This is a genomic window from Phocaeicola sp. RTP21359st1_B8_RTP21360_211022 (assembly GCF_040911965.1).
GTDB lineage: Bacteria > Bacteroidota > Bacteroidia > Bacteroidales > Bacteroidaceae > Phocaeicola > Phocaeicola vulgatus.
Window position 1 is genome coordinate 31,746 of record NZ_JBDFXP010000025.1, and the last position, 40,383, is coordinate 72,128.

33 protein-coding genes and 5 pseudogenes are annotated in these 40,383 nt (G+C 40.3%); 26 read left to right on the forward strand and 12 right to left on the reverse strand.

The window, feature by feature from the left end; translation table 11 throughout:
- The 5 genes and pseudogenes from AB5062_RS13630 to AB5062_RS13650 form a co-directional block, all read left to right on the forward strand.
- A pseudogene (locus tag AB5062_RS13630) lies at positions 1-298 on the forward strand (type IV secretory system conjugative DNA transfer family protein); the annotation flags it as partial.
- 144 nt (positions 299-442) lie between these two features.
- Positions 443-718, forward strand: coding sequence for a hypothetical protein (locus tag AB5062_RS13635; RefSeq protein WP_227238909.1), 276 nt, complete (start codon positions 443-445; stop codon positions 716-718).
- A 20-nt stretch (positions 719-738) separates the two neighbouring features.
- The gene (locus AB5062_RS13640; RefSeq protein WP_227195565.1) at positions 739-2,376 is read left to right on the forward strand and encodes a LuxR family transcriptional regulator; all 1,638 of its coding nucleotides are present in this window, start codon (positions 739-741) and stop codon (positions 2,374-2,376) included.
- Between the two features lie 146 nt (positions 2,377-2,522).
- Complete coding sequence (locus AB5062_RS13645) at positions 2,523-3,095, forward strand: hypothetical protein (protein WP_032953351.1); 573 nt, start codon at positions 2,523-2,525, stop codon at positions 3,093-3,095.
- A gap of 545 nt (positions 3,096-3,640) precedes the next feature.
- The gene (locus AB5062_RS13650) at positions 3,641-4,294 is read left to right on the forward strand and encodes a hypothetical protein (RefSeq protein ID WP_227195568.1); all 654 of its coding nucleotides are present in this window, start codon (positions 3,641-3,643) and stop codon (positions 4,292-4,294) included.
- Positions 4,295-4,388: 94 nt separating this feature from the next.
- Here the strand turns inward: AB5062_RS13650 and AB5062_RS13655 are convergent, their stop codons facing one another.
- Positions 4,389-5,603, reverse strand: coding sequence for an IS256 family transposase (locus tag AB5062_RS13655; RefSeq protein ID WP_007752779.1), 1,215 nt, complete (start codon positions 5,601-5,603; stop codon positions 4,389-4,391).
- A 41-nt stretch (positions 5,604-5,644) separates the two neighbouring features.
- On the opposite strand from AB5062_RS13655, the gene AB5062_RS13660 reads away from it, so the two are divergent.
- The 5 genes and pseudogenes from AB5062_RS13660 to AB5062_RS13680 all read left to right on the forward strand — a co-directional run.
- Complete coding sequence (locus AB5062_RS13660; protein ID WP_050505474.1) at positions 5,645-6,058, forward strand: hypothetical protein; 414 nt, start codon at positions 5,645-5,647, stop codon at positions 6,056-6,058.
- 377 nt (positions 6,059-6,435) lie between these two features.
- On the forward strand, positions 6,436-6,786 hold the full coding sequence (locus AB5062_RS13665; RefSeq protein WP_005645980.1) for a transposase family protein: 351 nt from the start codon (positions 6,436-6,438) through the stop codon (positions 6,784-6,786).
- A 22-nt stretch (positions 6,787-6,808) separates the two neighbouring features.
- Positions 6,809-7,640: pseudogene (locus AB5062_RS13670) on the forward strand (transposase).
- Positions 7,641-7,675: 35 nt separating this feature from the next.
- Positions 7,676-8,209, forward strand: a pseudogene (locus tag AB5062_RS13675) (helix-turn-helix domain-containing protein); the annotation flags it as partial.
- A pseudogene (locus tag AB5062_RS13680) lies at positions 8,206-9,300 on the forward strand (site-specific integrase); the annotation flags it as partial. The pseudogenes AB5062_RS13675 and AB5062_RS13680, both read left to right, overlap by 4 nt.
- 276 nt (positions 9,301-9,576) lie before the next feature.
- On the opposite strand, the gene AB5062_RS13685 reads toward AB5062_RS13680, so the two are convergent.
- The 3 genes and pseudogenes from AB5062_RS13685 to AB5062_RS13695 form a co-directional block, all read right to left on the reverse strand.
- Positions 9,577-10,779 (reverse strand): DEAD/DEAH box helicase family protein, encoded by a 1,203-nt coding sequence (locus tag AB5062_RS13685; protein ID WP_050505472.1) that lies wholly within the window; start codon positions 10,777-10,779, stop codon positions 9,577-9,579.
- A gap of 128 nt (positions 10,780-10,907) precedes the next feature.
- Positions 10,908-11,552 (reverse strand): annotated as a pseudogene (locus AB5062_RS13690) (type I restriction endonuclease); the annotation flags it as partial.
- 15 nt (positions 11,553-11,567) lie between these two features.
- Complete coding sequence (locus AB5062_RS13695) at positions 11,568-11,843, reverse strand: hypothetical protein (protein WP_147339103.1); 276 nt, start codon at positions 11,841-11,843, stop codon at positions 11,568-11,570.
- A gap of 267 nt (positions 11,844-12,110) precedes the next feature.
- Here AB5062_RS13695 and AB5062_RS13700 point away from each other — a divergent pair, with 267 nt between their 5' ends.
- Positions 12,111-12,953, forward strand: coding sequence for a DDE-type integrase/transposase/recombinase (locus AB5062_RS13700; protein WP_057280653.1), 843 nt, complete (start codon positions 12,111-12,113; stop codon positions 12,951-12,953).
- Positions 12,929-13,339: a transposase gene (locus AB5062_RS13705; protein WP_227195311.1), complete on the forward strand. Its 411-nt coding sequence runs from the start codon at positions 12,929-12,931 to the stop codon at positions 13,337-13,339. The genes AB5062_RS13700 and AB5062_RS13705 overlap by 25 nt, the downstream gene beginning before the upstream one ends.
- A 6-nt stretch (positions 13,340-13,345) precedes the next feature.
- Here AB5062_RS13705 and AB5062_RS13710 read toward each other — a convergent pair whose 3' ends face one another.
- Both AB5062_RS13710 and AB5062_RS13715 read right to left on the reverse strand, forming a co-directional pair.
- Complete coding sequence (locus AB5062_RS13710) at positions 13,346-14,152, reverse strand: RNA methyltransferase (RefSeq protein WP_005852031.1); 807 nt, start codon at positions 14,150-14,152, stop codon at positions 13,346-13,348.
- A gap of 35 nt (positions 14,153-14,187) precedes the next feature.
- Positions 14,188-15,234 carry a Zn-dependent alcohol dehydrogenase gene (locus AB5062_RS13715; protein ID WP_032952615.1) on the reverse strand — a complete coding sequence of 349 codons (1,047 nt, stop codon included), beginning with the start codon at positions 15,232-15,234 and terminating at the stop codon, positions 14,188-14,190.
- A 328-nt stretch (positions 15,235-15,562) separates the two neighbouring features.
- Here AB5062_RS13715 and AB5062_RS13720 point away from each other — a divergent pair, with 328 nt between their 5' ends.
- From AB5062_RS13720 to AB5062_RS13735, 4 genes are all read left to right on the forward strand, one after another.
- Positions 15,563-16,000, forward strand: a complete 438-nt coding sequence (locus tag AB5062_RS13720; RefSeq protein ID WP_032947554.1) for an Hsp20/alpha crystallin family protein — start codon at positions 15,563-15,565, stop codon at positions 15,998-16,000.
- Between the two features lie 393 nt (positions 16,001-16,393).
- Positions 16,394-16,783, forward strand: coding sequence for a GtrA family protein (locus AB5062_RS13725; protein ID WP_005852036.1), 390 nt, complete (start codon positions 16,394-16,396; stop codon positions 16,781-16,783).
- Between the two features lie 16 nt (positions 16,784-16,799).
- On the forward strand, positions 16,800-17,675 hold the full coding sequence (locus AB5062_RS13730) for an SDR family NAD(P)-dependent oxidoreductase (protein WP_005842126.1): 876 nt from the start codon (positions 16,800-16,802) through the stop codon (positions 17,673-17,675).
- A 42-nt stretch (positions 17,676-17,717) separates the two neighbouring features.
- Positions 17,718-18,659: a GNAT family N-acetyltransferase gene (locus AB5062_RS13735; protein ID WP_005852038.1), complete on the forward strand. Its 942-nt coding sequence runs from the start codon at positions 17,718-17,720 to the stop codon at positions 18,657-18,659.
- A 190-nt stretch (positions 18,660-18,849) separates the two neighbouring features.
- Here the strand turns inward: AB5062_RS13735 and AB5062_RS13740 are convergent, their stop codons facing one another.
- Positions 18,850-19,314 (reverse strand): MaoC family dehydratase, encoded by a 465-nt coding sequence (locus AB5062_RS13740; RefSeq protein ID WP_005842132.1) that lies wholly within the window; start codon positions 19,312-19,314, stop codon positions 18,850-18,852.
- Between the two features lie 97 nt (positions 19,315-19,411).
- On the opposite strand from AB5062_RS13740, the gene AB5062_RS13745 reads away from it, so the two are divergent.
- Entirely contained in the window at positions 19,412-19,705 is a 294-nt protein-coding gene (locus AB5062_RS13745; RefSeq protein ID WP_005852040.1) for a nitrous oxide-stimulated promoter family protein, read from the forward strand.
- Between the two features lie 5 nt (positions 19,706-19,710).
- Positions 19,711-20,064: an MGMT family protein gene (locus tag AB5062_RS13750; protein WP_005852042.1), complete on the forward strand. Its 354-nt coding sequence runs from the start codon at positions 19,711-19,713 to the stop codon at positions 20,062-20,064.
- On the opposite strand, the gene AB5062_RS13755 is transcribed toward AB5062_RS13750, so the two are convergent.
- A complete protein-coding gene (locus tag AB5062_RS13755) occupies positions 20,014-20,487 on the reverse strand; it encodes a low molecular weight phosphatase family protein (RefSeq protein ID WP_032952616.1) in 474 nt (157 codons plus the stop codon). The two genes, AB5062_RS13750 and AB5062_RS13755, sit on opposite strands and share 51 nt — an antisense overlap.
- A gap of 207 nt (positions 20,488-20,694) precedes the next feature.
- Positions 20,695-20,901 (reverse strand): hypothetical protein, encoded by a 207-nt coding sequence (locus AB5062_RS13760; RefSeq protein WP_005852046.1) that lies wholly within the window; start codon positions 20,899-20,901, stop codon positions 20,695-20,697.
- A 187-nt stretch (positions 20,902-21,088) separates the two neighbouring features.
- Here AB5062_RS13760 and AB5062_RS13765 point away from each other — a divergent pair, with 187 nt between their 5' ends.
- Positions 21,089-21,403 carry a hypothetical protein gene (locus tag AB5062_RS13765; protein WP_032952617.1) on the forward strand — a complete coding sequence of 105 codons (315 nt, stop codon included), beginning with the start codon at positions 21,089-21,091 and terminating at the stop codon, positions 21,401-21,403.
- 47 nt (positions 21,404-21,450) lie between these two features.
- On the forward strand, positions 21,451-23,073 hold the full coding sequence (locus tag AB5062_RS13770; protein ID WP_005852050.1) for an RluA family pseudouridine synthase: 1,623 nt from the start codon (positions 21,451-21,453) through the stop codon (positions 23,071-23,073).
- A gap of 66 nt (positions 23,074-23,139) precedes the next feature.
- On the opposite strand, the gene AB5062_RS13775 is transcribed toward AB5062_RS13770, so the two are convergent.
- Positions 23,140-24,501, reverse strand: a complete 1,362-nt coding sequence (locus tag AB5062_RS13775) for an MATE family efflux transporter (RefSeq protein ID WP_012055898.1) — start codon at positions 24,499-24,501, stop codon at positions 23,140-23,142.
- Between the two features lie 125 nt (positions 24,502-24,626).
- A complete protein-coding gene (locus AB5062_RS13780) occupies positions 24,627-26,135 on the reverse strand; it encodes a TrkH family potassium uptake protein (RefSeq protein ID WP_032952619.1) in 1,509 nt (502 codons plus the stop codon).
- A gap of 483 nt (positions 26,136-26,618) precedes the next feature.
- Between AB5062_RS13780 and AB5062_RS13785 the strand changes: the two genes are divergently transcribed.
- The 3 genes from AB5062_RS13785 to AB5062_RS13795 all read left to right on the forward strand — a co-directional run bounded on the left by AB5062_RS13785 (position 26,619) and on the right by AB5062_RS13795 (position 32,381).
- Positions 26,619-27,818: an efflux RND transporter periplasmic adaptor subunit gene (locus tag AB5062_RS13785; RefSeq protein ID WP_005842144.1), complete on the forward strand. Its 1,200-nt coding sequence runs from the start codon at positions 26,619-26,621 to the stop codon at positions 27,816-27,818.
- Between the two features lie 66 nt (positions 27,819-27,884).
- Positions 27,885-30,986, forward strand: coding sequence for an efflux RND transporter permease subunit (locus tag AB5062_RS13790; protein ID WP_005842146.1), 3,102 nt, complete (start codon positions 27,885-27,887; stop codon positions 30,984-30,986).
- A 21-nt stretch (positions 30,987-31,007) separates the two neighbouring features.
- Positions 31,008-32,381, forward strand: coding sequence for an efflux transporter outer membrane subunit (locus AB5062_RS13795; RefSeq protein WP_005852057.1), 1,374 nt, complete (start codon positions 31,008-31,010; stop codon positions 32,379-32,381).
- Positions 32,382-32,419: 38 nt separating this feature from the next.
- Here the strand turns inward: AB5062_RS13795 and AB5062_RS13800 are convergent, their stop codons facing one another.
- Positions 32,420-33,631: a hypothetical protein gene (locus AB5062_RS13800; RefSeq protein WP_032945691.1), complete on the reverse strand. Its 1,212-nt coding sequence runs from the start codon at positions 33,629-33,631 to the stop codon at positions 32,420-32,422.
- Between the two features lie 102 nt (positions 33,632-33,733).
- On the opposite strand from AB5062_RS13800, the gene AB5062_RS13805 reads away from it, so the two are divergent.
- From AB5062_RS13805 to AB5062_RS13815, 3 genes are all read left to right on the forward strand, one after another.
- Entirely contained in the window at positions 33,734-34,912 is a 1,179-nt protein-coding gene (locus AB5062_RS13805) for an ATP-binding protein (protein WP_005852061.1), read from the forward strand.
- Positions 34,913-34,954: 42 nt separating this feature from the next.
- Positions 34,955-38,500, forward strand: a complete 3,546-nt coding sequence (gene nifJ / locus AB5062_RS13810) for a pyruvate:ferredoxin (flavodoxin) oxidoreductase (RefSeq protein ID WP_032952621.1) — start codon at positions 34,955-34,957, stop codon at positions 38,498-38,500.
- Between the two features lie 215 nt (positions 38,501-38,715).
- Positions 38,716-40,233 carry an arylsulfatase gene (locus AB5062_RS13815; protein ID WP_057099281.1) on the forward strand — a complete coding sequence of 506 codons (1,518 nt, stop codon included), beginning with the start codon at positions 38,716-38,718 and terminating at the stop codon, positions 40,231-40,233.
- Positions 40,234-40,383: the final 150 nt, after the last annotated feature.

A 40,383-nucleotide genomic window follows, 5' to 3' on the forward strand; every position in this document is an offset into this window, starting at 1 on the left:
CACCAGTTCCGGCAGCAGCAGTGGCGGCCGTAATTCCAGCGTGACCATTAGCACACAGAAGGAAGGGATATATGAATCAAAGGACTTCGCCTCACTGGAACCAGGGGAATTTATCGGAATGGGAAACCGTTCCAATATCAAAGGACATTTCAGGAAGAAGTTCAGGCTGTTCGAACTGGAGGAGGAACCGCTGCTGGTAGTCGCGTTCAGGACGGAGAAGGAAATATCTGACAATTATACCAAAATACTGAAAGATATCAAGAGGATGCTTGGGATGGAAGACCAGAAGTGGATATAAATTCTTTGTTCATCGGTAAGTGAATATATATTTGGCAAATAAAAAAATACACTAAAAATAAAAGTGAGAAAATGTGTTTTGCTATATTTGCAGCATGTTTCGGAAGTATAAAGCATATTCTGTTCAGAAAATTACGATATGACAATGAAAGAAGATATTCAACCAAAGAAGAGGTCTGAAAAGATAATAATTTCAATAAGTGACGAAACCTCCGAATGGCTGGAGTTATATTGCAAAACAAACGGAATATTCCGTAAAGACTTCGTTTCACTCCCGCTGGATTATTTCGAGCGTACCGGGTTTGACCTGCAATATAGCGTTCTTGATTATTTCCCATTGGAGAAGATTATCGGAGAATTGTGCTGGGTACATAATGAACAAAAGACTTTCGGAAAAATACATGTAAAAACTGAGTTGTAATCAAATCTATTGAAAATACAATGAAAAAGCAATCTATATATTTTTTAGTAATCATCATTTTGTTAGTACAGACATCTTGCCAGCAAAATAATAATGAAGAGGACTTGTTTAACAATAAAATAACACTTTTAGAAAATAATCCTCAATTATATCTTTCTAAAGTTGATTCAATCCAAGTGACTAATCTTAATGACGAGAAAGAAGCAACTCATTTCTTATTGGTTTCATTAGCAAATCACTATATAAATAATTATTACCCACGTAAAGAGTTATTACAAAAAAGTATTCATATTTTCACAAAAAAGAAACTAATTCAACAACAACTTGAATCCCTTTTGTTTCTTGCCAAAACATACAAAAAAGAAAAAAACTTAAAAATGGAGGTGCAAGCTATAGAAAAAGCTATAGATATAGCAAGCCAAATAGAGGATAAAGAATGGCTATGTTGTTTATATGGCTATCTAGGAGATATGTATATCCGCAAATACAATATGTTAAAATTTATTAAATATCAAACATTAGCTAACCAGTGTATTGAAGATATTGCATTTAGGGATATGGATATATCAACTCAAGTACAAATGGCAAAAAGCTTTTTATATATAGGAAATCATAAAAAAGCCTATGAGTTATTGAATTTAATAGAAATTTCCATTGATAAAAACAATATTTATTATAATGAAATCAAATGCCTACAAGGTATTGCGTTATATAAAACTAAACAATGGACATTATGTATTGATAAATTACAGGAAGCTATAACATTAAAACAAACAGATGATTTTTTGTTTGTCTGCCATTCTATACTAACTTATTGCTATTACTCCATAAATGATTTAGCAAATGCTAATAAACATAGAAAATTAGCTATACAATATGACACAGACCCGGAAACTAATTTTGCTGAAATAGGATTTTATAAACTGTGTGCAGAATTTGCTAGAGAGAATAATAATACAGATAATCAAATTGATTGCCTGTATAAGGCAATAGAACGATATGAAATTCTTCTAAGAAATTTGAATGGAAGTTCTTTAGATGAAGCTATTCAAGCATATACCCACTTTTGTGATAAAAAAAATTATGAAAAGAAATTATCTACATACAAATATGCTGCTTTAAGTTCTCTTTTTATAGCAAGTATAGGGCTATTAATCTACATCAATAAAAAAAGAAAACAAGCTTACCAAATTGTGGCTCTTCACCAACAAATAGAAACATTGGAGGGATTAAATAATATAAAAGATGAAGCAAAGATGTTCATTTTACGTGATTTTGAAGTAGCCAAACAAATTGCGATGTTGAGATATACGCAAAAAGAACAAAGTGCTAAATTTATAAAAGAATTAAATAGATTCAATATTACACAAAATAATTCTTTACTAACTACGCAATGGGACAATTTTTATAAACACATTGATTTATCTTTTGATAATTTTTATACACTGCTGAAAGATAACTTTTCAGATCTAAATGAGAAAGAACTACAACTTTGCTGTATGATGGTTGCAGGGTTCAAGACAGAAGAAATTGCAGCTATATGGATGCAAAGTATTTTTTCTGTACACAAATATAAAACCAATATCCGAAAGAAACTTAAAACTCCTGAAGGTGCTAATATCATAGCTTTTTTAATGTCTGCTCCTCCATTCCAATGACAGTTTATACTTTTACAATTTTTTTTTGTGATATACCCTAAATATCAAATAGTTATATATTAAGTTTACAAGTTAACAAAAAGGCTTACAAATGGCGATTTGAAGTATTAAGTCTAACTTTGCAACGTTCAAAATCAATAAATTATATGATAAAAAAAGGTTTTTTACTTGCATCGTTTGCCATAGGTGTTTTTGCAAATATATTCGCACAGGACACCTTATCTTTCAAAAAGACAAGAGATAAAAATATCTATGTAGAGTTTTTAGGATCTTCTAACCTTATTGGAGTTTCTTTCGATTCAAGATTTACTCCTATATCTCCATGGGGATATAGGCTTGGTGTTTCTTATTTTCAAGGAGGGGATTCTTTTATTAAAGCATCTAACTCTAATAGAGGGCTATTTTTCCCTATCGAAGTCAACTTTCTCACCTCTGGAAATAAGCACAAATTAGAACTTGGATTAGGTTCTAATCTTGGAATATATAACGAACATATTTATTTTATAGAAAAATCAAAGGATCAATATGAAACAATAAATTTCACTTCCAATACAACATTTGGATATTATTTCTTTTCTAATATAGGTTACCGTTACATATCAACTAAAGGTTTTCTATTTAGAATAGGATTAAGCCCTTCTTTTAGTTTTAATGATAAACACGGTGTAACAAAAGAACCATTTATTTACCCTTATATTAGTTTTGGATATTCATTTTAATAAATTACACATATATGAAAAAAGAACAAAGTGCCAAACTTTTAAAGGAAATAGAAAAATTTAACTTCATAAAATATAATGACCTATTAACAATACAATGAAACAGTTTTTATAAACATATAGATTTATCTTTTGACAATTTTTACCCCATGTTAAAGGAAAACTATTCATGCTTAAATGAAAAAGAAATGCAGCTATGTTGTATGATGATTGCAGGTTTTAAAACAGAAGAAATAGCTGCTATTTGAATGCAAAGCATATTTTCATAGATACAAGACCAATATTCGAAAGAAAATTAAAGTACCTGTGGAGCCAATATTATTACCTTTCTTTCTCAAAAAAATGAAATAAATAAAAAAGATAAATATTACAAGTCTTTTTCTATATTCACTGCTGACAATCAATTGATTAAATCAAACCATTACAATAAAATAAATTCTATTATAAATGGATTTTACATATATATTGCATAAATTCGCACATTGTTAAAGCCATATTATGGCAATATAAATAGATAAAATGTAAATTAAAAAGCATGGCATAAAATGAAAAAAATATTTTATTTGTTATATATCATAACTACTTCTTTCTTTATGGCTTGTGAGAAAGAAGAACATTTAGTAAATAAAAACAATGAACAATTGCCACAAAACCCTAAAGATACGGTTCAAAATAAATTTATTTTTCAATGGGACACCCTTATTGATGATAGTAAAAATGATGACGAATTTTTTATTGGTAACCAATATATAGGAGTACAAAGATGGGAATGTTTAGCAACTCCACCTCACATATATGTAGGAGCAACATTTCCTAAAAGTTCTTTCGCTACAACTTTCGATAGAGAAAATATAGATAAGAAACATCCAATAGATTTAACTTTTAATTTTCCCATTCCATACATAACTTGTATGGAAGATGTTAAGGGAAGTGAATATCTACAAAAGATAAAAGAAGCTCTGAAATCCAAAGAATTCCAGAGCTATACTTCACCTCAAAGACCATATATTATAAAATTTGCAGAATTAAAATCTCTATCAAATATAGAGAACTGTTTCCCATATAATAAAGAGTTTGGCAATGCACTAAAAAAAATAGCACAACAAGAATTTAATATGAAAAACATAAAAAGCCTATGTATTAGTGAAGTTATATTCAAAGGATTCACAATCTCAATGGATGTAGGCACTATAATATAAACTGTGTCACGCATTATTTTTTCTCTAAAAAACTCGTCGGTTGGGGAACGGCCAGCGCCAAGGGGCGGGACCACCTGTCCCGACGAGCGTAAAATTACAATAATTTAAACCGTTCTCCAAATTTTATGGCCAGTTGCTGTGAGATTGTAGCCCAATTGGCCAGTGGCATAGTCCACTTCTTCCGTATATTACGGTATGCAAGATAAACCAGTTTCTCAAGGGCTGTATCTGACGGGAACACGCCCTTGTTTTTTGTTACCTTACGGATTTGGCGGTGATACCCTTCAACGGTATTTGTAGTATATATAAGCTTACGGATAGCCGGAGTGTACTGGAAGTATTCGGACAGTTTATCCCAATTGTCCTGCCATGACCTGATGACGATAGGATACTGTTCACCCCATTTCTCTTCCAACTTAAGAAGTTCATTCTCTGCAGATTCTTTATTTACAGCCTGATAGACGCATTTCAAGTCCTTCAGGAATTCCTTTTGATTTTTGGAGCCCACATACTTGATGGAGTTACGAATCTGATGTACGACACAAAGCTGTACAGCAGTATTGGGATAAACACTTTGGATTGCTTCAGGAAAACCTTTCAAACCGTCTATACAGGCTATAAGGATATCTTCAACTCCACGGTTCTGGAGGTCTGTCAGCACACTGAGCCAGAAGTTTGCCCCCTCATTCCTTGATATATACATTCCGAGCAGCTCCTTATGTCCTTCCTTGTCAATACCCAGCACATTATAGATTGCACGTGTAACTGCACAACCACGTTCATCCGTTACCTTATAATGGATGGCATCCATCCAGACTATGGGATAGACAGAATCAAGCATACGTGATTTCCATGCCTTTATTTCCGGAAGTACACGGTCTGTAATGGAACTGATTGTATCTGCCGATACACGATTTCCAAGATTCTCTTCCATCCAGTCACTAATCTCACGTGTGCTGTTACCAAGAGCATACAGGCCGATTATACGGTCTGCTACGCCTTCTGCAAGAATGGTCTCACGCTTTTTAATGAATTGTGGTTCAAAACTTGAATTACGGTCACGGGGAGTGGAAACGGTTACCTCACCCAATGGAGTCTGGACCTGCTTTTGCATTTTCCCGTTACGGCGGTTACCCATTTGACGTTCCTCTTCTGTAAGATGTGCATCCATCTCACCTTCCAGAGCTGCATTCAGGATACTTTCCAATAAAGGGGCAAAAGCACCGTCTTTACCTAACAAGGGCTTACCTGCTTTCAGCTGTTCAATTGCCTTGTTCTTGATACTTTCAAAATCAAATTCTTCTTTCATAAAAAAACTGTGTTAGCAAAGTTAATATTTTATTTTAATCTTTGCTGACACAGTTTAATTTACATCCTCAGGATGTACCCTCAGATGGGTTATTCATTGCCCCTCCCTCTTCCCTTGAAGAATTAGTTTATATACGAACACTAACATATGGTGTTACTGCTTATTTTGTAATAGCAAGTAATAATTCATACCAAAATGTTTTAGAAGCTTTTAAAAACTCATTTATGGATGAATATCATAATCCCAATGGTACATTACACGAATCCCAAATTATTTTATTAACGATATCCGGTATAAACCAAGAAGCATCTATAAAATTAACATTCAACGACTTAAATAGATTTTTAAAAAATCCATTTATAAACGGTAATACATATGGATATCCTATATATTGTGAAGCTTTTTTTGTTAAAAAAATAAAGTCTTCACAAGAGAAAACTAAAAACTATTACTAATCAACTCATTTAACTATGAACTCAAAATTATTTATTTTATTCTTAAGTTTCTGTTTGTTTTCGTCATGCTCAACGATGCTTGAGATAATAACAGGAAATTATAAATGCGCATACCCTAATTGTAATGAACGGGCGACAACAAATTCAGTATATTGCCCATACCATAAGCCCTACTATCTTAAATAGCATCATCACATACATACCTTCTCCTGTTTTCCCGCCTCTCTCTTTTTCTCCATATCCTTTTCAACCAGGGTTGTGATCACCTTGGAAGGGGAGGAATTATGGATATACATGAACAATCCCGGATTTTCGGGTCAGCGGAAATTTCTGGTTGGTAAGTTTTAAAATTCGCTATCTTTGCTTACCTTTGTTTTATGAAACCCGAACGACTCCTTCGTGCCATCCTTCCGGATGTGCTTATAGACAACTTTGATATTGTCAATTTCGACAAGAGTGCTGACCGTTTTGATATTTATCTTGATGAAAAAAAAGTTCAGCTAAAAGAAGATAAGACCAACCCGGATATCATATCCTATGGTTTTGGTGAGTACCGTACAATCCAAGACTATCCTATTCGTGGTCGCGCCACTTATCTCCATGTTCGTAAACGTAAATGGCTTGACAAGTCTTCCAATGAAATCTTCAGCTATGACTGGGATTTATCCGAATTTGACGGTACACGGCTGAATTCTGAGTTCGTTTCTTTTTTAAAAGAAGGAGATTGAATCTACTCCTGTGAGCATCTGTGTGCTTGCGGAACGTTATGGCGTAAAAGGGCAGACTCTTCGTAAACAATACAAGGAGAAAATCAGTGATTACCGGAACTGGGACCAACTCGAACATGCGCATGACTACCTCCTTTATCCTGAAAACATTGGAGAAAACCTTTCTTTGGATGAAACTTGCCTGAGCAATGGAGATGTTTATACGATTCTGACCAATAAAGCAGCTAAAGGCCGTAAGGGGGCTTTAGTTGCAATGGTTCGTGGAGTGGCCACAGATGCGGTAAGCGGAATCTTGCGCAGGCTTCCGCACCGGAAACGGCTGTCTGTCAAGACTGTCACTACAGATTTATCTTCAGCCATGATGCTGACGGTCAGAAAGGTGTTTCCTGCCGCAAAGCTGATCAATGACCGTTTTCATGTACGAGAACGGAGAAACCCTGCCACAGATAGTAAGCAGAAGCAAGCATATTATACTGAAACACTGGAGCAAATGGAATGAACAGCAAAAGACCAGGGCTGCCATTCTCTTTGATAAATTCCCCAAGCTTCTGGAAGGATACAGCCTTAGCATGAAACTGACAGACATCTTCAACAAGAAGTCAGGTCCCGATGAAGCAAGGCTAAATCTCGCAAGATGGTACAATGAAGTGGAAAAGTTTGACTATATGGAGTTCAACAAGGTACTTGATACCTTTTCAAACCATAGTACGACCATCATAAATTATTTTGAAGAACGATTGACAAATGCTTCAGCGGAGTCGTTCAATGCTAAAATCAAAGCTTTTCGAAGCCAGTTAAGAGGGGTGGCTGATCTGAAATTCTTCATGTTCAGACTGGCTATGCTATATGCTTAAAAGAAAGCTTGCCAACCGGGAAAATCCGCTGACCCCGTAAATGCAAGGTCTGCGGAGAACCGTTCAAAGCGAAGACCATTGAATCTTGGTATTGCTCTCCAAGATGTTCTAAAATTGCTTGGAAGAGAAACAAGGACGAGGAGCTAAGGATGCAGAAGTTGGATGAGGTTGTGAAGAAGATACCGAAGTCCAAAGACTATATCACCGTTCCTGAAGCCTATGCCTTGTTCGGGATTAGCAAAGAAACCCTATATCGCTTGATTCGTAAAGGTGTCATTTCAAGTGTAAACGTAGGCGAACGACAAACAAGAGTCAGCAAAGAAGAACTGCTGAAACTCTATCCGTTACGGAAGAAAGCTCTGGCAAAACCAAAACCCGTTGCCAAACTGTACAGTCTGGAGCCTAAGGACTGTTATACTATCGGCGAAATATCCAAGAAGTTCCATTTAGAGGACAGTACGGTATACCTGCATATCCGCAAATACTCTATCCCCACCCGGCAGATAGGTAACTTCGTTTATGTTCCCAAGAAAGAGATTGATAACCTATATAAAGAAATGAAGCAATGAAGAAAGCGTTGGCCAATACACGAGTCTCGGTAAAACTCCGCAAGTCGGAATACCGCGAGGAATGGTATCTATATGTGGAAGCCTATCCGGTTTTTCAAGCAGACAAGCCCACTCCTCAAAGGGTGCGTGAATATCTGAACCGTACCATCACCACTCCTATTTGGGATAAGTCACGAAACGCCCGAACCGACAAGGACGGCAAGACCACTTATAAGCCTAAACGTGATTTGAACGGTATCATCCAATGCAAATCACAGTTAGACCAAGAATCGTGCATCTATGCCGACAAGGTAAGGAGCCTGCGCCAAAAGGAATATGACAATGCCTCATTGTATTCAGAAACCGATGCAGAACAGGCGGAGCAACTGGAGCGTTCACGTTGCAACTTCATCGAATACTTCGACCACGTACAGCGGTTGCGTCACGCCCATAGCTCCGATTCCATTATCATCAACTGGAAGCGTGTGCATGAACTGTTGAAAATCTTTGCGAAAGGCGATACCATCCTTTTCTCACAGATTGATTTGAAACTGATAGAATCCTTCCGTATGTTTCTGTTGAACGCCCCACAAGGAGGTGGCAAGAAAGGTGTCATCTCGCAAAATACAGCATCCACCTATTTCTCCATATTCAAGGCCGCATTGAAGCAGGCTTTCATTGACGGCTACCTAACCGTTGATATTAGGGCAAAGGTCAAGGGAATTCAAGGTCAAGAAAGCCGCAGAGAATACTTGACCATTGAAGAACTGAACCGTTTGGCTCAAACTCCATGTGGCCCGTTATTGAAGCGTGCCGCTCTCTTTTCCGCACTGACTGGGCTTCGCCATTGCGACATTCAAAAGCTGAAGTGGTCAGAGATAGAGGTATTCAATGGTGGTTACCGCTTGAACTTTACTCAACAAAAGACCAAAGGTGTTGAATATATGCCCATATCCGAACAGGCATTTCAATTATGTGGTGAAAGGAAAGACGGTGAACAATTAGTTTTTGCCGGACTGCCTGACCCGTCATGGATTAACCGCCCGATAAAGAAATGGGTTGCGGAAGCCGGAATAACTAAGCACATCACCTACCACTGTGCAAGACATAGCGTATTCTCTTTCTCGCTAAAATTCAACAGCTTACAGAATATTTCAGCTTGATAGGTAACGATATAGAAACCAGCGAAATTCTGTATTTCAACACTTTTGCAGTAATTCAAAAGAACGCTTCTTAAACGCAAAGATAATATTTTTTTTGAAATCCACATATGTAGAAAGCTAAATCTTTCAGATTTGATACGAATATCCGATAACTGCAATAACGCGACTATATTCTATGCTACAAAATTGGGGAATGTCAGATAAAGATTCATGTCTTCTATTATATTAGCATTCGAATACTAAGAAACCTGCAAATACTCGCTTACACTTCGAACATATACAGGTTCTCTTGTAGTATTCGTCAAAGGTTTTCAGCAACACAATACCTCCGGCTTCCTTGTCGCCAAAAAGGGCGATACTTTCGTTGGTGGCTTGCTCCAAGTTGCGGAAGCACACAATGTTGCCGAATGTCTTAATGGAGTTAAGTATGCGGTTGGTGCGCGAATAGGCTTGCAACAATCCGTGCATCCGCAGGTTCTTGTCCACCCAAAGGGTGTTCAGAGTAGTGGCGTCAAATCCCGTCAGGAACATGTTTACCACAATGAGCAAATCTATCTCACGGTTCTTCATCCTTAGCGACACATCCTTGTAATAGTTTTGGAAACGGTCAGCACTTGTGTCGTAATTGGTTTTGAACATTGCGTTGTAATCTTCGATAGCCGATTCAAGGAAGTCACGAGAACTCTTATCCAGTCCGTCGGTGTTTTTTGAGTTCTCATCATCGGGCAATCCCGTGCCGTCTTCGGCTTCGTTTGCCCCATAGCTGAAGATGGTAGCCACACGCAGTTGTTTGTCGGGTGGTAGTTGCGTCATCTGCCGCTTGAACTCTATATAATAAAGTTTTGCGGTGTCAATGGACGAAACGGCGAAAATGGAATTGAATCCCGTCATTCGCGTTTTTTGCTTCTTCTCTTCCGTCGCCTCCCTATTCTTTGCCGTTGCCATTTCTGCAATGTTCACCAATTTATTGAACGTAAAGGAACGGGCATTGCGCTTAGTCTTTTGGTCGAAATGTTCCAATATGTAGTTTGTAATACGACTGACACGGGCAGGAGCTGCCAACGCACGCTCGCGGTCGATGTTACGCACTTGTTCGTCCTTGATATTCTCCTGTTCACGCATGGTGCTGACATAATCCACGCGGAACGGCAGCACGTTGCCATCGGCAATGGCATCTACGATGGTATAGATATGCAGTTGCTTGCCGAAAGCCTGTTCGGTGGTTTTCAGGTCAAATTTACCGCCGGCTCCGGCATTTACCGGGAAAATAGGTGTTCCCGTGAAGCCGAAAAGATGATAGCGTTTGAATTTCTTGATGATGGCGGTGTGCATATCTCCGAACTGGCTGCGGTGGCATTCATCGAAGATGAACACGAGGTGCTTGCCATAGACCTCATGCGTGCGGTTCTTGCTGATGAATACCGACAACTTTTGTATATTACCTTATTGTCCCTTGATGCCCAAAAACTCGTAAATTCAAAACTGTTGCTGGTCTGCTGCTTCCCTTGCTTATGGCTTCGCTTGCTTGCCTCGGCTATGTGCGAGGCACGGGTAGTGTTGCTGTAATACTTCGTCTGTGTGCCGTTGCTGACAACGAACAACTGTACGTATTCAAACAGTCCGCTGCCTGCCCAAAAACTTTCGCGGTTGTAGCGGTTGATTTGGTTGAACGCTTCCTTGATATCCACACCCCGGCGTTTCAATTCCACATGCACAAGAGGCAAGCCGTTCACCAATATCGTCACATCGTAACGGTTTTCCCTTACACTTCCCTCCGGCGTGTATTAGTTGACTACCTGCAACGAATTATTGTGGATGTTTTCCTTGTCTATCAGGTAAATGTTCTTCACCGAAGCATCATCGCGCATCAGCAACTGAATGTAGTCCTCTTGTATGATGATAGTCTTTTCCACAATGCCGTAATTGCGGTTGGCAATCTTGTCGGCAAAGAACGACTGCCATTCATTGTCGGTAAATTTATAATCGTTTAGGCACTCCAACTGGCGGCGAAGATTGCAAATGAGTTCCTTTTCCGTTTTGATTGGCAAATACTCGTAACCTTGTTTTTCAAGCTGGCTGATAAAGTCATGCTCCATCTCCGCCTCGCTTTGGTATTGTGTGGATTTACGGTAAACAGGTTCAAAGTCTGAAACCACCGTGCTTTGCGGATTCTCCGCCACCATTTTGTATTGCTCTGGCATACGGCTTATTCTCTATTATTCAGATTTAACTAAAGCGTTTATTATAGCTGCGGCTGGAGAATATGCATATCCAGTGATATGCTTTCGAGCCGTTTGCGTATTATAAGTGGTTTCTTCGGTGAAATATTCATATAATTCATTGATGTCTAATTCGACAAAATTTTCTGTACTTTCTCTCTGTACAGTCAATATATCACCTTGCAAAGAACATATTTTATAAGGAATCTTCTTTTCGCTAATACTATAAACAACATCAGGAAGATTCTCCAGTTTCATTTTAAATGTCTTCATTCTACATGCTTTGAACCCTATCTTTATCATATCAGTTTGTTTTAAGGTTATTAAATGCCGGTATTAAGGAACAAATGGACACCATTACAAATCGTTATAACAAATGGTTATACTTGTTCCTTATTTCAAGTTGCTAAGATAGCTAGAAAAACCGAAATAACAAAAAAGGGAAGGTGCGTAAAAAAAAGAAGGGGTGCATTTTGACACACCTTCGTGTTTCGTAGATTTGATTCCCGTCTTGACCGGTGGGGTAAAATCATTTCTACTATGACAACAAAGATAGCAAATATTCTCCAATGCTATGCATTGGGGATGGAGATAAAGCAAATAAGCAGGAGTTTTGAGCTATCCTGCAACACAGTGCACAAATATGTGCGTCTGTTCCAAAAGTGTGGCATTCCGATAAAGGAGTTGGCATCAATGCCTTCTTCCCGCATCCAAGAAATGTTCTCCGAAGGGATTAGCCGTAGTCAGATTCCATCACAACGCCAACTTGAGCTGGAGGCACTTCTACCCGAGTACTCCGCCCGTCTTAGCCGCCGAGGGGTAACGGTCAAATCCCTGTACAAAGAGTATCACAAAACACGCCCTAATGGATACAAACATGCCAGTTTCGGTAATTATCTCATGCGTTACCGGATGGTGACTCATGTCGTGGGGCATATTGAGCATTATGCCGATGACCAAATATACATTGACTTTGCCAGTGACAAGCTTGAGGTCATTGACAATGAAAACGGTGAATGCCGTAGCGTTGAAATGTTTGTGTCCATACTCCCCTGTAGCCACTATACCTATTGTGAGGCGGTCTGGTCCCAGTCAAAACAAGATCTGATCAAGGCATGTGAAAACGCACTTCATTTTTACGGCGGTATTCCGATGGCAATCGTACCTGACAACCTCAAAGCAGCAGTAGCCCGCAGCAACCACAACGGTCCGGTAATCAACGAGGAGTTTGCGGCATTTTCCGAGCATTATGGATGTACCGTATACCCCGCACGGGTACGCCATCCCAAGGACAAGGCGTTGGTTGAAAATGCCGTGAAACTGCTTTACCGGCAGTATATGCAGATGTCGAAGAGCTTGTGTTCAACTCTCTGGAATCTTTGAATGTGGCCATTTTCGAATCGCTCTCAGCCTTTAACGGGCGCAGGATGAACGGACGTTCCCTGTCCAGACGCGAACAGATTGAAGCCGAGTACCTCCGCCCACTTCCCGCCATACGCCACCAGATGAAGGAGCGGCGCTCTGCAACGGTAATGCGGAACTGCTATGTAACTTTCAAGCTTCACCATTACAGCATGCCGAAAGAGTATATAGGCAAACGTGTCGAAATTGTCTATGATGCTGACACGCTGAAGATATACCATGGTCTGCGCCTAGTGACCACACATCAGCGTGATGATACGCTTTATGCCTATACAACTAAGGACGCCCACAGACTGCCCGGACGCCATGGGAGCTATGAAAATAAAATAAACTTAATCATATATTAAATCTTTTCAATGGTCTGTAATCCGGAGTTGCCAAAAGGCAACAGCAGCTGCTGCAGCCACATTGAGCGAATCCACTCCATGTGCCATAGGGATACGGACTACATAATCAGCTTCAGCAATTGTCTTGTAAGGAAGCCCATCCCCTTCTGTTCCCATCACAATAGCCAACCGAGGTTCAGCCGCCAATATGGGATGATCTATAGAGATAGAATCATCAGTCAACGCCATGGCAGCAGTACGGAAACCAAACTTGTTCAAATCGCCAATCGTACCATTCAACCATGTCCATGGAACCAAGAACACCGAACCCATAGACACCCTTACCGCACGGCGATTCAACGGATCGCAAGAATTGCGTGTCAACAAAACAGCATCTATCCCAAGAGCAGCTGCCGAACGGAATATCGCCCCGATATTGGTAGTGTCCACCACACCGTCAATGACTACAATCCGCCGGGTATCCCGGCAGATCTCTTCCATAGAGGGCAACACCGGACGACGCATAGCACATAATACACCACGTGTCAGAACATAGCCAGTCAACGTAGCCAACAACTCTCTATCACCCGTATAAACGGGCACATCACCACAACGCTTGATAATGTGAGCAGCACTGCCAGAGATATGCTTACGCTCACACATAAGAGCAAGAGGTTCATATCCTGCATCCAAAGCCCTACTAATGACATTGGGGCTTTCGGCTATAAACACCCCTTTCCCAGGTTCCATACGCTGACGTAACTGAGCTTCCGTCAACATGCAGAAAACATCCACTCCGGGATGTGTCAATGATGATATTTCAATAATAGGCATACACTCTTATATTATGCTATTTCATTGCTTTTAATCTACATTCCAGTCTCCATTGTCACAGCTACTTTTATCACTCCATCTTGTCGGTTCTCAAAAATCCGGTAAGCCGTTTCTATCTGATCTAGCGGGAAACGATGTGTAATTAGTGGAGTGGTATCTATTTTTCCCATCTCTATCAAGCGAAGTATCTCAGCACAATCGCAACCATCTACGCCACCAGTTTTGAAGGTTAGATTCTTTCCATACATATCCGGCAAAGGAAGAATCTGAGGACGGTCATAAAGAGCCACCAAAATAACGACAGCATTAGGGCGCGCACATTCCCATGCCAAGCGAAATGTATCCTCCCCTCCTGCCACTTCAAAAACTACATCCGCACCACCGTGTGGACTACTTTGCAATACAAATTCCTTACATTCTTCTGGAGTGACAACTTCTACCTGCGGATAATGTTCCCTAACAAACCGAATTCTTTCAGAGGATTGTTCACAAACAACAATGCGCTGCGGCTTTCTCAGCATCACACAAAGCAAAGTACAGATTCCCGTAGGTCCCGCACCAATGACAAGCACCGTGTCTTCTTCGGTAATCTCCGAAATGCGAGCAGCCCAAAATCCTGTAGCAAGGATATCTCCTACAAACAAAGCTTGCTCATCACTCACGGAATCGGGAATGAGATTCAAGCCTTGATCAGCATAAGGTACGCGAACATACTCCGTCTGCCCCCCATCAATCCGACATCCCAAGGCCCATCCCCCATTAGGATCAGCACAATTATTCACATATCTATGCCGGCAAAAAAAACATTCTCCACAAAAGGTTTCCACATTGACGGTAACTCGATCGCCTGGTTTGACTAATTTAACATCACGTCCTGTCTGCTCCACAATACCCACCATTTCATGCCCCACTGTTATTCCGAGAACAGCACGTGGCACACCACCATGTTTAATATGCAAGTCACTGGTACAAATACTCCCGAGAGTAACGCGCACAATAGCATCACGCGAGTCTCTCAACTCAGGCTTCGGTTTCTCTATCAATTCAAATTTTCCCTGTTTAATATAAGTATATGCCAACATGATATTTCCTTTTCTTCTTTAATGGTTATCTTTATAAAACGACGCAAAGATAATATACAAACATAAATAACAGCCACCATTTGCTGACAAAATGGCTTTCTTTATCACTTTACCTTGCTTCTCAACTGCAAACAAATTTTACAAAGGTTTAAACACATCTCGATATTCATTAAAATTATCTTCACAGATTTAAATTCATTTCATTTCCGGCTGACATTTTGCCATCAGGCATATACTTTGCAAGAACATCAGTGTATTGCCAAAAACGACAAGATAAAAAAATCAAAAAGCAGTCTAGTAACAATTTAAAATATAGGAGATTATAATTATGATGCCGACTAGAAAGTATAACAATCAGAATTGGTTACCAAGTATTTTCAACGATTTCTTTGATAATGAATGGTTGACAAGAGCCAACGCTACCGCCCCTGCAATTAATGTCATTGAAAGTGACAAAGATTATAAAGTAGAGGTTGCTGCTCCGGGTATGACTAAAGAAGATTTCAATATCCACATCAGCGAAAACAACGAACTAGTGATCTCAATGGAGAAAAAGAATGAAATAAAAGAGGACGACCATCACAACAGAAGATATTTACGTCGTGAATTTTCTTACTCTAAGTTCGAACAAGCTTTGATTCTTCCTGAAGATGTGGTTAAGGAAAAAATCAGCGCCAATGCCAGCAATGGTGTTCTGACCATTGATTTGCCTAAACGCACTCCTGAAGAAAAAGCCAAAGTGAACAGAATCATCGAAATTCATTAATCACAGATTTTGAATATTTACAATCAGACAGTTTATAAGGTACATCTATAACATGCTATTATTTTGCATGATATAAAAGTGTGCCTTATATATTGTCCGATTGTCATAAAATCAACATATTTGCATCAACACTTTCTGCGGATTTCCACCATGCTTTTCAGCGTTTCTTCCCATCTTTCCCCTAAAAAAGTCCACCTCTATTACAATTGAACTTCAAATTCAGGACAAAACTGAAAAAAGCCAGTTTAAATTTTCTTTCAAAAAATGCTGAACAACATTAAAACAGAAACTAAGATGAGTAGGCTTCTTTTTTATTATACAAGCATTAAAATCACATATTTTTAGTATTTTTGTACCCAAATTCACCATATAAAACAAACCAATAAAAAGAGGATGAAAGCATCAGTACGTTTAGTTCGTTTTGCTACAATAGGAACCTTAAATTACCTTATTACCATGTTAGTGATATGGATTGTGATGAGTTACTTCTCATTCAAAGGAAAATATATAGTAGCAAATATTATGGCATATCTCATCGCTCAAACCCATAATTTTATATGGAGCAAATATTGGATTTTTCCTTCCAGCAATCCCCAAAACAGTCTTTGGCAACAAATAATGCTCTTTTGTACCGCTTTTGGTATTGCCTATGGCATACAACTTCTTTTTGTGATACTGATGATAGAAGCAATAGGAATCAAAGAATTTACAGCACAATTTATTGGAATAATAATATATGGAGCTGTTAATTTTATGGTAAACAATAGAATAACATTCCGATAAATATATTTCAAAACTTATGGCAGACAATTATATAGAAAGGCAATACGAACAATATGAAGCCCGAAAGGCTGCATGGGAAAAAAAATGTAAACAAGGAAAGAAGAAAACGATTTCCGTCAAGCTTCAACCAAAGGACCTGACAGACAATACAATCAAACTTCCTAGAAAAGCATTCATCACAGGAGGTGCCGATGGCATAGGGAGAAACATTGTGAAAGCTTTCTGCAACTCACAATACCAAGTCGCCTTTTGTGACAAAAATGAGGATTTAGGAATACAGACAGCCAAAGAGACCGGAGCAATTTTTTATCATGCCGATGTAAGTAATAAAGAATCCCTTGAGAACTGTATGCACGAGCTTTTTGAAAAGTGGGGGGATATGGACATCATTATTAACAATGCCGGAATAAGCGAATTTTCTCCCATCACGGAAACCAGCGTGGAAGATTTTGATAAAATTTTGTCCATCAATCTGCGACCTGTATTTATCACCTCACGCACATTAGCTTTACATCGCAAATCCCAAGCAGAAAATCACCCGTATGGCAGAATTATCAATATCTGTTCCACCCGTTATTTAATGAGCGAACCGGGAAGCGAAAGCTATGCGGCTTCCAAAGGAGGAATCTATTCACTGACCCATGCACTTGCTTTATCCCTTGCCGACTTTCATATCACCGTAAACTGTATTTCGCCGGGATGGATTCAGACCAATGATTACGAACGGCTACGCCCAGAAGATCATGCCCAACATCCATCAAGACGAGTAGGCAAACCAGAAGACATAGCACGTATGTGTTTATTTTTATGTCAAGAAGAGAACGACTTCATCAATGGACAAAATATCATCATCGATGGTGGAATGACCAAAAAGATGATTTATTTAGAATAAAACGAACTAAAGAAAATATCTATAATGAATAAATAATCGCTCATGAAAATACATCATATCGCCATTTGGACATTTCATCTGGAAAAGCTAAGGGAATTTTATACTCGTTACTTTAACGGAACAAGTAATGAAAAATACATTAATTCCCAAAAAGGTTTTGAATCTTACTTCATTTCATTTGAAAGTGGTGCTACATTAGAGTTGATGAGTAGGATTGACGTGCAAAATATCCCGATAGAAGAAAACAGACCGGGATTGACCCATCTAGCTTTTTCTTTTGAAAGCCAAGAAGCTGTCTTATCACTAACGGAACAGCTACGTACTAAAGGATACCATATCGTAGGTGAACCTCGCATTTCAGGAGATGGCTATTTTGAAAGTGTGATACTAGATCCAGACGGAAACCGGATAGAGTGTGTTTACAAAAAAGAGCAGGAATGCCCTCCTGAGGGAAATCATGTAATAGAAACTGAGCGACTTATTTTACGTCCTTTTACAGAGAATGATACGGAAGCTGTTTTTAACTGTTGCCAGAATCCCAACCTAGGAAATAATGCTGGTTGGAAACCTCATGACACACTGGAAGAATCTCTGAAAATTCTTCAAACAATATTTATACCACAAAAAGACACATGGGCCATCACTAGAAAGGAAGACCGGCTTCTGATAGGAGCTATAGGAATTCTACCAGACCCAAAGAGAGAGAATTCAAATGCCGGAATGATAGGTTATTGGTTAGATGAAGCCCAATGGGGAAAAGGATATATGTCTGAAGCCGTCTGTGCTGTCTTGGACTATGGCTTCAACAAACTAGGATTAACCTTGATCAGTGCAAATTGTTATCCTCAAAACAAACGTTCACAACGTGTTTTGGAGAAAATGGGGTTTACATACGAAGGCATTCTCCATCAAGCCGAAGTTAGCTATGATGACAAAATATATGATCATTTGTGTTATTACTTAGAGAAAAACAACCTAAAATAAGTTTTTCATTTTTACACAATCTCAAATGCCTATTCTATTTCATCATTAATTTTGTTAATCCCTAACTTCCCCCAAAGGATATATACGTGTCTAAAAAAATCAAAACAAAGCAATCGTTCTTGGGTAAAACATTTATCCAAGAACGATAAAAATATACCTTATTCTTCTTCGGAGATTATTTCTCATAAAATCAATTGAAATAATACAAGAAGATAGCGATGCCTTCAAGTGCCTTCTTCGGTTGGTCTTTTATCTCAATTGTAAATTTAATTTCAGCCTTGGCTACGCCACGCAAGTTCTGTAAAGAATGAAGACTTGCTACCATACGGATACTCTGACCTGCTAGGACAGCCTGTCCAAATTTCATCTTGTCCATACCATAGTTGATCATCATTTTCAGATTATTCACTTCTATAATCTGGTTCCACATATGTGGAAGCAACGAAAGGGTCAGGTAACCATGTACAATAGTACTATGATAAGGACTTTCCACTTTAGCACGTTCTGTATCTACATGAATCCACTGATGGTCCAAGGTAGCATCTGCAAAAAGATTAATTCGGTCTTGCGACACTTCCACATAGTCGGAAATTCCAATCTGCCGTCCTAGCAGCTTCTCAAAATCCTCGTACGAATTAACAACAACTTTATCCATTATCTCTTTGTTTTAAAGGTTATACACTAATTGAATACAAAAATAAGAAAAAATAGTCCTATATTTGCACTTTATTCACACAAAAACTTCATTACAGATGAGAATTATCGAAAGAGAACAGCGTACCGCAGAACAAATGATCCGAATTTATTGTCGGTACAAGGAAGGCAATAAAGAGCTTTGCCCAACCTGTCGGCAGTTATTGCAATATGCACATAACCGGTTAAAGCATTGTACATTTGGTGAACAAAAAAAGACTTGCCGCAACTGTCCCATACATTGTTATAAACCAGAAATGAAGAAACGAATACAAGAAGTAATGCGGTATGCTGGTCCACGAATGTTTTTTTTTCATCCCATAACAACTATCAAGCATTTCATTCATCAATAAACAGAATGGACAGAGCACAGTTTTATAAAGAAGTATATAGCATTACAAAAGAAATCCCCTACGGCAATGTTTTTACTTACGGAAAAATAGCACAACTTATAGGTAATCCCCAATATTCACGAATGGTAGGACAGGCTTTATCTCATGCACCAAAAGAAGAAGACCTTCCTTGCCACCGGATAGTAAACAGCCAAGGAAGACTAGTTCCCAGCTGGCAGAAACAAAAAGAATTATTGGAAAAAGAAGGAATCACCTTCAAGCGCAATGGATGCGTCAACATGTCCAAACACTTATGGGACATTACTGGTTCACTCACATCGACAATAGGTATTAGCCCCACAAGTGCAACGTGGCAATAATTGCTCACTCAGTTCGTCCCGATAAAACTCATATAATTCACGATACATCGTTTCATAAAGTTCGGAAATACGATGTTCCAATTCTGTTTCATCCTCATAAATATGCTGAAACGGGTCATCAAAAGAAAAATGCCTCCAGTTTTTCACTTCCTTATTAAAATCACCCTCCACTTCCTTTGCTTCTTCACAAAGAGTAATCACATAGTCCCATGGTTGATGGCAATATATATCCACATCACTAGCTTTCTTACGAGAGCAATCGTATCCATTCTGTTCCATCACCCCTACCACTGAAGATGGTACCACTCTTCCCGGCAGAACTCCAGAAGTAAATATCTTTGTCCCATGTCCAAAAGAAGATAATATCTTCTGTGCCATACGACTACGACATATGTCACTATTACTCACCAATAAAATATTCATCGCTATTCCTATATTTAAATTCAACAATTATTTTCATTCATCCCTACTAACATAAAACACTCTCAAAGTATAAACTAATATCCGATATCCAGCCCCATTCAAGTGCAAATCATCAATGGGCAAATTAGGGTTCAATTTATCATTCAACAACAATTTATCGAACACGTCTATCACCAATAAATGAGATTTTAAGTTTTCCTTTCATACCTACCTCTTCACCAGTTTTTTTGGAGAGCCACTCCATGAACACCCCAAACAATAAACAATAGTTAAATCAAACCCTTCCATATTCTCTTCCAAATTTCTCGGTACCACTTCCCCTTCATCCGATACATAAACTAACAACCTTTCTTTCTTCTCATTTTTAACGTATAACCCTGCAATTTTGCATTGCGGACACAACAATTTTCTCATATCTATTTTCTCTTTTTATCCAAAACAACAAATTAACATCCAATTTTTCTTATAAATTTGCGGCAAAAATACGAAAAAAAACAGTTGAATAGCATCTGTAGTGAATTTGCACAACATAAAAAGATTATTGGAAAGAAAATGCCTATCTTTGCCCAAGAATATAAAATCGCAAAATAAAAGTGTAGCTATGGAAATAAAATTAGACAGAAAAAAAAATCATATTGCGGCATCTGATTACAAAGAACAAATAACCGTCATAAAAACAACTAGCGATTTCAAAATAGGAAACAATGTAGACACGAACAAAATAGAAGTGAATTATATGGTAAAAAGAGAGAAAGAAACGCTTATAAAAATAATAGAACTTCGCAAATCTCAACGCGATATTATCCTAACTTTAAATCGTATCTCTATATTCCCCTTACAGACTGAAAAGCAGTCAACTGAAGTATTACAGGAATTAAACAAAAACTTTATCATTCATTCCGAGTTGTCCGCATAGTGACCTCACAAGAAAAACAAATCATTAGCAACTATATTAAACGAACTATGATACATTTTTTTAAGAATTCCATTGCCACTATAAAGTTACCCGATAAGTTCACTTATCCTTTTCACTATACCCCTCATCCACTTTGCATAATAGCGACTAAAGAAGTACAAGCCTATCTGACAAGTCAATCCCAATGGCAAAAAGAATTGCAACAAGGAAAAATGTTTGGTGTCCTAATTGTACAAACACCCGAGAATAAAATAGGTTATTTGGCTGCATTTTCAGGAACATTGGCTGGTAAAAACTGTCATCCTTTCTTCGTCCCGCCAATTTATGATTTGTTACAACCACAGGGATTCTTCAAAATAGAGGAAAAACGTATATCCGCCATCAATGTATGCATTAAAAAGACACAGAACGACCCTCGTTACATAGATCTACTCCGACAAATTGAAAAAGAAAAAATACAATCCCAGCAGGAATTGACTGAAGCTAAAGAGTTTTTCAAATCCGCTAAAAAAAACAGAGAAATCCGGCGCAAGACAGGAATTCCCGACGCAAAGGAGTTAGCTGCAATGATACGTGAAAGCCAGTTTCAAAAAGCTGAATTAAAACGCATGGAAAAAATATGGAAAGAAAAAATCGCTTCACTACAAGCAGAAGCCGATACTTTCATCACAAAAATAGAAACGATGAAGATAGAAAGGAAAAAACGTTCTGCCACTTTACAAAGAAAGCTGTTTGAGCAGTTTCAGATACTAAACGCCCATGGAGAAACAAAAGATTTATGTCGTATTTTTGCACAAACTATACAAAAATTTCCTCCTGCCGGAGCCGGTGAATGTGCAGCTCCCAAATTACTCCAATATGCCTATAAGCATCAATTAAAACCTATTGCTATGGCAGAATTCTGGTGGGGAGATTCTCCAAAAGCAGAAATAAGACATCATGGATACTACTATCCTGCATGTAAAGGAAAATGCGGACCTATCCTGGGACATATGTTACAGGGACTGGAAGTGGAAGAAAATCCCTTGTTAAAAAAACATTATCATGAAATGCCATTAGAGATAGTATATGAAGATAATTACCTAGTCGTAATCAACAAACCAGCAGGAATGCTCTCGGTTCCAGGAAAAGGAGAAATAGACTCTGTCTATCAACATATAAAAATACTTTATCCAGATGCCACAGGTCCTCTGATAGTCCACCGATTGGATATGGCTACTTCCGGTGTGTTATTAATAGCCAAAAACAAAGAAGTACATCAGCACCTGCAAGCACAATTCAAGAATAGAATGATAAAGAAACGATATATTGCCTTATTGGATGGCAAGATTTCTTCTAAAGAAGGAACCATAATACTCCCCCTCCGTATGGATCCTCTTGACAGACCCAGACAAGTAGTAGACCATGAACATGGAAAAACCGCTATCACACAATATCAGGTTTTAAACGAACAAGAAGGAAACACACTTATTGCCTTTTATCCATTGACAGGACGGACACACCAATTAAGAGTACATGCCGCCCATCCGGAAGGATTACATTGTCCTATACGAGGAGATGAACTCTACGGACAAAAAGCAGACAGACTTTATTTACATGCTGAAAGTCTAGAGTTTGTTCACCCTGTAACAAAAGAAATAATTTTTGTAGAAAAGAAAAGTAATTTCTAATAGTTTTTGCTCAGAAAATTTATCTGTGAGGTGCTGAAAGTTTTTTTCAGCACCTCACACACCAAATTAGTATTTTACCATTCCTGAAGTAGACATCCGTTTTATTCTTCCATACACATATATAAATGCGGGAATCAGAAAAATAACTGCAAATATCCATGCCGTAGGGTCACCAAAACAAACAGCTAAATAGCCCAATATTGGTACTGCATAAAGACTGACCATTATACGGGCAATCATTTCGGATACCCCCGACAACATAGCCAAATTGGTAAAGCCCACCCCCTGAATGGAATAACGCAAGATACAAAGTAAGCCCAAAACCGGAAAGAAAGAAACGGAAATATGCAAAAACAATTCCGTATCTTTCAATATCTCCCATTCTGCTGGGTCAACAAATAACAAGGCAAAAGTACGTGCTCCCAACATCAAGACTACAAACATAAAACCACAATAAATAACCATCATTAACACACTCGCCTTGATTCCCAGCCAGATACGCTTCGGTTTTCCCGCACCGTAATTCTGTCCACTATAAGTAGCCATAGCTATACCCAGACTCTCAAGCGGACACATACAAAACATCTTAATACGCATAGCAGCCGTAAAAGCAGCCACACAAGCAGTACCCAATGCATTATTCGCACTTTGCAACATAATACTACCAATAGCAGTAATAGAGAACTGCAATCCCATCGGCACACCGATATACAGTAAAGTCTTTGCCAACGCTCCTCGAAATTTATGCTCTGTCGGAGTCCCCTTCAGAATCTCAAAATGACGCATCATATACAAATAACACAATACAGCCGAAACCCCTTGTGAGAATACCGTAGCCACAGCTGCTCCCGCCACTCCCCAATCAAGTATCAAAATACAAAAGAGATCAAGCAAAATATTCAATATCGTAGAAAAAAGCAAAAACCAAAACGGAGTTTTGCTATCACCCAATGCACGAATAATACTTGAAAGCAAATTATAGAAAAAGGTACAGGGCACCCCGATAAAAGTAATCAGCAAATAAAGATAAGCATCCTCAAGAATATTCTCCGGAGTCTGCATCATCTGAAGAATATCCGAACAAAACATACTAGTTACAATAGCAATTACTACAGACATCACCGCTGCCAATTGTAAACTAACTGCCACAAAACGCCGCATCATACCATAATCCCTTGCTCCAAACTTCTGTGCGACAGGAATACCGAAGCCACCACAACAGCCATTGCAAAAGCCTAATATCAAAAACACCACCGAAGTGCTAGCTCCTACAGAAGCCAAAGCATTAATTCCAAGAAACTTACCCACAATAGCAGCATCCATCAAGGAATAAGTCTGCTGAAGTAAATTACCCAGCAATAAAGGAAAAGCAAAATTCAATATCAAAGGGAACGGACGTCCCGAAGTCATCTCTCTCGAAGTTGCCATAACATGAATGTATTGTAAATCCGAGCACAAATATATATCATCCTTTGTAAAAATACATATTTCTAGAACTTCATTTCAATGAATACCCATTAATTAAATGATACATATCAATTTTTCCCGGAGAACTATCGTCTTTCCCAAAATCCTGAATAAAAAAGCAACAACACAGCAAACAATTCCAAACGTCCTATCAACATCAGGAACGACAATATCCATTTAGCAGCATCAGGCAACGCCGCCCATGAAAAAGCAGGACCGAATGCTCCTAGCCCCGGTCCCACATTGCCTAAGCTAGAAATTACTGTACTCATCGCTTCAATTATCCCCACCCCGAAAAACATCAGCAGTATCCATCCGGCCAAAATACAGAACAAATAAAATACAAAGAATGTATTCACTGAAGCAATGATGGAAGGCGATATAACCTGACGGTTCACACGAACAGGCAATACAGCCCTAGGATGCAGCATCCGTTTGAATTCATTTTTGATATTACGCGCCAGAATCATAAGGCGCATATTTTTGATTCCCCCACTAGTAGACCCCGTACATCCACCTGACAACATAGCAAAAATAAGAAGCATCCATGTAAAAGATGGCCACAAGTTATAATCATCCGTTGCAAAGCCGCATGACGTATGCACCGTAGCCACTTGAAACAGAGCCCTGCGGAATGCCTTTTCCCAATCATAATGATTCTGAAAAACTAAGGCAAACGTAATAACAAGTGTCAGAATACTCACTGATTTCATAAACCAACGGAATTCATCATCCTGAAATAAACGCTTGCCTTTCCCTTTCAGACACATAAAATAGAGAGAGAAATTAATACCCGAAAGGATCATAAATATCGCTATTACATATTCTATAAACGGAGAGTTCCAATAAGCTACACTAGCTTGTTTGGTAGAATAACCACCTGTAGCCGTTGTAGAGAATGAATGACATACCGCATCAAAAAAACTCATTCCTCCTATCATCAGCAGCACAGTTTCTGCAATTGTAAGAATAGCATATATCATCCACAGCCACTTAGCCATCACATCAATCCGGGGATGTGTTTTGTCGTGCGTCACTCCGATAGCCTCAGCTGAAAAAAGTTGTATAGTTCCTCCCCCGAAAATAGGAAGCACAGCAATAGTAAAAAAGACAATACCCAAGCCACCTATCCATTGTGTCAAGCTACGCCAAAATAACAGACCATGTGAAAGAGATTCTATATTATCCAATATAGTAGCTCCTGTAGTAGTAAAACCCGACATGGTTTCAAAAAAGGCATCCGTCACCGAAGGGATTCCTCCACTAAAATAAAAAGGCAACATTCCAAACAACGTAAACAAAAACCAAGTAAAAGTTACAATACAGTACCCATCTCGTCGTGTCAGCCGATTCTCAGCACCTCTACTACAAATTAGCAAAACTCCACCGACCAATGTATTCAAAAGAATGGTATATAGAAAATATTGATAATCTTGCTCACCGTAACATAAGGAAACAGCCGCACAAAGCAGGAACATAGCAGATTCAATAAAAAGTAATACCCCCAATACACGGAATATCATTTTTTTATTTATCAAGCTATTATTCCGGCTTCCACCTTTATATAATTTATCTGGATTATAAAATTCTCCCATCTTTTTATATTTGACAAGTATATAGCGAATACTATGCCAAAATGAAAAACAACATTATAAACTATTGATAAACAAACAGATATTATATGAAGTCATAAAAAAGGGAAACACTACCCTTTTCAAAATGAAAGGGAGCGTATTTCAAAACAACAAGGTTGCAGATATGACGATCTCAAGCAAAATTTAAATTACATACATATCTGCTAACACTACAACATCGTCCTCATCATAATGAATAATGAATAAATATTTTAAAATTACCCACTATTTTACTATTTTTGCATCCAAATCGATAATCCTCTACTAAATTTAATTCGCCTACTGTGGAATTATTCTACAGCTGTTGCCTGTTTTCCACACTTTCCCTATCAACAAAAGGCAGTAATAAAACACTGATTATGAAAAGGAAAGGCTATTTACAGTAGTTTGGCACGCTGCTTGTATTCCTACTGACGGCATCTTAAACAATAACAAAACTAAAGTATGAAACTATTTTTTACACACAAAGAAATTGCGCTAAAAAAGAAAAGAACAGCGCTTGTAGTAATAGGTATTGGACTAGTTATCGGGATTTACCTGATTGTTTCCCATCGACCGGCAAAGATGCCGGAACTTCCAGTAGTTGCCATAGCACCGGCAACGCAAGACGATGTGGAAATATATGGTGAATATGTAGGACGCGTACGTGCACAGCAATTCGTTGAAGTACGTGCCCGAGTAGAGGGATATTTAGAACAAATGCTTTTCGCAGAAGGTACATATGTCACTAAGAATCAAGTGCTGTTTGTTATCAATCAAGATCAATATCGAGCCAAAGCTGACAAAGCGCGTGCCCAATTGAAAAAAGATGAAGCACAGGCACAAAAAGCAAAACGCGATTTAGAACGTATCCGTCCGCTATATGAACAAAATGCTGCCAGCCAGTTGGACTTGGACAATGCTACTGCTGCATATGAAACAGCAGAAGCCTCGGTAGCTATGAGTAGTGCCGACCTTGATCAAGCAGAATTGGAACTAGGTTATACGATAGTTCGTTCTCCGTTAGCAGGACATATCAGTGAACGTCACGTGGATTTAGGGACATTGGTAGGTCCAAGTGGCAAATCACTGCTTGCCACCGTAGTAAAAAGTGATACTGTATTAGTGGATTTCAGCATGACAGCTCTAGACTATCTGAAAAGCAAAGAACGTAATGTGAACTTAGGTCAAAAAGACTCTACCCGCTCTTGGCAACCCAATGTTTCCATTACTCTAGCAGACAATACTATTTATCCATACAAAGGACTGGTAGACTTTGCCGAACCGCAAGTTGATCCACGCACAGGTACATTCTCCGTACGTGCCGAAATGCCGAATCCAGAACGGATATTACTTCCTGGACAGTTCACCAAAGTAAAACTATTATTGGATGTCAGAGAAAAAGCTACGGTAGTTCCGTTAAAGTCCGTTATCATAGAAAAAGGCGGTGCCTATATTTATGTAATGCGCAAAGATTCTACAGTAGAGAGACGTTTCATTGAATTAGGACCTGAATTCCAGAATCAAGTAGTGGTGGAAAGAGGCTTGGCTCCCGGAGAAGACATTGTTATAGAAGGATACCACAAGCTGAATCCAGGCATGAAAGTAAAAGTAAGTCCTGCTGTAGAAGACAAAAAAACGGAGGAAAAAGATACGATCGGATAATTTCACTCCCGAATACGAATTCCCCTATGGAGGAAAATTTACGCATTCAAAAAAACAATAGACATTATGAAAGTTAGTTTCTTTATAGACAGACCGGTATTTTCAGCTGTCATCTCCATATTAATAGTCATTGTCGGTATCATCGGTCTCACGATGCTACCCATTGACCAATATCCGCAGATTACCCCGCCGGTAGTGAAAATCAGCGCATCCTATCCGGGTGCCAGTGCCCTGACAGTATCACAAGCAGTAGCCACTCCTATAGAACAGGAATTGAACGGTACTCCAGGAATGCTTTACATGGAATCAAACAGTTCCAATTCGGGAGGTTTTTCAGCCACCGTCACTTTTGATATCTCGGCAGATCCCGATCTGGCGGCAGTAGAAATACAGAACCGTATCAAGTTAGCAGAATCACGTCTTCCAGCAGAAGTTATACAAAATGGTATTTCGGTAGAGAAACAGGCTGCCAGTCAATTGCTAACCCTATGCCTTACCTCTACCGACCCGAAATTCGATGAAATATACCTTAGCAACTTTGCTACTCTGAATGTACTGGACCTAATCCGCCGTATCCCTGGCGTAGGACGTGTTTCAAACATCGGAAGCCGATATTACGCCATGCAAATTTGGGTACAGCCCGACAAACTGGCCAATTTCGGTCTGACCGTAGCCGATCTGCAGAATGCACTGAAAGACCAAAATCGGGAATCAGCAGCCGGTGTACTGGGACAACAACCCGTACAAGGATTAGACGTAACCATTCCCATCACTACTCAGGGACGTCTATCTACTGTAAGCCAGTTTGAGGAAATCGTAGTCCGTGCCAATGCCGATGGTTCCATCATCCGTTTACGTGATGTGGCCCGCATCTCACTCGAAGCACAATCATACAATACCGAGAGTGCCATTAACAAAGAAAATGCAGCGGTATTGGCCATCTATATGTTACCGGGAGCCAACGCTATGGAAGTAGCAAAAAGCGTGAAAGAAGCTATGGAGGAAATCAGCAAGAATTTCCCCGAAGGAATGAGTTACGAGATACCTTTCGATATGACCACATATATTTCGGAATCTATTCATGAAGTGTACAAAACACTGTTTGAAGCCCTGATACTGGTTATTATCGTAGTATACCTTTCACTCCAAAGCTGGCGTGCAACAGTTATCCCACTAGTTGCCGTACCTATCTCACTGATTGGAACTTTCGGATTCATGTTGATTTTCGGATTCTCGCTTAATATCCTGACCCTGTTGGGGTTGGTACTTGCCATCGGTATTGTGGTGGACGATGCTATCGTGGTAGTAGAGAATGTGGAGCGTATCATGGAAGAGGAGAAACTATCTCCCTACCAAGCTACCAAGAAAGCTATGGAAGGACTTACAGGAGCCATTATCGCCACTTCTTTGGTACTGGCAGCAGTATTTGTTCCCGTAAGTTTTCTAGGTGGAATTACCGGACAACTTTATCGCCAGTTTACGGTAACCATCGTAGTATCCGTATTGCTGTCTACGGTAGTAGCTTTGACATTGAGTCCAGTCATGTGTTCGCTTATCCTGAAACCGGAAGATCCGAACAAGAAAAAGAATATCGTATTCCGCCGTATCAATGAGTGGCTGGCTATCGGCAATCATAAATATGTAGGGCTTATCAAACACATTGTGAAACACCCGCGTCGGGTACTGAGCACATTCGGCATGGTATTGATCGCCATCCTGTTAATCCATCGCATTATTCCCACCAGCTTCCTCCCCATCGAAGACCAAGGGTATTTTAAAATAGAGTTGGAGCTACCCGAAGGTGCAACGTTGGAACGTACACGTATCGTAACAGAACGTGCTGTGGAATACCTGATGAAAAATCCGGCAGTGGAATATGTGCAAAGCGTGGCGGGAAGCAGTCCGCGTGTAGGAACCAGTCAGGCACGAAGTGAACTGACTGTCATCTTAAAACCTTGGGAGGAACGTGACTCGCAAACTATTGACAATATTATGGCACAGGTAAAAAAAGACATGTCACAATACCCCGAATGCAAGGTATATCTTTCCACCCCTCCCGTTATTCCGGGATTGGGCAGTTCGGGCGGGTTCGAAATGCAATTGGAAGCACGTGGAGATGCCACTTTCGAAAATTTGGTACAAGCTACGGATACATTGATGTATTATGCATCAAAACGTAAGGAATTATCAGGTTTATCTTCGGCTTTACAAGCGGATATCCCCCAACTTTATTTTGATGTAGACCGTGACAAAGTAAAATTCTCAGGAGTACCTTTAGCCGATGTATTCTCGACTATGAAAGCTTATACAGGTTCGGTATATGTAAACGATTTCAATATGTTTAACCGCATCTACCGTGTATATATTCAAGCAGAAGCACCCTACCGGGAACATAAGGAGAATATCAACCTGTTTTTTGTACGGGGTACAGACAATGCCATGATACCGCTCACCTCGCTGGGTACCACTTCGTATACCACTGGTCCGGGCAGCATCAAACGTTTTAATATGTTCAACAGTTCTGTGATTCTCGGTGAGGCCGCAGACGGTTACAGTTCAGGACAGGCTATGGAAATTATCGAACAAATAGCCCGCGAACACCTACCGGAAAATATCGGTGTAGAATGGAGCGGACTATCCTTCCAGGAAAAACAGGCAGGTGGACAGACCGGCATGGTGCTGGCATTAGTGTTCATGTTCGTATTTTTGTTCCTTGCTGCCTTATACGAAAGCTGGATGGTACCGGTTGCAGTATTACTCTCTTTGCCTGTAGCCGCATTAGGTGCTTATCTAGGTGTATGGGGCTGTGGACTGGAGAATGATGTCTATTTCCAGATCGGATTGGTGATGTTGGTAGGACTAGCCGCCAAAAATGCAATTCTTATTGTAGAGTTTGCCAAAGAACAAGTAGACAAAGGAGTAGATGTAGTACAAGCTGCACTTCATGCTTCACAGCTCCGTTTCCGACCTATTTTGATGACTTCATTGGCATTCATCTTAGGTATGTTACCTATGGTCATTGCCAGCGGGCCAGGTTCAGCCAGCCGTCAGGCTATTGGTACAGGTGTATTCTTCGGAATGATCTTTGCTGTAACTGTGGGAATTTTGTTAGTACCTTTCTTCTTTGTACTGATATACAAGATGAAAGCGAAGATGAAACAAAAATAAGGATATAAAAAGATGAAAGAAATGATGAAACATACATTATTATATATAGCCGTATCAGGAATGACTTTGCTGACTTCTTGCCAATTAGGTAAGCACTACACACGTCCCGACTTACATCTTCCCCAACAATTAGATACATTACGACAACAGGATACATTATCTATAGCCGATATGCAATGGTGGGAAATCTATACGGACACAACCTTGCAAAGCCTGATAGAAAAGACGTTGGATAACAACAAAGACATGAAAATAGCTGCGGCACGTGTAAAAGAACTTGCCGCAATGAAGCGCATAGACTTTGCCAACCTTTTCCCCCAACTGAACGGAAGCGCTTATGCCCAAAAAGAAGGAAGTAATTATGGTGGTGACAACTATAAAAATGACCCCGAACAGGGTGGTAAACTTACCGTGACTTGGGAATTAGACTTATGGGGTAACCTGCGTTGGGCAAAAGACAAAAGCATAGCACAATTTCTGGGAAGCATCGAGGCGCAACGTGCCTTGAAAATGAGTATTGTGTCCGAAGTGGCACAAGCCTATTTTGAATTGGTCGCATTAGACAATGAGCTGAACATCGTTCGTCAAACACTCTATGCCCGTAAAGAAGGAGTACGCCTGGCAAAGCTTCGTTTTGAAGGAGGACTGACTTCAGAAACTTCTTATCAACAGGCACAAGTGGAGTATGCACGTACCGCAACCTTAGTTCCTGAACTGGAAAGGAAAATTTCATTGAAAGAAAATGATATCGCATTCCTGGCAGGCGAATACCCGCACCGCATACAGCGTTCCATTCTGCCCGAAGAGGTAAAACTACCTGAAACATTACCAGTAGGTCTACCCTCCACTCTGTTGGAACGTCGTCCCGATGTACGCGAAGCAGAACAGAAATTAATAGCAGCCAATGCCAGTGTAGGTATTGCCTATACCAATATGTTCCCACGACTCAGCCTCACAGCACAATATGGCGTAGAAAGTGAAGAATTCTCTGATTTCTTTAAATCACCCATTCATTATATCAGTGGCAATCTTCTCACTCCTCTCTTCGCCATGGGAAAATACAGAGCAACCCTAAAGGCTAAGAAAGCCGCATACGAACAGGAATGCTACAGCTATGAAAAATCAGTGCTGACTGCATTCAAAGAGGCCCGCAATGCCATTGTGGACTTCAATAAGATAAAAGATATCTACGAATCGCGTCTGCAACTGGAACGTTCCTCTAAAGCAACAATGGAACTGGCCCAATTGCAATACATCAATGGAGTAATAGGCTATTTGGATGTATTGGATGCACAACGTAGCTATTTCGATGCACAAATAGGATTAAGTAATGCAATAAGAGACAAACAAATTACATTAGTAAAATTGTATAAAGCATTAGGGGGTGGATGGTAACCATCCCCTCTTAATTTGATTTTCCTTTATCCGGAAAATCAAATTAAGATATATGCCTGATAGGACGTATTGTTCTCTACCGGTGTAAGTGACAAATAACCCGACTTCACTTTTCCATTTTCCAAATATAAAGGATACTTTTCTTGAAGCGCAAGATGAGAATGCCATGCCTCACCGGGCTTTGCATAATATTCTATAACATACCGTCCCTGCACGCCATCACACACATAGTTATCATATATCAAACGTGCTACCACTCCCATATTCATACGAAGATTTATTTCCACACACGGATGAATGGCATACCCGCCGTTTTGGGTACGGCATATCATCATATCCACCCCCAGATAGCCTTCGTAACTCCCTTTTATAACTTCCGCCAACTCTACCTGTAACATCCTCCCAACCTGATGTAAGATTTCCGCAGAAACATATGTGGATATCCTCGCTTCAATAACCCGATCCGCAGCCAACAAGTTTTCTTTATAAACACCTCTCTTGTCTGTTTCGAATAAAGAATACCCTATAAAATGTACCTGTTCCCACTCGTCTGCAAAAAACTCCATGGCAAAATCCAAAAGCTTATCATAAAAAGGCTCTCCTATCACCTCATGCTGAGTGGTAAGTATGTGTCGAACCCACCCTTCCAGAGGGATGGTAAAACTACCTGAAACATATTGTATCCCTCTCCCACTACCAGACCATGGCGCTTTTAACAAAGCACGAGGATGAGACAACACAAAAGCCTTCACTTCCTCTGTTGATGACAATACAAAAGCCTCCCCCAATGTGGGAATATTCCCACCTATATGCCTACAAAGGCGTCGTAACACTTTTACAGCCGTCTGACGTCCGGATATTTGACGGATACGCTTCATACGCTCTACTGAAGGATATGCTGTATCAGGAAATCCAGCTTCCTGCAAACGACGCACCAAAGACGGATTCCATCCCCAAGGAATCACCTTATTATAAATGGGGAGGAATTCTGAAGTCCAATTGACCGAAAGCGGCAAAAAAGATTGTCTTTCCATTGTTTTCATACGCAGAGCAGAATCCAGCCATACAGTTCCTCCCTGTTCTGCATACCATGCAGGCAACACGGACAGCTCGGCCGCCATTCGCCGGGCACTGGCAGGTGCCATATAATAAGGATCACCACAAGCCAATGCCATATCATTTTCCGGATTGAATAAATAAAGCGCTTCCATTTCCGGACACAAAGATAAATGTTTTAGAGTACAAACCATTTCTCTTGTTCGTCTTTTAGTTGAAAAAAAATAATATTTTGCTATCTCCAGTTTGCAATTTGAATTAGTATTGCTATATTTGCAACCGATAAAAAAGCAACCATGGAAACCTTTTACAGAACACACAGTTATCTGGTGGAACATACAAATGCTCCTGTTCGCCGGGACTTGATGGACGAAATAGACTGGAACGACAGACTGATCGGCATCAAGGGTACTCGTGGCGTAGGAAAAACGACTTTCCTCCTGCAATATGCAAAAGAAAAGTTCGGAACGGATCACTCATGTCTGTTCATCAACATGAATAACTTTTACTTCTCTAAATATACGTTAGTGGAGTTTGCCGCAGAATTCGTAAAACGAGGAGGAAAAGTTTTGTTGATAGACCAAGTGTTCAAGTATCCCGAATGGAGCCACGACCTGCGTGCTTGCTATGAAATGTTTCCTACTCTGAAGATTATATTCACCGGATCATCCGTGATGCGACTGAAAGAAGAAAATCCAGAACTGAGCGGCATTGTCAAGGTATACTACCTGAGAGGTTTCTCATTCCGCGAATACCTGAATCTGCAAAGCGGTAATTGTTTCCGTGCCTATACCTTACAAGAAATTTTGGAGAATCACGAACAGATAGCGAAAACCATCCTGCGCAACGTGAAGCCGTTGGATTATTTTCAAGACTATCTGCATCACGGTTTCTACCCATTCTTTCTGGAAAAACGTAACTTTTCGGAGAATCTGCTAAAAACCATGAATATGATGATAGAAGTAGATATACTTCTTATCAAACAAATTGAGCTGAAATATCTTTCAAAGATAAAAAAATTACTATATTTGCTAGCTGTGGACGGACCCGTTGCTCCGAACGTCAGCCAGCTGGCCACGGAGATTCAAACTTCACGTGCCACGGTGATGAATTACATTAAGTATCTGGCAGATGCGCGTCTTATCAATATGGTTTATCCCAAGGGAGAGGAATTTCCCAAGAAACCTTCCAAACTGATGATGCACAACACCAACCTGATGTACTCCATTTATCCGGTAAAGGTCGAAGAACAGGATGTTCTGGATACATTTTTCATGAATACCCTGTATAAGGACCATAAACTATATAAAGGCGATAAAGGCACTTCATTTATGGTAGACAACGGACTGCATTTCCGTATTTGCGCAGAAGGGTGCAAGTTCAAAAATAATCCAAACGTGTATTATGCCCTACACAAATTGGAATTAGGACACGGAAATATGATCCCATTATGGCTTTTCGGCTTTTTATATTAAGAGATAGAGAATAAATTTTATTACCTAATAATTAGTAATTGTATGACTAAACAAAAAAAATTCATCACTTGTGATGGTAACCAGGCAGCAGCACATATCTCGTATATGTTCTCTGAAGTAGCTGCTATCTATCCCATCACTCCGTCGTCTACTATGGCTGAATACGTAGACGAATGGGCTGCCGCAGGTCGTAAAAACATCTTCGGCGAAACAGTTTTGGTACAAGAAATGCAGTCAGAAGGCGGTGCAGCAGGTGCTGTTCATGGTTCTCTTCAGGCAGGTGCGTTGACTACCACTTACACTGCATCTCAGGGTCTGTTGCTGATGATCCCTAACATGTACAAAATTGCCGGTGAATTCCTGCCTTGCGTATTCCACGTATCGGCTCGTACATTGGCTTCACACGCATTGTGTATCTTTGGTGACCATCAGGACGTCATGTCTTGCCGCCAAACAGGTTTCGCCATGTTGTGCGAAGGTTCTGTACAAGAAGTTATGGATATGGCTGCTGTAGCCCATCTTGCTACTATCAAATCTCGCGTGCCATTCGTCAACTTCTTCGATGGTTTCCGTACTTCTCACGAAATCCAAAAAATTGAAATGCTGGAGAATGAAGATCTGGCAGGTCTGATTGATCAACAGGCTTTGGCAGAATTCCGTCAACGCGCGTTGAATCCTAACAACCCTGTTGCACGCGGTATGGCTGAAAACCCCGATCACTTCTTCCAGCACAGAGAATCTTGCAATAACTTCTATGAAGCTGTTCCGGCTATCGTAGAAGAATACATGAACGAAATCAGCAAAATCACAGGCCGTCCTCATGGTTTGTTCGATTACTATGGTGCTGAAGACGCTGAACGCGTAATTATCGCAATGGGTTCTGTTACAGAAGCTGCCCGCGAAGCTATCGACTACTTGATGAGCAAAGGTGAAAAAGTAGGTTTGGTTTCTGTACACTTATACCGTCCGTTCTCTGCTAAACATTTCTTGGCTGCTGTACCTAAGACTGCCAAGACTATCGCTGTTCTTGACCGTACTAAAGAACCGGGAGCAAACGGTGAACCTTTGTATCTGGATGTTAAAGACTGCTTCTATGGAACAGAAAACGCCCCGGTTATCGTAGGTGGACGTTACGGTTTAGGTTCTAAAGACACTACTCCTGCTCAAATCATCGCTGTATTCAAGAATTTGGCTCTGCCAATGCCGAAAAACCACTTCACTGTGGGTATCGTAGACGATGTAACTTTCACTTCTCTTCCCCAGGAAGAAGAAATCGCATTGGGCGGTGAAGGCATGTTCGAAGCTAAATTCTACGGATTAGGTGCTGACGGTACTGTAGGTGCCAACAAGAACTCTGTGAAGATTATTGGTGACAACACCGACAAGCACTGCCAGGCTTATTTCTCATACGACTCTAAGAAATCAGGTGGTTTCACTTGCTCTCACCTCCGTTTCGGTGATACTCCTATCCGTTCTACTTACTTGGTAAATACTCCGAACTTCGTAGCTTGCCACGTACAGGCTTATCTGCACATGTACGATGTAACCCGTGGTTTGCGTAAGAACGGTTCTTTCTTGCTGAACACTATCTGGGAAGGTGAAGAACTGGCAAAGAACCTGCCTAACAAAGTGAAGAAATACTTCGCTCAGAACAATATCACTGTTTACTACATCAATGCAACTCAGATTGCTCAGGAAATCGGTTTGGGCAACCGTACCAATACCATCCTGCAATCAGCATTCTTCCGTATCACAGGCGTTATTCCTGTTGACTTGGCTGTAGAACAGATGAAGAAATTCATCGTTAAGTCTTATGGCAAGAAGGGTGAAGACGTGGTGAACAAGAACTATGCTGCCGTAGACCGTGGTGGTGAATACAAACAATTGACAGTTGATCCGGCTTGGGCTAATCTGGAAGTTGAAGCTCCTGCTGCTAACAATGACCCTGCATTCATCAACGAAGTAGTTCGTCCTATCAACGCTCAGGATGGTGACTTGTTGCCGGTATCTGCATTCAAAGGCATCGAAGACGGTACTTGGGAACAAGGTACTGCTCAATACGAAAAACGTGGTGTAGCTGCATTCGTACCTGAATGGAATGCTGAAAACTGTATCCAGTGTAACAAGTGTGCATATGTTTGTCCTCATGCTTCCATCCGTCCGTTCGTACTTGACGCTGAAGAACAGAAGGGTGCAGACTTCGAGACATTGAAAGCTGTAGGTAAACAATTTGACGGAATGACATTCCGCATCCAGGTTGACGTGCTTGACTGTCTGGGTTGTGGTAACTGTGCCGATGTTTGTCCGGGCAATCCGAAGAAGGGAGGCAAGGCTCTTACAATGAAACATTTGGAAAGCCAGTTGTCTCAAGCAGCCAATTGGGAATACTGCGCTAAGAACGTGAAGAGCAAACAACATTTGGTAGATATCAAAGCCAATGTGAAGAACTCTCAGTTCGCTACTCCGTTGTTTGAATTCTCTGGAGCTTGTTCAGGTTGTGGTGAAACTCCGTATGTGAAACTGATTTCCCAGTTATTCGGTGACCGTGAAATGGTTGCTAACGCTACCGGATGTTCTTCTATCTACTCCGGTTCTGTTCCTTCAACTCCTTATACTAAGAACGAAAAGGGTCAAGGTCCTGCTTGGGCTAACTCATTGTTCGAAGATTTCTGCGAATTCGGTTTAGGTATGACTTTGGCTGACAAGAAACTTCGTGCACGTATCGAAGCTGCTATGAAGGATGCTATCGCCAGTGATACTTGTCCGGCAGAATACAAAGAAGCATTCCAGGAATGGATTGACGGTAAGGACGATACAGACAAGAGCAAAGCTGCTGCCGAAAAGATCATTCCAATGGTGGAAGCTGCTAAAGATAAATGTAAGAACTGCGCTACCATTGCAGAATTCAAGAACTATTTGGTTAAGAAGAGCCAATGGATTATCGGTGGGGACGGTGCTTCTTACGATATCGGTTACGGTGGTTTGGACCACGTGATTGCTTCCGGTGAAGATGTAAATATTTTGGTATTGGATACTGAAGTTTACTCTAATACCGGTGGTCAGTCATCTAAGGCTACTCCGCTGGGTGCTATCGCTAAGTTTGCCGCTTCAGGTAAGCGTGTACGTAAGAAAGACCTTGGTATGATCGCTACTACTTACGGTTATGTATATGTTGCCCAGATTGCTATGGGTGCTGACCAAGCTCAGACTTTGAAAGCTATTCGTGAAGCAGAAGCTTACCCCGGTCCGTCATTGGTTATCGCTTACGCTCCGTGTATCAACCACGGTTTGAAGGCAGGTATGGGTAAGAGCCAGGCTGAAGAGGCTAAGGCTGTAGAATGCGGTTACTGGCACTTGTGGCGTTTCAACCCCGCTTTGGAAGAAGAAGGCAAGAATCCATTCATGCTTGACTCTAAAGAACCGAAATGGGAAGGTTTCCAGGATTTCTTGAAGAACGAAGTTCGTTTTGCTTCTGTAATGAAACAGTATCCTGCTGAAGCAGCAGATCTATTTGCTGCTTGCGAAGAAATGGCCAAGAAACGTTATGCTTCTTACAAACGTATGGAAGCAATGAATTGGGGTGAATAATCTCTGATACATGCATATAAAAAAAGGCTTGTTCTGTATGGAACAAGCCTTTTTTTATAGCCTTTTCTACCATTAGTATATATGAGGTCACCCATACGTATGTACAAAACAAGACTTCAATTTCAAGTATTTCTACTGTAACCATCACCATTTATGGCTTAAGGTTACCAAAAATTTCCTACCTTTGCACATAACATTATGAAAAACCTATAAACATGAATATTCTAATCAACCTGAAATACACATTGGCTGTCACAGCCGGAGTGTGCTCCTCTTTTGCATACGCACAAAAACATCCTCATATCATACTGATAATGACCGACCAACAGCGAGCTGATGCCATAGGCTGTATGGGAAACGATGCGGTTATCTCCCCTAACCTGGACGCACTAGCTGCCGAGGGAACATTATTTATGAATGGTTATTCTTCTTGTCCAAGCAGCACTCCGGCACGTGCAGGTCTGCTGACCGGACTTTCTCCTTGGCATCATGGCTTGTTGGGATATGGAAAAGTATCTCCCGAATATAAATACGAAATGCCACAGATGCTAAAAGACGCTGGTTATTATACTTTTGGAATCGGTAAAATGCACTGGCATCCCCAACGGATAAAACATGGTTTCGAAGGCACTCTGCTAGATGAAAGCGGACGCGTGGAGGACGAGAATTTCACCAGTGATTACCGCCAATGGTTCCAAACAAAAGCCCCCGGAAAGAATCCTGACGCCACCGGCATAGGCTGGAACGACCATACGGCAAGTATCTATAAATTGCCCGAAAACCTCCATCCTACCTATTGGACAGGAGAAATGGCCTGTGAACTTATCAGCAACTACGATCCGACCAACAAACCGTTATTTCTGAAAGTTTCTTTTGCCCGTCCGCACAGTCCGTATGATCCACCACAAAGATATCTGGACATGTATAAGGATGCCCTAATACCCGATCCTGCCATCGGAGACTGGTGTGGCAAATACGCCAAGAAACTAAATCCTGAAGAAACGGCACAAGACGCTCCATACGGTAATTTTGGCAATGAATATGCACGCAATTCCAGACGTCATTATTATGCCAACATCACTTTCATTGACGAACAGATAGGCAGAATTATCCAAACATTGAAAGAAAAGGATATGTATAATGACGCATTAATCGTTTTCGTTTCCGATCATGGCGATATGATGGGCGACCATTATCACTGGAGAAAGACCTATCCATACGAGGGCTCCACTCATGTGCCATACATCGTGAAATGGCCTTCTGCCAACCACGTTACACCGGGAAAAACAGACGCTCCCGTAGAGTTGCGTGATATTCTTCCCACTTTCCTCGATGCAGCCGATGTGACCATCCCCACTGACATGGACGGCCGTTCCTTGTTACCGCTTGCCAAAGGCATGGAAACAAACTGGCGCAAGTATCTGGATCTGGAGCATGCCACCTGTTACAGTGATGATAACTATTGGTGTGCACTGACTGACGGCAAAATAAAATATATATGGCGTATCCATACCGGTACCGAAGAGTTATTCGACTTGACCCAAGACCCTCAGGAATTGCACAATGCCGTCAATGACAAAAAATACAGGAAGCAGCTGACGGAAATGCGTAATGAAATGACTCGCCACTTAAGTGAACGCGGCGAAGAGTTCGTGAAGGACGGCCGATTGGTGGTCAAGGAGAAGACCATGCTTTATGGACCTCATTATCCGGAAAAAGAAAATAAAAGATAACGTGTGTTGTACAGAGGAGTCGTTTCCAATTGACCCACTTTCCTACAACAGAGTTTTATAATTCTGTTGCCACTGAAGGTGTGTCAAAATGCGCACCTTCTTTTTTTATGCACAAAGCCCCGACTTTCACAAGCAGGGGCTTTGTTATTA

Excerpts from the sequence above, each read along its gene's own strand:
- AB5062_RS13800 (WP_032945691.1), bottom strand. The coding sequence starts at position 33,631 with ATGGTTTGTACTCTAAAACATTTATCTTTGTGTCCGGAAATGGAAGCG.
- AB5062_RS13695 (WP_147339103.1), bottom strand. The coding sequence starts at position 11,843 with ATGAAGACATTTAAAATGAAACTGGAGAATCTTCCTGATGTTGTTTAT.
- AB5062_RS13755 (WP_032952616.1), bottom strand. The coding sequence starts at position 20,487 with ATGAATATTTTATTGGTGAGTAATAGTGACATATGTCGTAGTCGTATG.
- AB5062_RS13745 (WP_005852040.1), top strand. The coding sequence starts at position 19,412 with ATGAGAATTATCGAAAGAGAACAGCGTACCGCAGAACAAATGATCCGA.
- AB5062_RS13730 (WP_005842126.1), top strand. The coding sequence starts at position 16,800 with ATGGCAGACAATTATATAGAAAGGCAATACGAACAATATGAAGCCCGA.
- AB5062_RS13790 (WP_005842146.1), top strand. The coding sequence starts at position 27,885 with ATGAAAGTTAGTTTCTTTATAGACAGACCGGTATTTTCAGCTGTCATC.
- AB5062_RS13700 (WP_057280653.1), top strand. The coding sequence starts at position 12,111 with ATGACAACAAAGATAGCAAATATTCTCCAATGCTATGCATTGGGGATG.
- AB5062_RS13640 (WP_227195565.1), top strand. The coding sequence starts at position 739 with ATGAAAAAGCAATCTATATATTTTTTAGTAATCATCATTTTGTTAGTA.
- AB5062_RS13805 (WP_005852061.1), top strand. The coding sequence starts at position 33,734 with ATGGAAACCTTTTACAGAACACACAGTTATCTGGTGGAACATACAAAT.
- AB5062_RS13760 (WP_005852046.1), bottom strand. The coding sequence starts at position 20,901 with ATGAGAAAATTGTTGTGTCCGCAATGCAAAATTGCAGGGTTATACGTT.
- AB5062_RS13645 (WP_032953351.1), top strand. The coding sequence starts at position 2,523 with ATGATAAAAAAAGGTTTTTTACTTGCATCGTTTGCCATAGGTGTTTTT.
- AB5062_RS13780 (WP_032952619.1), bottom strand. The coding sequence starts at position 26,135 with ATGGGAGAATTTTATAATCCAGATAAATTATATAAAGGTGGAAGCCGG.
- AB5062_RS13740 (WP_005842132.1), bottom strand. The coding sequence starts at position 19,314 with ATGGATAAAGTTGTTGTTAATTCGTACGAGGATTTTGAGAAGCTGCTA.
- AB5062_RS13795 (WP_005852057.1), top strand. The coding sequence starts at position 31,008 with ATGATGAAACATACATTATTATATATAGCCGTATCAGGAATGACTTTG.
- AB5062_RS13655 (WP_007752779.1), bottom strand. The coding sequence starts at position 5,603 with ATGAAAGAAGAATTTGATTTTGAAAGTATCAAGAACAAGGCAATTGAA.
- AB5062_RS13710 (WP_005852031.1), bottom strand. The coding sequence starts at position 14,152 with ATGCCTATTATTGAAATATCATCATTGACACATCCCGGAGTGGATGTT.
- AB5062_RS13815 (WP_057099281.1), top strand. The coding sequence starts at position 38,716 with ATGAATATTCTAATCAACCTGAAATACACATTGGCTGTCACAGCCGGA.
- AB5062_RS13785 (WP_005842144.1), top strand. The coding sequence starts at position 26,619 with ATGAAACTATTTTTTACACACAAAGAAATTGCGCTAAAAAAGAAAAGA.
- AB5062_RS13635 (WP_227238909.1), top strand. The coding sequence starts at position 443 with ATGAAAGAAGATATTCAACCAAAGAAGAGGTCTGAAAAGATAATAATT.
- AB5062_RS13750 (WP_005852042.1), top strand. The coding sequence starts at position 19,711 with ATGGACAGAGCACAGTTTTATAAAGAAGTATATAGCATTACAAAAGAA.
- AB5062_RS13720 (WP_032947554.1), top strand. The coding sequence starts at position 15,563 with ATGATGCCGACTAGAAAGTATAACAATCAGAATTGGTTACCAAGTATT.
- AB5062_RS13715 (WP_032952615.1), bottom strand. The coding sequence starts at position 15,234 with ATGTTGGCATATACTTATATTAAACAGGGAAAATTTGAATTGATAGAG.
- AB5062_RS13650 (WP_227195568.1), top strand. The coding sequence starts at position 3,641 with ATGAAAAAAATATTTTATTTGTTATATATCATAACTACTTCTTTCTTT.
- AB5062_RS13665 (WP_005645980.1), top strand. The coding sequence starts at position 6,436 with ATGAAACCCGAACGACTCCTTCGTGCCATCCTTCCGGATGTGCTTATA.
- AB5062_RS13725 (WP_005852036.1), top strand. The coding sequence starts at position 16,394 with ATGAAAGCATCAGTACGTTTAGTTCGTTTTGCTACAATAGGAACCTTA.
- nifJ (WP_032952621.1), top strand. The coding sequence starts at position 34,955 with ATGACTAAACAAAAAAAATTCATCACTTGTGATGGTAACCAGGCAGCA.
- AB5062_RS13770 (WP_005852050.1), top strand. The coding sequence starts at position 21,451 with ATGATACATTTTTTTAAGAATTCCATTGCCACTATAAAGTTACCCGAT.
- AB5062_RS13775 (WP_012055898.1), bottom strand. The coding sequence starts at position 24,501 with ATGGCAACTTCGAGAGAGATGACTTCGGGACGTCCGTTCCCTTTGATA.
- AB5062_RS13735 (WP_005852038.1), top strand. The coding sequence starts at position 17,718 with ATGAAAATACATCATATCGCCATTTGGACATTTCATCTGGAAAAGCTA.
- AB5062_RS13765 (WP_032952617.1), top strand. The coding sequence starts at position 21,089 with ATGGAAATAAAATTAGACAGAAAAAAAAATCATATTGCGGCATCTGAT.